We start from the raw sequence: 57,671 nt of genomic DNA, 5'->3' as shown, positions 1-57,671 counted from the left end.
CAACAGTGCAAGTGCCTGCTTCTGGGCTCAACAGGGGGCCAGGCGCCTGAATCTTGCCCGTGAACTCGGCCTTGAGGAAATCAAAGCGATTCGTGCCGAAACCGAGGCAGAACTGGAAGTCTTTGTCCATGGTGCGCTCTGCATCTCGTACTCGGGTCGTTGCATGCTCAGCAACTACTTTACCGGCCGCAACGCCAACCAGGGAGACTGCGCCCACCCCTGCAGGTACTCCTACGCTGTGGTCGAAGAAAAACGACCGGGAGAATATTTTCCTGTGGAAGAAGACGAACGCGGGACTTACATTTTCAATGCAAAGGATCTCTGTCTGCTCACCAAGCTCCCGTTGCTGGTTGATGCCGGAGTGAGCGCACTGAAAATTGAAGGCCGTATGAAATCTGTGGGCTACGTGGGAGCTGTTGTTCGGCTCTACCGGCAGGCTCTTGACTGGATCGGCGAGCAGATTTTTTTAGGCGAACCTGCAGTTAGCTTACAGCTACCAGAAATTTTTCATAACGAATTAAGTAAGATCGGTACCCGTGGACAGACAGAAAACTTTTTCAGCACAAGGCCTTCATCCGATGACATGCTTTATGATAGAATGAGGATCGAGCAGAGCTGGGTACCGGTTGGTATTGTCCGTAATGAGGATCCATTGTTGATTGAAACCCGGCAAGTGCTGCACTGTGGTGACCAGGTTGAATATCTTGGCCACTCCATCGAACCAGATAAGGTGACGGTGACTGCCATGAGGCTTGAAAATGGCTCCTCAATAGAGCGGGCCAACCCGGGGAATCGGGTCGAGCTGGTGACTGACCCCTCACTCAACGGAATTGAAAGACACGCCTTGCTGCGCAAACGTACCTAATTATCATGAATCCTTTTCTCAATGTCCCTTTTCTCCCCGAGGAGAGGTATGTCGATTATCTCTGCCAGTGTGCACCTGACCTGGAAAGCGTCCACTTCAGCCTGCTCCACAGCCGTTCTCTGGACAGCCGGATACAGCTTGAACCGCTTCCCGCCCAGGAATCCATTGTTACCGGGTTAAACCGTCTGGAGGGGGTAAAAAAATACGCCCTCTTGAACAGCCGCTTTTATACACCGGACCTGCTCACTGACCATAAAAACCTGAAACCGGTATTGAACACTCTGGAGTATTTCCTGGAGCAGAGGGCGATTCAAGGCATCGTCTATTGCGATCACTATCTGCTGCAGGTACTGGCCGACGAGGCGCCAGTCATTGCAGCTCAGCTTGAAGCAGTTCCCAGCGTCAACACCATGCTGGATTCCTACCATAAGATTGAAGCACAGCTGGCCTACATTCGCGAAACCGGTTTTAAAATGCCGGGAAAAATCATTCTTGATCGTTCGCTCAACCGTGATCTTGACCTGTTAGCCAAGATTTCTCTGACCCTGCACCGCCAATTCCCCAGTATGCGCCTTGAGGTGCTGGCCAACGAAGGCTGTCTGCCGTTCTGTCCCTTTAAGCTGTCCCATGACTCGTATATTGCGCTGGCCAACATCGATGGCAAAAGTCAGACCCACGTGATCAACTGCGATATAGGCTGTATGCGCCTGCTTGACGAGCAGCCTCACCGACTGCTGCAGTCGCCCTTCATTCGCCCGGAAGATGTTGATCTTTACCTCTATCATGTCGATACAATCAAACTCTGTGGCCGTACTCTTGGCTCTTCCTTTCTCATCAATGCGATCAAGGCCTACCGTGCCCGTCGCTACGATGGCAACCTGCTGGACCTGATGGATGCCATGTCCTGGCTCGCTGACCGACTCTATGTCGATAACCGCATGCTCTCCTTTGATTTTGCCAACATGCTCTCCCAATGCGATAACCACTGCGACAGTTGCGGCTTCTGCCGGGAGTTGTTCGAATCCATTGCCCACCCCAAACCCATGGTGATTAAAGACCAGCGACCGGCTGGCGATTGACACCGGCTGTAGACAAGGGTAAGTTTGCGCAGATCGGTAGCCGGTTATCTCCTGAATCCGGTTGAAAAAACGCAGATATCCAGATGATACATTAACCTTGGTGGTGGAAAGAATGGAATCTTTTGAAGAGTTGCTGGCGGAGTCAACCCGCATTCATGGGCATATCTGTGCAGGACAGGTGATTGGCGTACGTATGTCCATAGCTGCGCTTGAGCGTATCGGCATCAGTGATCCCAAGGGAAAGGACCGCAAAAAACTCTACGTCCTGGTGGAGATCGACCGCTGCGCCACCGATGCGATTCAATCGGTCACCGGCTGCAGCCTGGGAAAACGCTCCCTGCGGTGGGTTGATTTTGGCATCATGGCAGCAACCTTTGTCAACCTGGAGACAGATCAGGCCGTTCGTGTCACAGCCCGTGAGGACGCCCGAGAACTCTCGGACAACTATTGCCCTGAGATCGAAGATAAGTACCAGCGCCAACTCGCCGCCTACAAGGTCATGCCTCTGGATGAACTTTTCCTGTTTCAGGATGTTCAAGTGGAGCTCAAAGACTGTGATATGCCCGGACGTCCCATACGCCGGGTCCAGTGCTGTGTCTGCGGTGATTATGTACAGGATTGCCGGGAGTTAGTGCATCATGGACAGATTCTTTGCCGTGCCTGTGCCGGTGAACGCTATTACAAGGTTCTCCCCAACAAGTAATCCGCCCCACTTCTCACTGCCCGCACCCACGTGTCGTCCACTCTCCAGGTTCCCTCAGGGGCCTCTCCCCGCATCCAGAGTTTCAGCCAGTATTGTCGCCAGCGCTATGGCCATCCCCTGGGGAAAATCCCCCTGGACACTGGCCTGCCCTGTCCCAATCGGGCTCAGGGGGGCTGTATCTTCTGCCGTCCCGCCAGCTTCACCCCCACAAGCCTGCGGCCTTCCGATTCCCTCACCACACAGCTCCTGCGGGGAAAACGGCTTCTGATCAAAGGGCGCTTTCATGACTATCTGGGCTACTTCCAGCAAGAGAGTTGTACAGCCTTGCCGACTGACCAGCTCCTCCCTCTTTTGGAACAGGTGCTGTCGCAGCCCGACTGCCGTGGATTGATTCTTTCCACCCGTCCAGACTGCATCGCGCCTGATCTCCCGGCAGAGCTCTCCAGGTTGATCGACAAAAGCGGCAAAGACTGCCTCATAGAGCTTGGTCTGCAGTCAGCCCATGAACGCAGTCTGCACTTCCTGAATCGAAACCATAGCTTTGCTGATTTTACCCTGGCGGTGGAACGCATTGCCGCCCAGCCTCAAGTACAGATTGGGGTTCATCTCATTTTGGGGCTTCCCGGCGAAAACCGGGCAGATATGCTCCAGACCCTGCAGACGGTCTGCGCACTTCCTATCCATGCCCTCAAGTTGCACCATTTGCAGGTTATACGCGGCACACATCTGCATACGCTCTACAAACGGAGTGAAGTACCTGTTTTCTCTCTCGAGGCCTATATGGAGCTGCTGACAGCCCTCCTGCCGCATATTCCAGAGTCGATCACTCTCCACCGGATCTGGTCCAGTGCTCACCCCGACCTGCTTATAGCTCCCAAATGGAATGTGCTTGCAGCCGAACTCAGCAAGACCCTGCACGCCACCATGCAGTACAGAAATATCTTCCAGGGGCAGGCTCTCACCGGCAATCAGGCATGAGCGAACAAGGTCGAGAGAATGGGAATGCGGTTAGTTCGACGCAATCGTTTGAAGAATAGGGGGTAATCGATGCCATAGGCCTGTTGAAGGCCGGTGCTCTGTTTACGTGCTCTTTTTATAGCTTTGTGAGGGATCTGCCCGGGAAAGGCCAGCACTATGGCGTTGCTGCGCTTTTTGACCTGCATGGAGAGCATCTGGCCGTCACTGGCCTCATGGATGGCTTCCAGGGCCTGCTGAAAGAGCCGGCGATTCCCGCTCCAGAGGTTGATGGCAAGCGTGCCCTGGCCCTCCAGCTGTTCAAGCAGCAGTCTGTAGAACAGAGGATCAAACAGAGCCGGTGCCATGGCGCCCGCCCCGTAAATATCGAGAAAGGCCGTATGGTAGTCGCCAGGGGGCTCGTTGCGGCCAAAATGAAGTGCATCCTGGTGACAAAGACGAATCTGCTCTGGCTTCAATGGCAGACGGAAATAGCCATGCGCCAGATCGATAACCAGCCGCTGTTTCTCGACAATGGTCAGTTCGCAGGCGGGAAAATGGTGCAGCAGAAAATGGGGTAAGGCAGCGCCCCCCAAGCCAACGACAAGAAAACGCGACGGCTGCGGGTGGAGAAAAAGCGCGGTGGTCATCCACTGGGTATAGGCCAACTGCAAAATATGCGGTGCATCCAGATCAAGGCAGCTCTGCCGCTCCTCCGTACCAAAACGCAGACTGCGCAGGCTGTCCTCATCGGTGATCAGCACCGGGTGCTCGGCTGTTTTACCGTTAAATATGACCTGTTCCATGCTTGTTTACTCCACGCCTGAGATCAGTAGCCTTACAAAATTAAAAAGGCCGCACCTCCGTATACGCGGCGGTGCGGCCAAAAAATTCTGATAAGCTCAAGAGCTGTAATCAGATTCGGGCAAGCTCAGGTTCGAATATTTTCATACACGATGAAAATCAGTTACACCCACCAAGCCCTCAGCCTTTTTTCGCGGGAGCCTTCTCCGCCTCGGAGGCAGAACCGGCAATGGAACCACGGCTGATCTTGATACGTACGTTATCCGCAATCTCCAGGGTGACCACATTCTCTGCGATATTGGCGATCTGGCCGAAGATGCCGCCGTTGGTGACAACCTTGTCGCCTTTTTTCAGATTGGCCAGATAGCTCTGATGCTCTTTGGCTTTTTTCTGCTGCGGCCGAATAAGCAGGAAGTAAAAAACGATAAAAATAAGGATGAGCGGGACAAACTGGCTCAAGGCAGCCATCCCTCCGGGTGCCGCTGCGTCTGCGGCCCATGCTACTCCGGTCATGAACGATTCCTCCAGGTATTCTGTTTACGTTTGAACGTTTATGTACGTTGTTGATAAAAATAACGGCGAAACTCAAGGAAGCGATCTGCCTCAATTGCTTCACGCATCTCTGCCATCAGGGTACAGTAGTATTGCAGGTTATGAATGCTGTTAAGCTGGTAGGCCAGAATTTCGCGATTCTGAAACAGATGCCGCAGATAGGCTCGAGAATAATGACGGCAGGTATAACAGCTGCAGTTTTCATCCAAGGGACGCGGGTCCTGTTGAAAACAGGCGTTTTTTATAACAACTCTGCCCTGTGAAGTAAAGAGCATTCCATTGCGGGCGTTGCGCGTGGGCATGACGCAGTCAAACATGTCAATTCCGTGATAAACGCCTTCCACCAGATCCTCCGGTGTGCCTACGCCCATGAGATAGCGGGCATGATCGGCAGGCAGATAATCCGCGGTGGCCTCAAGCATCTCGTGCATCAACTCCTTGGGTTCTCCCACAGAGAGTCCCCCCAAAGCATAGCCGTCAAATCCGATCTCCACCAGCTGTTCAATGGCCTCACGGCGCAGATCGGCAAACATCCCGCCCTGAACGATGCCAAAAAGGTGCTGCCCGGTATCGCTTTGCGCCTCACGGCAGCGTTTGGCCCAACGCCGTGTCAGGGCTGTAGCCCGAGCAGCCTCTTCACGATCCGCCGGATAGGGAATACAGGTATCAAGCGCCATCATGATATCAGAGCCCAAAGCTTCCTGGACATGCACCGCATCTTCGGGGCTGAGAAAGAGTTTGGCCCCGTCAAGATGGGAGCGAAAGGCCGCGCCCTCCTCGGTGATTTTGGCCAGCTCTTTGAGGCTGAAGATCTGAAACCCGCCGGAATCGGTAAGAATAGGGCCATCCCAGTGCATGAACCCATGGAGTCCACCAAAGCTGCGGATCAGTTCGTGACCGGGCCGAATGTAGAGATGATAGGTGTTGCCAAGAATAATTTGAGCCCCGATTTCCTTGAGGTTTTCTGGGGTCATCGCCTTAACCGTGCCCAGCGTGCCCACCGGCATGAACACCGGAGTCTGAATGGTCCCGTGCAGGGTTTTCAGTTCGCCGCGACGCGCCTTGCACTCGCTGGATCGATGGAGCAGGGTGTAGGGTGAAACAGTACGCATGCAGAACTCAATCCTCAGGCAACGCTAACGATGGTGACATCAAAATGGAGCACCTCACCAGCCAGCGGATGGTTAAAATCAACAGTGGCTGTGGTCTCGTTGAGGGCCTTGACCACGCCCTGAATCTCCTGTCCCTGGGGGCCGACAGCGGTGAGCATGGCACCGGGCTGTCGGCCTTCTTCGGGCAGCTGGTCCACGGGAACTTCGATGAGTGCCTCTTCGTTCACGGTGCCATAGCCTTCTTCAGGCTGAATGGAAACTTTCATTGAATCCCCGGCCTGCTTGCCTTCCAGGGCTTGCTCCAGCCCAAAAATAAGCTGCTCTTCCCCCTGCACATAGCTCAAGGGTTCGTCTTCGACATTGGAATCAACCACCTGCCCATCATCCAGGGTCAGGGTATAGGTAATGGCCACGGTTTTGCCTTGGCATATTGTCATCATTTTTCCTCGTTTGAGAGTGCTTGAGTGTTTCTTCCGCCCTAAATGGCAACAAAAACGTTTAGCTGCCCTATAAACCGCCCGGAGCACAATTGCAAGCCCACCGCTTTGGAAGGACCAGTCAGGTAAATGAGCGCAGCAGAGAGGCCAATTGCTGCTCAAGGTCCTCCTGCTGTTCAAGAATCGATACGCTGAGCTGCAGTTGAATACGGGCTCGATGCAGGTTCTGCCCGGAATGTTGCACTTTAAAATAGTGGTCATTTTCAAGGTGATCGATAAAAAACCGCAGTCCAAGCTCAAAGCTGATCACCGCTGCCGATTGCACCAGCAATGCCTGGTCAGTGGCATTGAGAAGATCCACGGCCTGCTGGAGATACCCTTCCATCAGAGCTGCAAAAAGCACCGAATCAAAGGTGGTTGTCTCCGGCCGTGGGTGGGCCTCTCCCTGCTGATTGCAGCAGGAGCGAAGGCAATCCCCCAGATCATGCAACAAAAGGCCGGGTTTGACCGTATCCAGATCAATGAGGCTTACGGCCTGTTCCGTCTCACGGGCAAAGAGAAAATTGCCCACCTTGGGATCCCCATGAATAACCCGATGAGTCAGCGCCTCCCTGTGCTCCTCCAACACTGTTGCCAGTGGACGTAACCGCTCTATCTGCAGGCTGCACTGGCTTTCTGCTGCATTTTCAAAGCGTTGCTTGACTTCCAGCCCGTCATAATGGTGCAGATACTGTGGTGTCTGATGAAAGCCTGGTAAGGGATCACAGAGTTGCTCGGGGCTAAGCCCTGAACTCAGTTGATGAAAATGCCCTAAGAGTTGACCGATTGCTCTGGCCTGGCCTGGGGAGTGAACCTGGGAAAGCGTACGGCAATCTTTGATATAGCTCAGTATTCGCCAACTGCATCCGGCAGCATCTGTATACTGATCCAGCCCGTTTGGATTGGCTCCCAGTCGAAAAAATTCGAGAGAGGTTGTCTCCTGTTGATTGAGCTGCTCGGTGACCAGACGCATGTTGGTCATAACCGCATCAACATCTTTGAAAACCCCTGGGTGCAAACGCTGCAATACCCAGGATTGCCCGGTATTCAGTGTAACCCGCAGGGTCTCATTGATATTGCCTTCTCCCAAAGGAGAGATGGACACAATGGGCGCATGGGGAAAAAAAAATTCCAGGGCGGCATCAAGATGGAGCAACAACCTGTGGCCCTCAGGTATGAGTTTTTGGTGGATATTTAATCGCATTGAGCCCCATCTTCTCCGAGGCCGCGGCCATCAGATCGATATCGAGGCGATCGGCAAGCCGGGTGAGATAAATAAACACATCGGCGATTTCATGGGCCACCTCTTTCTTTTTCTCAGGCGCGAGATCTTGACTCTCCTCCTGGCTCAACCATTGAAAATGCTCCAGCAGTTCTGCGGCTTCGACAATCAGCGCAGAGGCCAGGTTTTTAGGAGTATGATGCCTGTCCCAATCCCGCTCTCCGGCAAAATGGCGCAATTCCCTGGTCAGCTCTTCAACGGTACGACAATGATATGATTTTGATGTTTGGTTCATGGACAACCTGGGTGGTAGTTTTCTGAATAACAACTTATGGGAAATCCGGGCTGGAGTTGACTTCACCGCCCAAAAACCGGACAATATCTGCATCTCTCTTAGCCCTCCCCCATCAACTTAGCAAGGAGTATGGTCGATGTTAAAAAAATTCACCCTCATCCTCTTCATTCTGGGCCTAAGTGCCACATTTGCCTCAGCCTACTGCAGTAAGGAAGAAACCCTGAAACTCATCGACGCAGGCTATTCTAAACACGAGATCGATCGCATTTGTCATCAGCGGGAACAGGCTTCCTCTAAGCAGTACCGGGGACACGATCTGCGGGGGTCATGGCGCGGATTCTACAGCTATGAGCGGCACAGCCGACGTCCGGATGTTCCGTTTCACCTCGTGATCACGCACCAGAAACGAAAGTCCTTTTCCGGTTTTATCAAAGAACCGCAGACCTTTGGTAAAAGGCACTCCAGGTTTCTCACCGCAGATGTGAAAGGGCGTATTGACCGTGAGAACAAAATTGAATTTGTCAAACACTACACTGGTAAAGGCGGGGTCACCCACAAAGTCATCTATAAGGGAGTCATTCGGCGCGGCTCGATCAAAGGCCGCTGGTTCATCCCCCAAAGAGAAAGAGGTTCAGGAACCTTCCGCATACAGCGGGAACGATGAGAACGTGGCTGGTCAGTGCGTTTGTGGCTTACCTCAGCCTGGCAGGAGGGGGAATGAGTGGGGCAACAGATCAAAGGCATGCCATTGCCCTGCTTGCTGAACCGGTGCAGACTTGTGTCGAACGCCGGGACACAGATCATCCACTCTTTCACGGTTGCATTGACTGGCACTCAGCGGTCCATGCACACTGGGCGCTCTGCTACAGTGCAAAAAAACTGGCCCAGCCGCCGCAGAGCCTCAAACGTTTATCTGCTCTGGGAATTGAGCGAGAACTCTCCATGCTGCAACAAAGCGACGCCCGAGGAGAGTTCTTTGAACGCCCCTACGGCAGGGCCTGGTTTCTCCAGCTTGCCCGGGATGCCGAGCAACTCTGGAATAACGCCAGCCTGCACCGGACTGGCGACTTTATCTACCTCTCTCTCTTGGACTATGCCAGAACCGGAGGGGGTGATCTCCGCTCCTCGGAATACGACAACGGCTCCTGGTATCTCTATCAGCTCGCCAAATGGGCGAAATTTACCGGACGCGAGGACAACTGGCTGGAAATTCGAAACCTCGCACTCTCTCGCATCAGGGCTGTCCCGCATTGGCCCGATTTCCACCGTGTCCGCGGTTTTTTTGCACCCAAGGCTCTAGCCCTACTTTTGGCTCAAGAATTAAAAGGAGACGAAGAAATAGCGCTTTTAGAAGGGATTATCCAGGAGGAAAGCCTTTCCCCTATCCATTTCCCTGTACAGACAGCGCATCAAGGAGGGCTCAACTACTCCCGTGCCTGGGGATTATGGGCACTCTACCAGGCGACAGGCAAACCAATCTACCGGCGGGCCTACCATGCTCACCTCGACACTATGCTGCAGGAGCGCAGCCACTGGATTGAAGACTACCAGCGCTATGGTCACTGGGTGGCGCAATTCGGACTCTTTGCCCATAGTCTTGCCGATGCCCTCAATCCGTGACGGCGGGTACGCACGGATTCAGGTTTTATCCTGGATCCGTGAGCATTCATTGGTGTGTCAGCTTCGCTGTTTGTGACATGTCGATTAAAGTAAACTTTATCGGCTTGTTACGAACAGTGAAGGTGGCGTACTAATGGATGCCCCAAAGGGCGGCGGGTGAAACTGAATATGTTATTCAGAAACCATTCGCCGTCACGGATTCAGGTTTTATCCCTGCGAATCTGCATGCGCCCTGGCTGCATCTGCAAGAATCTGCCAGGAGGCTGCGCTCGACTCCCGAATATCCGGGACAATCACCAGGTTCTGCTTGAAACCGTAATCTGTCAGAGCCTTACGGCACTCCAACAGGGTATCCTGGACAATCTCCTTGGGATGCTCTCCATACAGGTTATAGACCAAACCAAGGAGCGAAATATCGCGTGCCTTAATCGCCTCCAGGCTGAGACGAATATGGTTGATCGAACCAAGCCGGGGGGAGCCCACCAAAACCATGGGCATTTTGCGGGCAGCATAAAAATCAAGCAGCACAAGATCGGTGGTCAGTGGGACCATGAGGCCACCGGCGCCTTCAACCAGCACCCACTGATACCGTTTTTGCAAGGTCGCCACCGACTGATCAAGGACGGATTCCTCTATGGTTTTCCCAACCATGCGCGCTGATAAGAGCGGAGAAGCGGGAAAAGGAAACAGGTAGGGGCAGGTTGTGGAATCGCGATCAAAGTCCGTGAGCGGCTGCCCCATGAGCTTTCGATGCAACTCAATATCGTCAGAGATGCCGGTACACCCGGTCTGGACCAGCTTTAAGGTAGTCACAGAGTGGCCAAGGTCCAAAAGGTAACGGGCAAAAAGACCGGTAATGTAGGATTTGCCGATATCGGTGTCAATGCCGCCGATGGCAATGGTGTACTGTTGTTGGGTCATGGACTGCCCCCTGTTAGTGATAAATCGGCCCGCGGATCGAAATTCTACGGTTTCGGACGGGCAATGACAAAAAGCGGATGGTAGCTGAGGCGAACGCCCTGCTCGCCACCAAATTGATGCTGATATCTGTGGATAAAATCCGTCACCTGACGCCTGGTCCAGGCTTTCTGGCCGATAGAGTTCACTCCGGTGGCCCGCAGGTGTTTGAGTACAGTAAGGGGATCGGCATACCACAGCACTTCCAGGGCCTCTTCTGCCGCTAGAATCTCAAAACGCTCGGACATAACCGTCAAGACCTGATCCAACGTTCGGTAGACTAGACCAACTCCGGCTACTTCTCTAATTTCCCGCAGGTTTTCCTTACCGTAGAGAGAAAGGGCAAATATTCCGTTCGCATTGAGGTGCCGGTGCAGTTTATCGCAGACCGCGGGAAAATCATGGACCCAGTGCAGTGTGGAGGAAGAAATGATCAGGTCGTAGTCCCCAGGCAGGCGGACCGATTCGATGTCCCCTGCAACAAAGGTCATGTCCTCTGCCTTGGGTCCGATTTTTCGGCAGATACATTCCTCAAAGGCAGCGACCAAATCACTGATGGTCAGGTGGGTGAGCCCGGGAAATCGCTCAAAAATTCGTTGGGTCAACAAGCCGGTACAGCAGCCGATCTCAAGGGCCTGCTGCGGACTTAAATCGGGGGCGGCCTTGGCCAACATGGTCAACAAATGCTCGGCCACCCGGTGCTGGACCGTGGCGTGCTGTTCGTACGTATCTGCCGCCTGTTCAAAGCGCAGACGTATCAGCTTTTTATCGGGAATCATCGGTATCGATCGGGTTACGTCGTACATATTTTCAAAAACCTCGCAACCCAACGACAAACGTGGTGCAGATGGGGTGAAAATAAAACGATGAACTTCTTTAGCTCTCTCCAGCCCGGCTCAAGGTCTGACTGAATTATGACTGCTTTACGATCTTTCCTACTTCGCCTACCTCTTAAACTTCTGGGTACTTCCCCAGAGTAACTCCTTAAAGACCCAACCGGTTACGCCCTGATCGTGGCGGACATGAACCCAGCTTCCCTGGGTACCCAGCACATCAAACACTGTGCCATAGGTGGCCGTGGCCACTATCTCGGCTTGCAAGTCAGGCGCCTCGCGGACATTGATCATCTGATCAAGCCCCTCGTTGACCTTTACAATCACCGTGGGGGCCTGCTGGGTTGTCGCTCGATGCACCCAACCGGTGGACTGTTCGAAATCACGAACCTTGAGCCAACTGCCACGCGTGCTGATCACCTGGAGGGGAAACCCTTTGTCAAGTTTCCACAGAATAGGCTGATCTGTTCCCGGCGCAACCCGCATGTTAACGCCTTCTCCGGCAATGCTCACGAGTTGAGCGGCTTCGCTCTGCACCTGCTGCAGCAACAAGGCACAGACGACAAGCAGATATCGCATCATGGATCGGTTCCGTGGTTGTGCAATTCCTCAGCGGAAAACGTTGGTGCTCCTACATGGACGGGATATCCTGCGATATCAAGCCCCAGCGCCCCATACCGACATTCGTGCAGGCAGCGAAGGCAACGTATACAGGCATGTGAGTTGGGTGCCTCATCAACTCGAATCTCAACAGGACAAACCCGATGACACGCACCGCACTTTGTACATTTATCCGCAGCAAATTTCAACCTAATCAGGCTGATCCTGTTAAAGAGGCCGTAAAAAGCCCCCAGCGGACAGAGAACTCGACAAAACGGACGGGAGATGAGCACACTGGCAATCAGGGTGAGAGTCAGCAGAATGAGCTTATTGACAAAGAGCCAGCCAATACTGGACCTCAGGCTCGAGTCAAGCACAAGCATGGAGATACCGGCTTCCAGGGTTCCGGCAGGGCAAAGGAACTTACAGAACCAGGGCAAGCCCATATCAAAATCATTGAGCAGAAGCAGGGGCAGGAGCACAACAGTTACTACCAGGACGAAATAACGGCACCAGCCAAGCCAGGAAGGCAGGGAAACTGTGGGCGAGGGGATACGGTGCAACCACTCCTGAAGCCAGCCAAAGGGGCAGGCCCAACCACAGATAAAACGCCCGAATGAAGCCGCCAAGAGGCCGACGGCTCCCACGACATAGGTCCCGATAAAAAGCTGGCCAGCAGCAAAGGACATACGCACGCCAAGAAGTAACTGCTGCAGGCTGCCAATGGGACAAAAGGTGGTAGAGGCTGGACAGGAGTAGCAGTTCAGTCCTGGAGAGCAGAGGACCTTTAACGGCCCCTGGTAAAGGCTGCCGCTTCCGAGAAATCCCCAGTACCCATTGGTAAGCAGGGTAAAGATGAACTGTATCCACTGCCGCAAGCGTTGCATTTATCCGATCCCTATACAGGCAAGACAAATCGAGCGAGCCTGCTGCAGCACCCGCTCAGGCTCTCCCAAGCTAATCCCCAAAAGCACAAGCCCGAGAAAGATGGCCATCGTCACCAGAGGCAGTGTGCGCAATGCAGGTTTGCTGTTTTTGGGTGCAGGTGAAACCATAGCGCCAGAGCCGTTACTGAGAGAGCAGGCCAACCAAACGATCCAGATCATCGCTTGAATAGTATTCGATCTCAAGCTTACCGCGAGGTCCCTGCTGAACGATACGCACCTTGGTATTCAGCTGGTTGGTCAGCTGGTTGGTCAAAGTATTACAGTACGTTGCCGGCAGTTCTTCTTTGACCACGGTTTGGGGTCGGGCTTCACTTGCCTTGGCTGGCATCTTTTGTTTTTTCCCATTGCAGAGACGCTCCGCAGCCCGCACCGAAAGCCCCTCTGCAACAATGCGATCTCGAATCAGTTGCATCTGCTCCGGATCTTCTTTGACCCGCAGTAACACTCGGGCGTGCCCCTCGCTAATATTTCCAAGCACCACATCCTCCTGCAGTGGGGCAGGGAGGTGCAGCAGCCGCAACACATTGGTCACGGTAGAGCGTTTGCGCCCGACCTTTTGGGCCACTTCTTCCTGGGTGAGCGAGAACTCCTCCATGAGGCGACTGTACGCCTGCGCCTCTTCAATGGCGTTGAGATCATGGCGCTGAATGTTTTCAATCAGGGCCAGTTCGAGATGTTCCCGGTCTCCGGCCTCATCCATCACCACCACCGGGACCTCGTCCAGGCTGGCCAACTTGGCGGCTCGCAACCTCCGCTCTCCGGCGATGAGAGTATAGCGGCTGCCTTTGTCCTTAATAACGAGCAGCGGCTGAATAATCCCTTTTTCTGCTATAGAATCAGCAAGTTCTTGCAGCTTTTCTGGATCAAAATGACTGCGCGGCTGATGGGGATTTGGGACTATCTTGTCGATATCGCAAAGAAAATACTTATCTTCCTCATCAAAAGTCTCCTCCGACAACAAGGCACCGACACCGCGACCCAAGACACTTTTTCCCATTATGCTCTCCCTTTGGCTCGTTTGAGAAATTCGGCCCCCAGCTTTTTATAGGCCTTGGCCCCCGGACAACTGGCATCGTACTCAATAATGGTCTGCCCATGGCTGGGACTTTCACTCAACCGGACATTGCGTGGAATAACCGTCGCGTAGACCTGCTCACCAAAATGACGCTGGATTTCGCTGGCAACGGAATGGGTTAGCCGATTGCGCTTATCATACATGGTCAGCAAGAGCCCTTCTATGTAGAGATCCCGGTTCAGTGTTTTTTTCACTTTACGGATGGTGGAGATCAGTTGCGCCAAACCTTCCATGGCAAAATATTCACACTGCAGGGGAATCAGAACCGAGTCTGCGGCAGTGAGGCTGTTGAGTGTCAACATCCCCAGTGAAGGCGGACAATCAATGAAAATATAGTGAAACGAGTCACGGACAGAACGCAGGACACCCTTGAGTCGTTTCTCTCTGTTGGCCTGGCTGATCAACTCAACCTCAACCCCGACCAGGTCCATGGAGGCCGGTAAAACCGATAGGTTTTTAACATTGGTGGGCTGAATGCACTCCGCCGCTTCTTGGGTGCCGGTGTAGCAATTATAGATATTTTTTTCGTTACTGGATTTAAAGACGCCCACACCGCTGGAAGCATTCCCTTGGGGATCAGAATCGACCAACAGCACCTTTTTCCCTTTGCTCGCCAGAACGGCAGCGAGGTTCAACGCGGTTGTGGTTTTCCCGACGCCACCTTTTTGGTTGGCTAAAGCGATAATGTGTGATTCCACGGTAAATCTTCTCCTGACGGCTCTTTGTTAATGAAACATTCAATCAGTATACTATACTCTCGCTTCCCAGAGAATAGTTCTCTTGCCACCAAATTCACTTTGGCTATTGTTTGCCATTCGTATTAACGTGTGCGAATGGCTGTTCGGGCCTGCAAATCAACCATTTTGCGGTGTCCGGTACGAATGTGACTTTTTTCAAAGCCAATATGTTTCACGTGAAACATTGTCGGCGCGGGACCCTAGTATGACGGAATATAGCGATGTACTCATTATTGGTAGTGGTGTGTCGGGGCTGTCGTTTGCTCTGAAGGTTGCGCAGTTTTCCAAGGTGACCTTGATCACAAAAAAGAAAAAAGCCGACACGGCCACCAACCTGGCCCAGGGCGGTGTAGCTGCGGTACTCTCCGTAGAGGACTCGGTGGAGGCGCATATCGCCGACACCCTGTGCTCTGGGGATGGAATTTGCGATAAGAATATTGTTCGTATTGTAACCACCGAAGGACCCGATCGGGTCCGCGAGTTGATGGATTTAGGTGTTCGTTTCCAGCTGGGTGAGAACGGTGAAGATTTCGATCTGGGGATGGAAGGCGGCCACTCGGCCCGGAGGGTTGCCCATGCAACCGACATTACCGGCAAGGAAATCGAGCGGGCGCTGATTAAGCAGATAGAGGCCAATCCCAACGTCACTGTGCTCGAAGACCACCTGGCCATTGACCTGTTGATCGAGTCAAAAGCGCGAGGCCAGGAACGCAAGAATGGAGATCGCTGCCTGGGGGCCTATGTACTCAACCGGATCACCGGCGAGGTCGAAACCCATTATGCTGGTGTCACCGTACTCTGTACCGGCGGATGCGGCAAGGTCTATCTCTATACAACCAACCCGGATATCGCCACCGGCGATGGTGTTGCCATGGCCTACCGTGCTGGAGCCCAGGTGGCCAATCTGGAATTCATTCAATTTCACCCCACCTGTTTCTTTAACCGCGAGGCTAAAAACTTTCTTATTTCCGAGGCGGTTCGAGGCGAAGGCGCGATTCTCATCAATCAAGAGGGCGAAGCCTTCATGAAGAAATACGACCCTCGGGGCGACCTGGCCACACGCGATGCTGTCGCCAGAGGTATTGACGCGGAGATGAAACGGACCGGCACCGACTGTGTCTATCTGGACATCACCCATAAACCGGCTGAATTTCTTCGCGAGCGATTCCCCAACATCTACGGTACCTGCAAAAAATACGGGGTAGACCTGACCCAGCAACCGATTCCAGTTGTGCCCGCGGCCCATTACATGTGTGGAGGGGTCGTGGTGGATGAAAACGGGAACAGCTCCATCAACAACCTCATGGTCCTGGGGGAAACCGCCTGCACCGGACTTCATGGAGCCAACCGGCTTGCCTCAAATTCACTGCTTGAAGCGGTGGTCTTTGCCCATAGAGCCGCTAAGCAGATCAAAGAACGCATTGAAGAAATCCGTGGACTAGAGCGCATAGAGATAGCCCCATGGCGAACCGGGGGAGCGGAAATTCTTGATGAATCCATCCTGATTAAACACAACTGGGATCAGCTTCGACAACTGATGTGGGACTACGTCGGCATTGTTCGCCGCCAAAAACGTCTCGATCTGATCCAGACACGACTGAGCTGGATGGTGAAAGAGATCAAAGAACATTTCTACGACTATTTGCTCACACCAGATCTGGTCGAGCTACGTAATCTGGCGGTTGTCGCTGATTTGATCGTTCAGAGCGCCAGCCTGCGTAAAGAGTCTCGAGGACTGCATTATATTGAGGACTATCCTCAGAAAGATGATCAGAGCTGGCTCAAGGATACGGTGCTGCAAAAACCGTAATCCCTTTTAAAAGCATTCATTCCCCACTAAAAAAGCCCTCGAAGCGCTATGCTTCAAGGGCTTTTTTAATGGACCTACAGACCGTGAAAGTTGCAGGAGGGAATAGGTTACTGCTGCATATTCTTCATAGCCTCCTGCATACGACGCATCATTTCAGCCTGTTCATCTGCGCTCACCCCATCTGCCTGCATAGCATCCATCCGAGGGGTCGTCATTGCCCCCATACCGGATTGCTGCTGCATCGTCGCGCCTCCGTCTGGCTCCTTAAAGCTATTGACCATCTGCTGAACCGTGCCCTCCAACGCGGCCTCGGCCTGGGGATCATACTCGGCGGTCAGACCAACCGGCGGCTCAAAGACACTGTCCGGAACAGGCGAGGAGGTGTCAACAGTGGTGGCCTCGACCGTACTTTTCATCCCCATCATGGAGACCACGGTCTTCAGAGGAATATCCGTCCCCTCAAGAACATAGCTGGTAGACATCCCCTTGACGGTGACAACGTCGCAGTCATAGCCTAAAAAACTTCCCTTTGTCTGGGTGACATCGCCTCCCATCTGGGCCGACATACCGGCCCCTAACGATGTCGCGTTTTTCTTGAAATTCTTCTTCTCGCTACGGCTCAGCTTGTTATATTCTCTTTGATACAGTTTGTTGGGATTGGTGGTTTTGGAAGCAGTCTGCTCGACCAGATCATAGGTTGAGACCCAATCGGGAGTGGTGATCTCCACGGTTTCGCTTTTGGTGGTCATCCCCATCATGGAGGTTGAGGCGGTGTGATAACTAGCCAGCATGCGGCCGTAGTCTTTAATGTAAAGCACCTCTTCACCTTGCTCCATTCCACTGAGCTGATAATGGATCGTCGCCTCCTTGAAGGGCAATTTCACCTCCCAAGGAAACTCCGCTCCCCAGGCTAGGGTTCCGGTCATGAGTACCCCGAGGGAGACAACCAACAAACGTCGCATGTTCATACACCACTCCTATTTTTTGTAGTATTGTGCAAGGGTATACCTTTTGTGGGATGTAACCTATTGTAACGAGTCCAAGCCACAACTCAAGGGAAACAGTCTATGCTCTCCTTTATCCAACAAATTGCCGAGCGCAAAATAAAACAGGCCATGGAAGAGGACACGCTCCCCGATCTCAGTCACTGGAAAAACAAGCCACTGCCCAAAGAAGATCTGAGCAATGTTCCGCCTGACCTGCGCATGGCGTACCGTCTGCTCAAGAACAGTGGATTTGTCCCGGAGGAGGTTGTCCTCCAAAAAGAGATCATTCGCACAGAGCAATTGCTGGCAAACTGTACCGATGAAAAAGAAAAGGTGCGGCAATTACGAAAAATAAGTTGCCTGCGAACCAAGCTCGAAGGCCGCATGGGACGCAGCCTTGAGCTTGGCGAAGAAGGGCTGTACTATGAGAAAGTGGTGGACCGACTGGCCACCCCAAAGAAAGATAAATGACTTGAGGAGATACCTGAATCCGTGAGCACTTGCCTCCAACCGCTGTCACGGATTCAAAAAAAGAAAGCTCTGCTTACAAATTTATGACTTCATCAAAGAGCGCTTTGTCCTGCTGAATTTTATCGCTGTTGCCCACGGTGACACGGTTGCGTTCTTCCTGCAGCCGTGCAAAATGCGGAGCAAAGCCTCGCAGATCATCCACCCCCGCTCGAACAATTTCCTCAACCCGCTGCTGGCGAAAGGCTCGGGTTACCCCGGCCAGATAGTTGTTTCGCGCTGTGGCCCCCTTGGCCGCTGGTCCCTGATGTGGGTTAGCGGTTCCATACGCTCCGACTACTAACTGCTGCATAGACTCCTGTGACAGGTTCAGCTCACCAATCACCTTGGGGAGTGCCTCATAGGCATCATAGGTTTTCTTCACCTGGGGATCACGATAGCTGATCATTCCAAAGTTACCGGTCAGGTGATTGAACTGAATAAAGCAACCATAAGCTCCCCCCATCTGCCGTACCGTGTTCCAGAGGTAGTCGCGGGACATCCAGGTGCGCAGGACCTCAAAGCTGCCGTTGTACGTGGAGACATCGGGGAAGAGGGTACATGTCTGGATGTTATAGACAACCTCGGCTGAAGTGGCCAGGGCCTGACACTTGGAAACCTGTGGAAAATCGAGGACTGCTGCAGGCGTTCCCCCCTGTGGCAGGGCCTTGACCAGGCCAAGTCCTGCACTTTGAAAACGGACAATGTCCTTATCATCGGCGGTCACAGAAATCACCATGCCCTGCCGCACAAAGAGCTGTTCGCGCATCTGACGCAGGGCTGCGTGCAGTGTTGCCTCACCATTCAGGTAGTCTGCCGCTAACGCTTTGAGCTGCAGGTACGCGGTGACACCATGGACCTGCTCATTGTAACGTCCAGCCTGACTGAGGTGCGAAAAGGCCCGAGTGGCAGCCAGTGAATAACCTTCACTCTGTACCGAATGTTCAGCCCAAGCAAACTCGCGTTGGAGAATTTCTTCAATGTGATGTTCATCCGAAAAATCCACCGAGGTCAGGACCTCGCTCACCAATTCTATAGCCTGATTCAGGTAGGAAGACAGTGCCTTGACATGGAACCAGAGAATCGGCCGGACAGTGTCTCGATTTCCTGCTTTGGAGTAGGCCTGAAAGGAGTGTGAGAAGTCCCCGGCGCAGATATTGATTGCCTTGGCAAACTGCATGTAGTCCTTGCTGGCCGTTCCAATCTCAGTGACAATGGTGGCAAAGAGATCCAGATAAGGAAGCACCTCAAGGGGGAGCGAAGAACAATCAAAACCAATGTCCAGATAACAGATCCCATTGGTTTCAAGATCATTAACCAGAAATTCAACCTCACCAAGCTGCGTTGGCTTGACCTCATGAAAAGGCGGATGTTTGTCCAGGTCGTCCAGGCCAAGGCGCGGTAATTTGCGCAGGTCATCTACGGTGTTTGCCTCTGCCTGCAGCGCCATCAGCTCTTGGGTACGGTTGACCAGTTGCTTGCGCCCCTCATCATCGAGAGAGGCATTAAATGCTGCCAGCCGCTGCTGCTCCTCAAGAACATTTTGCGCCATCTTTTCTGGATCCGGTGCCAAGGTCACGGTGACGGTCGCGGGGTTATCCAAAAGGTAGGTGCGAATCAGCTGTTCAAAGTAGCCCTTTTCAAGTGCCTCTTTCCGAATCTCAGCCAGCAGGGCATCGATCTCCAAGACATCAAAAGGGCTCTGTCCCCCCTTCATCGCTGGCAACGCCTTGCCGATCAGATCCAGACCACGCTGGGCCTTATTCATCTCTTCCCTGACCGAAAATTCATATTTGTTCAATTCAGAGAGCATCAACTCCTGGTCCAGGCCTTGATCAACCATGCGGGTTAGAGTGGCCTTGTACATGGCCAGGAAGTGGTCACGTTTCTCAGCATCTGTCCCCACGAGGTAGGTAATAATCAGACTTTTAATGCTGGAGTTGGCCAGAAAAAGACCACCAAAGTCCTTACAGACACCCGAGTTGAAAACCGCCTTTTTTAAAGGCGAGCCATCTGAGTTAAACAGAATATTTGCAATGATCTGGAAGGCGGTATTGAGTTTGCGATCCGCAATGGTCGCGATGGAGGAGCTGATGGCAAGAAAGGTGCGCTGCTCGGTAGGGCTGCCCGGCTGGACGGGATAGGTGTCCTCAAGAGACACAGGTGCAGACACGTCCCTGCCAGGCTTGATCTGTGCCTTGTCCACCGGACCATCAAACTGACTGAGGAACCGATCCTGAACAAAGGCAAGCTCCTTCTCCAAATCCGCATCACCATAAAAAAACAGGGTGGCATTTGAGGGGTGATAGTGGGAGCGATGGAACTCGACAAACTGCTCATAACTCAGATCCGGAATACGCCTGGGATCACCACCGGACTCATGGGCATAGGTCGACTCCGGCATCAGCCCCTGATAGATATGATGAAACAGCGAACGGATCGGATCAGAGAAAGCACCTTTCATCTCATTAAAGACCACACCCATGTACTGGAGCTTGTCTTCCCCGTTTTCCAGGTGATAGTGCCAACCTTCCTGCTCAAAGGTTGTTTGCAACAGTAACGGATTAAAAACCACATCACAGTAGACATCCATGATGTTGAAGTACTCTTTTTCATTTCTGGTGGCAAAAGGGTACCAGGTCGTATCGGAGCCTGTCATGGCGTTGAGGAAGGTCATGAGACCGCCCTTGTTAATCTCGCCAAAGACATCTTTCACCGGGTACTTCTGCGAGCCCATCAACACCGAGTGTTCCAGAATGTGGGCCACACCAGTGGAATCCTCTGGGACGGTGCGAAACGAAGCACAGAAGGTCTTGTTTGCGTCCTGATTCTTTATGGCCACGGCCTGGCAGCCAAGCACCGCATGGGTGAAGAGATAGACGGTTGAGTTGATCTCCTCAACAAAAGAAACACGATCCAGGGTAAAACCATGATACGTCGAGCCAAGGGCAAATGTAGTCATAGTACTCCGTTGTCAGAATTTTTTATGGGAATCTAAAAGGATGGTGACCGGGCCATCGTTTGTCAAGGAGACGTCCATCATGGCCTGAAATACACCGGCCTCGGTGGGGATCTTCCGTTGACGGCACAGTTCGATGAACCGGTCGTACAAATCTTTGGCTCTATCAGGGGAGGCTGCATCGTTCCATGAAGGGCGACGCCCTTTACGGCAATCGCCGCAGAGAGTGAACTGACTCACCACCAGGAGCTCTCCTCCAATATCATCCAAGGAGAGATTCATCCGCTCCTGATCATCTTCAAAAATACGCAGGTGTTGGATTTTGTCAGCCATCCACACCATATCTTTTTCCGTATCATTACGATGAACACCCAAGAGGACAAGCAGACCCTGGTGAATAGCACCGGTGACGACACCGTCTACCTCAACCTTGGCCGCTGAGACTCGTTGTACAACAGCTCGCATATATTCAGCTTACAAAAAAGGTTAATGTTGACCTGCATCCATGAATACCATCGCGTTCTGTCTGAAGCAGGAGGGTTATCTGAGTCTATGATGGTGGGGGAAGCTGGACAGCAAAAGAGTTTTCACCAAACACTTGGTCGTATAAAAACGGTACGGTATTCAGTGCCCACCCGTCGTCACGAATTCAGGTTTGAGGCCACCACTGAGGTACTGGACAATGGAGACGGAAGCCAGGGCGGCGGTCTCACCACGCAGAATACGCGGCCCTAAAGAAAACGATGAAAAGTGCTGTTCTCGCAGATGGGCGATTTCCTCTTTGTGAATGCCTCCCTCAGGTCCAAGCAGAAGACAAATTGGCCCCGGTTGTTTGACAAACTCGTTCGGAAGGGGAAGACATTGCTCTGCCTCCCAGGCGACAAAGCGATGGGTATAGGGGACAAAGTCAGCACCAACAAGAGGCGTCACCGGAAGAATTTGCATAGGGGTGACCCGGTGCGATTGTTTGCAGGCTTCGATCATGATCCGCTGCCAGCGCTCAACCGGGTTTCGCTCGCCCCTATTTTCACAGTAACGGGAGACCAGGGGGAGGAAAGTCTGCACACCAAGCTCAGTGGCCTTTTGCACAACCAGATCCATTTTTTTACCTTTAAGAAGACATTGGGCCAAAGTCAGAGGCAAGGGTGACAGGTCACGTTCTTCCCGTGTGGCTTTAATTTCGGCCACCACTCGTTGCTTCTCCACATGTGCCAGTACCGCAGTATGAATAGTTCCTTGGCCGTCAAAGAACTCAACACGTTGTCCGGATTTGAGCCTGAGGACCATGGCTATGTGCCTGGCCTCCTGCCCGGTAATAGTGATCAGGGTTCCCGCTCTTTTCTGGGGTTCAATATAAAATCGTCGCATAGAATGTGTTGTAAACGATCAGGGAAATATCCCTGAATCCGTGAGCATTCATCGGGGTATCTTTGAAAATACGCCTTATTTTCTATAACTGTAAGCGATTGCGGTCTGCCGGAGCATCGGCCTGTGCAGATTTGGCACCTCGCAGTCCGAGAACGCCGCAGATTCGGTGTTCCGTGATGGGTTACCAATTTTTTTAGCACAAAATGCGCATGGGCGCATGCATTGAGGACAAGGAAAGGGAATGCAAGCTTGTCTCTGCAGAGATCACTTGCTCGCACAAACTTCCCAGGTCACAGCCGCCAACATCCGTGAGAAAAATTAACAAAAAAATTATAAAATGATAAATTTCGCTATATCAGCATGATATAACACACGTTTTACAAATAAAATCATCTGAATTATCCACAGACCGGGTTGACAGCAATCTAACTTCATGTTTTTATAGTTAGATTGAGATATTTTATCGATGATCTATATCGAGATATAAATCGTCGATATTTTATTCAAAAGATCAATTTTCCCTCCAAAAAACATTGGACTTTACAGAAAAAATACAAATTATAATCTGCATACAGTTCAATACATCCTATTAAATATTCATAAAATTAAAATGAGTAGAATATAATCATTTCCATTTTATTTTTCATCTACAATAAGAAGTTTCACTAATACTGCCTAATATCTTCTCTCTTTTTACATCTACATCATCCAAATTTTCAAAGAATTAATCATAGAAATCATGCGATCAGTCATGTATGAATCTAGGGCATCTTGAATAATTGCTTTTTCTGCCAATCTCGGCGTCACGCGAAAAATTTTATCCTCGGAATATCTTGTATATGCCTGCGGTAAAATTGTTCGCAATCCTTGGTCTTGATTGAAAAATCTAATTATTCAAGACACCCTCTATACTCTCAAAAGTAATAAATGAGGTTACTCTTTTATGTGTGGTATTTGCGGCGAAATCCAATTTTCCGACGCTCCGCCTTCTCTTGCTCCTTTAGAACTGATGATGAACCGTATGGTTCCCAGAGGGCCGGATGCCTCTGGAGCGTATCGACATGGTCAAGTGGCCCTTGGACATCGACGCCTGAAAATTATTGATCTCAGCGAAAAAGCACGCCAGCCCATGAATGATCCCGAGCTTGGCCTGGCAATCGTTTTTAATGGCTGTATATACAACTACCCTGCGCTCCGTCAGGAGCTGCAGGGACTCGGTTACCGCTTTTTTTCAACCGGTGACACCGAAGTCATCCTCAAGGCCTGGCATGCCTGGGGGCCAGCGTGTGTAGAGCGGTTTAACGGCATGTTCGCCTTTGCCATTCACGAACGCGAAAGTAACCGGATGATCATTGCTCGCGACCGCTTGGGCATCAAACCATTCTATTATGCGGAACTGGGAAACAACGGCCTTCGTTTTGCCTCCAGCCTGCCGGCACTGCTGGCTGCAGGTGATGTGGACACCCGCATTGATCCCGTTGCGCTCCACCATTACCTTCACTGGCATGCGGTCGTTCCTCCACCGCATACAATGCTGCGCGGGGTACGCAAACTGCCTCCGGCAACGCTTCGCGTCTATGAGCCCGATGGCCAATTTCGCGATCACTGTTACTGGCAGATGCGAGTCGAACAAACAGAGCAGGACCTGGCCCTGTCTGTCGAAGACTGGAAAAAAGGGCTGCTTGAGCATCTGCGTGCAGCTGTGCGCCGTAGAATGATTGCCGACGTTCCTGTGGGTGTGCTGCTTTCCGGCGGCGTTGACTCAAGCCTTCTCGTCGGCTTGTTGGCCGAAGAAGGACAACGGGGCATCAATACCTTCTCCGTTGGCTTTGAAGAAGCCGGTGGGGAAAAAGGGGATGAATTTCAATATTCCGACATCATTGCCCAACGCTTTGCCACTAATCATCACCGTATCTTCGTCCCTTCAGATCGACTGCTGGAAACACTGCCCCAAACCTTTGCAGCCATGTCCGAACCCATGGTCAGCTACGACAATGTCGGCTTTTTCCTCCTTTCCCAAGAGGTGGCCAAGCATGTCAAGGTCGTCCAGTCCGGGCAGGGAGCAGATGAGGTTTTTGGTGGCTACCACTGGTATCCACCACTGGTTGACAGCAAAGATCCGGTTGCTGATTACTGCCGTGTCTTTTTTGATCGCAACCAGGATGAATACGCCCAAACCGTACATCCGGATTTTCTTGCTTCCGATTTCAGTCGTGATTTCGTTCGCCAGGCCTTTGCCCAGCCCGGCGCATCCCAGACGGTGGACAAGGCCTTTCGTTTAGACACCACCATCATGCTGGCCGACGATCCGGTCAAGCGGGTCGACAATATGACCATGGCCTGGAGCCTGGAAGCCAGGGTTCCTTTTCTGGATCACGAGCTGGTTGATTTCGCGGGCCACATCCCGGCCGCCCTCAAACTCAAGGACGGCGGCAAATGGATCTTAAAAGAGGCCGCGCGCACGGTCATCCCCAGCGCTGTTATCGACCGCCCCAAGGGGTATTTTCCGGTTCCGGCACTTAAATACATTCAAGGACCGTATCTGGAATTTGTTCGTGACTATCTCACCAATGAACGCGCCCGGCAGCGCAGGCTTTTTCGACCGGAGTATGTCGACATGCTCCTGCAAGAACCTGATCAGCACATTACTCCGCTGCGTGGCTCCAAACTCTGGCAGATCGCTTTGCTGGAGATGTGGCTGCAAACCCACGAAATTTAGCCATGAATCAGTGATGGAGAGTGATCAGCGCACAACCTGTTTTCCATAATCATTCCAGATATTTTATTTTGTTCAGTTTCACCCGCTGTCACGAAGTCAGAACCAACACAATCACAGGTGAAACACTTGCACGGCTGTTCTCTCAGCCTCGTTTTGAGAACAACACTTTTACAGTACAGGAATTATGAATATGAGTACGGAAGACTGTAACAACCCCATGGATCCCTCATGCATGGCTTCGCTTAAACATTGGGGCAAGCCCATTCGTAAAAAGCGGCTCTCCACCATGGACCGGGAAGTCAGCGTCGACTGCGGCTGGGGTCGACTCATCTTCGGCCAGACTTTCAAAGATCCCAAACGGCTGGCCGAGGCCATCCGTAAAGAGAAATGGGGCCGACGGGATATTGCCATGTATATGCGCGATCCCCATGTGGTGATCTCCTATGCCCCCCAGGAGCTCTTTATTGACCCCTCGCTGACCTATCGGCTGGATTTTAAAAACTACCGCGTCCCCCAGCAGGAAGCTACCGGTGTTCTGGTGCGCCCCATTCGCGCAAGTGACGACGAGCAAGAACTGAACCGTATCTATCGTTCCTGGGGCATGCTACCAAGCTACGAGGGATTTTACAGCACAGCCGTAAAGAACGAGGCGCTCTGTATTCTCGTTGCAATCGCACCGGACACGGGGGCCATCATCGGCGCTATCACGGGGGTGGACCATCGCAAAGCCATGCATGACCCGGACAATGGCACCAGCCTCTGGGCACTTGCCGTGGATCAGCACTGTGGTTTTGCCCGGGTGGGCGAGACCCTGGTGCGAGAACTGATCATGTCGTTCATGGAACGGGAACGCAGCTTCATTGACCTCTCAGTGATGCACACCAACAGTGAAGCGATAGCCCTCTATGACAAGCTCGGTTTTGAGCAGGTACCGGTCTATGTAATCAAAAAGAAAAACCCCATTAACGAGCCCCTCTTTCTCGGACCAGATCCGGAGGATAAACTCAATATTTATGCCCGCATCATCACCGACGAGGCCCGCAGGCGTGGCATTGGCGTTAATGTGCTTGACTGCGAAAACGGATTTTTTGAGCTCGGCCTGGGAGGACGACGCATAGTCTGCCGAGAATCTCTGAGCGAACTCACCTCGGCCATCGCCATGAGTCGCTGTGATGATAAGGCGGTGACCCGGCGACTGCTGAAAAAAACAGGTATTCGCGTCCCCGCTCAAAAAGTCATTACATCAAGTGAGGAGGCAGTCGAATTTCTTCGTCGCCATAGAAAGGTGGTGGTGAAACCGGCGCGGGGCGAGCAGGGCGCAGGGGTTTTTGTCGATCTGGACAGTGAAAACGAAGTGCTCGAAGCCTTTACCAAGGCCGGAAAAATCTGTGACAAGGTCATAATGGAACGGTATGTCTCCGGTGAGGATCTACGCCTGATTGTCATCGATTACAAACATGTGGCCTCAGCGGTGCGCAGACCGGCCTCCATTCGCGGCAATGATCTCTTATCCGTGCGTGATCTGATTGCAAAACAGAGCCGTCGTCGGGCAGCGGCAACCGATGGCGAAAGCACCATCCCCCTGGACGAGGAAACCTGCCGGACGATAAAACGACAGGGCTACTGTCTGGATGATATCCTCCCGGAAGGAGAAACCCTGGTCGTTCGAAAAACAGCCAATCTGCATACCGGCGGGACCATTCACGATGTCACCAACCAGATCCACCCTTCCCTGATTCAGGCAGCAGAAACAGCTGCCAGAGCCTTACAGATTCCGGTGGTGGGATTTGATTTTCTGGTCCCGGATCTCGATGGCCCTGATTATGTTTTCATCGAAGCCAACGAACGTCCCGGCCTGGCCAACCACGAGCCACAGCCCACAGCAGAACGTTTTATTGATCTGCTTTTCCCCCAAACCAGATCCTTTGCGGAGACCAAGGCATGAGGATTCCCATAGACCGTCAATACATTCTCCAGCTCCTGGAGAGCTTTCTTGCTATTCCCAGCCCCTCGGGCATGACCGATGAAATGGTCCGCGCTGTCTGTGGCGAGCTGGACAACCTGGGCATTCCCTATGAGTTGACTCGCCGAGGGGCCATTCGCGCTCATCTTGCCGGAGAACAGGGTGATCCCAGGCGGGCAATCGTCACCCATCTCGATACGTTAGGCGCTATGGTCAATGGGCTGAAAAAAAATGGCCGCTTAAGCGTCGTGCCCATCGGCACCTGGTCTGCCCGTTTTGCAGAGGGTGCACGGGTCCTGATCCACAGTGATAATGGTCAGGTCACGCGGGGAACGATTCTACCACTGAAGGCCTCAGGGCATCGCTATAATGAAGAGATTGATGAGCAACCCTCGGCCTGGTCCAATCTTGAGATCCGTATCGATGAGAATCTCCCTTCACTGGATTCGCTCTGGGAATATGGACTGCGGGTGGGGGACTTTGTCTCCATCGATTCCAACTTTGAGGCCTCCCCAAACGGATTCATCAATGCCCGCCACCTGGATGACAAGGCGGGAGTAGCGGCGGTGCTGGCGGCTGCAAAATCGCTCAAGGAGCACAGCCTCCCCATTCCCCTGAGCACCTATCTGCTTTTTACCATCTCAGAGGAAGTCGGGGTGGGGGCCTCGCATATACTCCACGGCGATGTCGCCGAAATGATCTCCATTGATAACGGTACGCTGGCCCCTGACCAGAATACCAGCGAGATGGGAGTAACCCTGGCCATGAAGGATTCCAGCGGTCCCTTTGATATTCACCTCACCAGGCACCTGATCAACCTCAGCATGCAGCAGGAGATCGAGTTCAGCCGCGATATTTTCCTCCACTACCGCAGCGACGCAGCCGCGGCTCTGGAGGCGGGCAATGATATTCGCACAGCGCTGATCTGCTTTGGTCTGGATGCCTCCCACGGTTACGAACGTGCCCATCTCAACTCACTGAGTGCAGTGGCGACCCTTGTTGCAGCCTACCTCAGTTCACAGCCACTCTTTGCCGAGGATGTTAACGTCATCGGACCAGAAACCGAGTACCCGATGATTGCATCGTCCAGCGAAAGTAAACCCAAAGCATATTAAGGCAATACGCCCCTTTGTCTTTTTTGTGCATAGGTAACGATGGTGATAGGGACAGATGCTGAAAGTGTTCGCCTGCTCTGCTCGACAAAGAGGTACTGGCTGAAATCAGGGAAAAAAGCATCCCCTTCATACTCTTTTCCAATCCAGCTGATGATCAGCGTATCGGCCAGGGGAAGTGCAGCCTCATAAAGCCGAGCCCCACCAATGATAAAAACACGCTCCTCTCGGGTACAGAGCGCAAGGGCCTCTTGCAGTGTGGCCACCTTGGTGCAGTCCGGATGGGGGGTAAAATCAGGGGTCCTGCTGAGCACAATACACCTGCGCCCTGGTAATGGGCCACCAATGGAGGCATAAGTCAACCGGCCCATAATCAGCGTATGCCCCTTCGTAGTCATTTTAAAATGTTCCATCTCTTCCGGTATTTGCCAAGGGATGGTATTATGTCGGCCGATGACCTGATTTTGGGCAACTGCGGCAATGATGATCAGTTCCACACCGGTCCTCCAGGAGTAGAGCAGTATTAAGATCCATTTTGATGACTGCGAAGGTACAATATTGGGCCAACTGCGGCGAACAAAAGTACCCATCGCAGGGGGAATTACATGCGAGTATTAGTCTATGGGGCGGGTGCCCTTGGTCAGGCCATTGGTTGTATGTTAGCTGCAGATGGACACCAGGTAACCCTTGTCTTACGCCCCCGTTTTATCGATGTCTTACAGGCTGAAGGACTTACCGTAACCGGTATTTTCGGCACCTACCAGATTAGCGGCAAAGAGCTTGAGCTGATTACAGAATTACAACAAATCAACGGCAGCGATATTGACCTGATCCTGCTCACCACCAAAACGTACGGGACAGATGCAGCCATAGACGAGATTGTCGCCCTGTCCCAGTGCACCTGTCCGGTTGTGTCGCTGCAAAATGGCTGTGGCAATCTGGAAAAACTCACGGCTCGCCTGGGAAAAGATCGGAGTCTTGCCGCTCGGGTGATCACCGGTTTTGAAATCGAACAACCCGGCCAGGTAAAAATTACGGTCAGTGCTGATGCGGTTCACATCGGTGGTTCTGTCCGCGGAAATATCCCCCCAGCTGCCCAGCAATTGGCCGAGGCACTTGATCATGCCGGCCTCCCCGCTATCGCGGTAAACGATATCTATCAGTCGCTCTATGCCAAACTTCTCTACAACTGCGCCCTCAATCCCCTTGGAGCCATTCTCGGCGTTCACTACGGTGCATTGGGAGAAAGCAAAGATATCAAACAAATCATGAATAAGGTCATTGACGAGACTTTTTCAGTCATTCATGCACTGGGTGGCACCACCCCCTGGCCAGATGCGGAGACCTACCGCACCCTGTTTTATGACAACCTGGTTCCTGCCACCTACCACCATCGGGCGTCCATGCTCCAGGACTTGGAAAACAACAAACCAACAGAAGTGGAGGCAATGGTTGGCTACGTGTCCACTCAGGGGCGTCTGCACGGAGTTGAAACGCCTGCCTGCGAACTGCTGGCCGATTTGCTTCGCTTTAAGGAACAACAACAGCAACGCGCGGCCAGATAAAGAGCGGAGCCGGGAATACAGCGTATCTCCATAAATACGCTTGGGAAATGTTGGCTGGTTGCATCTCACATAAGTAGGCGTTTGCCCCTGTTGTGGCAACTCAAAAATTACCTGATGTGTGAAGCTTGACTTTGTTGATTCCACTGTTATGCTGAGTGATATCTTCCAATATTTTCAAGCAATTTTAGGGTGTCTTGAATAATTAGATTTTTCAATCAAGATCAAGGCATGCGAAAAATTTTACCGCAGGCATATACATGATATCGGAGTCTTCGCTTACCTCCGAGGATAAAATTTTTCGCATAACGCCGAGATTGGCAGAAAAAGCAATTATTCAAGATTCCCTTTAGTCTTTCCCATCAGGTTGCTTTGCCACGGAGGTGCACTTGCTCCGCCATCTGCTGTCCTCATATTTTCCAAGATCACTCATATCTCTGGCCATAACTTGTTTTGTCTTTATCCTGGGCACCCTCTTTAGCTGGCAGGTTGCGCTGTTGGATATGGAGCAGCAACTGCTTAAGCAAAAATCCCAGGCTGTTGACGAACTCGCGCCCATGCGAGCCAGACTGGAAGGGGCAGTGCTCAATCTGGTCAATGCAAGCACCGGTATCAGTGGGGTCATTGCCCATGAAGGTGCAATCAATCAGGATCTTTTTCAGGCCTTAAGTCAACAGGCTATTGACAACAACCCCTCCATGCACAACATCGGCATCGCGCCTGACGATGTTATCACACAAATCTATCCCCTTAAGGAAAATCACCGGGCTATAGGTTTGGAATACGCCAAGAATCCAAAGCAGTATATGGATGTTCGCCTGGCTCGAATCACCAAAAAGCCTATATTTTCAGGCCCCCATCAACTGGTCCAGGGAGGACGAGGACTCATCGTTCGAGTCCCTGTTTTCAGGAAGATGGACGATGCTGTACACTCTACAAAGTATTGGGGAGTGGTATCCATTGTCACCGATGTGGAACAACTGCTTGCGAAGGCCCATGTGGCCAACACAGAAACCTTGACCATTGGTCTGAAAAAAAATACGGAAGCAACAAACGAAGAAGGCACTGTTATCCTCCTGGGGAACACAGAGCTTTTTGCTCAAGCGAATCCAGTCTGCATGCCAGTTGAGGTCCCGGGCACTCAATGGCAGCTCTGTGCTGCCCCTCATCAGGGGTGGCCGGTTCTTGATCCTTCCCAGTCCATACGCCTCTACCTTGGCAGCAGTCTGAGTTTGGTGCTGGCCCTCGCGATCGGCTGGCTGGCTGAGCGTCCACGACGAATACAACGCCATAACCTGGCCTTGAAAAAGGAAATCAGAGAACGGGCAATCACCGAGGAGAACCTCCGTTTTTCAGAACAAAAATACGCATCCATCTTTCAACTCATTCCGGATATGGCTGGCATAACCCAGCTTGAAGATGGTTGTTTTCTTGAAATCAACGCAGGATTTACCGCCGTCTCCGGATGGACCGCCCAGGAAGTCATTGGCCACAGCTCCATTGACCTTGGCCTCTGGACGATTGAGGAACGTCAGGCTGCCATCGCTATTTTACGCAAAAAAGGGGTTCTGGAAAATTTTCCCTTTATGCTGCGCCTGAAATCCGGGGTGTTGCATTATGCCCTGATGTATTTAATTCCCATTGAGGTGAGCAAAGAAGAGTGCCTCTATTTTATGGCCCAGGATGTCCATGTCCATAAATGTACGCAAATCGCCCTGGAGCAGGAGCGCTCGAACCTGCGCAACCTTTTGCAGACCGTCCCCGCGCTCATCTGGCTGAAAAATGCAGAGGGGAAATACATAAGTTGCAATAGCCGCTTTGAACGCTTTGTCGGCCAGAAAGAGGGCAACATTATCGGGCAGGACGACTACCAGCTCTTCTCCCAAGAGGTGGCTTTGGCGTTTCGCACGTTTGATCAACAAGCCGTTGAAAATAATGCCCCCAGCATCAATGAAGAGTGGGTCACCTACGCCGATGATGGCCATCAGGAGTTGCTGGAGACCATCAAAACCCCGGTGCGCGATGACAGCGGCAACTTGATTGGGGTATTGGGTATCGCCTGGGATATCACCGAAAAAAAACGAACTGAGAAAGAGTTACTCAAAGAGCGAACGCGCTTCATAAACCTGGTCGACTCGGTAGATGGCATCGTCTGGGAAACAGATGCAGACAGCTTGCGCTTTACCTACGTCAGTCGTGAGGCACAGAGACTCTTGGGCTATCCTATGCATCAATGGTCAGAGGATAATTTCTGGCGCCACCATCTGCATCCAGAGGATAGAGAATGGGCCTATGAGGCCACCCGTAAAGCCACCGCTCATGGAGAAGACCATGAATTGACCTATCGTTTTCAGGCTGCAGATGGCCGTACGGTCTGGATTCAGGACCGAATCACCGTGGCAATGGAAAACGGGACCCCACGTTGGCGCCGTGGCATCATGGTGGATAGCACCCAGGAAAAAGAGTCCGAGCAGCAACGTCTCGCCCTGGAAAACCAGCTGCGCCAGGCCCAGAAGATTGAGGCTATTGGTCGTCTGGCCGGCGGAGTCGCCCACGATTTCAACAACCAGCTCTCCGTTATTCTCGGGTATGCCGACCTGATGAATCAAAGCCATGTTGCCGAGGAAAAAAGGCACGCCTATGTCAACCAGATCATCCGTGCTGCCAACCACTCCCGGGATATCACTCGGCAACTGTTGGCCTTTTCCCGCCAAGAAGAAATCTCTCCCCAGGTTCTTGATCTCAATCTCTTGGTTAAGGGGATTAAAAAGTGGCTGGGGCGGCTCATCCGCGAAGATATCAACGTAGAGGTACAAACCTCCCCTGACCTCTGGCCGGTGTATATGGATTCGACCCAGGTTGATCAAATCCTGATGAACCTGATTGTCAACGCCCGGGATGCCATTGAGGGGCATGGTCAGATTACGGTGACCACAGAGAATGTCACCCTGGAAGCGAGTTACACCAGTCGCTACCCCGATTTCAATCCAGGGGATTATGTCCAAATACGTATCCGCGACACTGGAATGGGGATGCAGCCCGACACCCTGCTCCATATCTTCGAGCCATTTTACACAACCAAGGAGAGCGGCAAAGGGACCGGCCTGGGCCTGGCGACTGTGTATGGAATCGTGAACCAGAACAGAGGACAGGTCGTGGTGGAAAGTGAGCTTGGAGTCGGCACAACCTTTCAGGTTTTTCTTCCGCGCACCCTGGCTCCCATAACCGAGGCTTGCGAACGGCCAACCGAGACGATTCTTCCCCAGTACACAGGCACTATTTTGCTGGTTGAAGATGAGGAGACCGTTCGCCAGATGACACAGGATATGCTGGCGGCCAGTGGCTATACCGTTCTGGTGGCCTCGACCCCCAGTGAAGCACTTACCATCTGCAGCCAGCCTGAAACCAAAATCGACCTTCTCTTAAGTGACATGATCATGCCCGAGATGAACGGGCAAGAGCTCTGCGGTAAAATTCGTGCCCTTCGGCCAAATCTCAAAACTGTTTTCATGTCAGGTTATGCAGGGGATGTCCTTAAGGAAGATAATGACTGCCAGATACCACTCATCAAAAAGCCTTTCACCATCCACTCACTGCTGAAAACCATTACGGAGCAACTGCTCGGGTAACATGACAAAGCAATTCCCGGTAGTTTCCCTGGGCACCTCAAAAAAACAGCCGGTTCGAAAGGTTTCGAACCGGCTGTTTCAATGCTTCACCTGAATACCTGAGCATTCAGGGGTTATTCGCTTTGCAACACTACGTACTGGCTGTGTTTTCCGGAGCGCACACGCAGCAGGACCTGGCGCTTATTGCGACTCTCTTTGATCGCCTTGCGCAGGTCGTCAAGTGTATGAACGCGTACCCGGTTAACCTCTTCGACCAGCATACCGGATCGCAGTCCAAGCTCAGAGGCCGGGCTGTTGTCTTCAACATCAACAATTAATACGCCCTGATCCTTCTTGTAGCCAAACTGTTCAGCCAGCTCTTCAGTAAGGTTCTGCAGGCTCAAACCAAAGCTGCCCATCTGGCCATCCTTGCCACCTTCCTGAGAGAAAGACGACATATCACCGGGCTGCTCTCCGATAGTCACATGCAGCTCTTTTGATTTCCCATTGCGTAGAACCTTGAGAGTCAGAGTGGTATTGGGGGGAGTCATGGCGATTTTGTTGCGCAGATCACCGACGTCTGACACTTTCTCTCCGTTGATGCCAGTGATGATATCGCCGTTTTTCAGGCCGCCTTTCTTGGCCGGGGAGTCATCGCTCACCTCGGAAATCAACGCACCACCGACCTCGCCTCCAAAAGAATTGGCCAGATCCTCATTCACATCCTGAATCATTACCCCTAACCAGCCACGGGCAACCTTTCCGTTTTTACGCAACTGCTGCTCGATGTTCTTGGCCATATTGATCGGAATAGCAAAGCCAATTCCCATATAGCCACCGCTTCGGGAGAAAATGGCGGTGTTCATGCCGATGACTTCGCCGTGGATATTTAAAAGCGGACCACCCGAGTTACCGGGGTTAATGGCCGCATCGGTCTGAATGAAATTTTCATAATCCGTGATCCCCATGCGGTTACGGCCTTTGGCACTGACCACCCCAACGGTCACAGTCTGGTTGAGTTCAAAGGGGTTACCAATGGCAATAACCCATTCGCCAACTTCCAGTGCATCTGAATTTCCCAAAGGAATAACCGGTAAATCCTTGGCTTTAATCTTAATCAAGGCCACATCGGACTGGGGATCGGTCCCGATCACAGTTGCTTTAAACTCCCGTTTATCAGCCAGACGAACCGTGATCGCATCGGCATCGGCAACCACATGATTGTTTGTCAGGATGTAACCATCACTGCCAATAATAAATCCGGAGCCTGCTGCCTTTTGTTTGTAGCTCCGCTTTTTTTGCTGGGGATTTTTGCGGTGTTGGCGAAACTGAGGGCCAAAAAAGCGCTCAAAAAAAGGATCGTTGAATAATTCAAACGGATCCTGAGAACGCCTGTTGGTGGCTTTTTCTTTTTCCACCGCTACATGCACTACTGCTGGCCCGGCTTTTTTAACCACCGAGGCAAAGGCTTTAGCTGATCGATCGAGAACCGCAATATCGCTTTCGCTTTGTGCATGCACCGGCACATACGTTCCTGCTAGCAATGTCAGACACAGCAGGCAGGAAGCCATAAGTTTGAATTTGTTTACTTTAGCAATTTTGTTCATAGTCTGTGCTCCACAGATTCATGGAAGGGGTTGTCATTGATATGACGTCTGATTTCGAACACAACAGGCGATTTTGGCAGATCGACAAGTGCTCTCCACAGGACTGTATCCCCGGGACACCACTCCCGGATACGGCCCTGATATTGGCAAAGAAAGCACTCTGCAACCTACCTAAAGGGTCTTTCTGATACCTGCATCCGTGACGGCAGGTAATTGCTGAACAACAGAGAACGCTCACGGACTCAGAAGATAATTATACCGCTCGGGTACTTCGTCAAGAGGTCAGTATTCTGAGATTTCAGCCTAAACATTATTAAGTTAAGCTTTTTTAAAATTTTCTCTCTCTTTTTTTTGTTATTTTTTCACCCCGCATAAATATATCTTTAAACAATATTTTCAGCAAGTTATTCAAAATAATGATAGTGAAAATCATCATTACCCCCTATTTTCCCCCCATTGTGGTCGTGGTTTTATTGCTTACTGTTGCAAATAAGAACGAATGACAGAAAAAAAACATCCATAGGAGGATGATATGAGCGGATATGCATCACTGGCCTGAATCAGTGACAAAAATGGTAAAGTATATGTCTGCCCAATTCGTGCACTGAAAAAAAAACAGTGCATGGACGTAAACCAGCTCATCGGAACTGAGCGCTGGTAAATACTTCACTCGACCCGAGTGTTAAAACTCTCTCTATTAAGGAGAAATATAATGGAATTTAGCGAAAGAGATAGACAACTTGGCAATATCGGTTACGAGTCAATGGTATGGGTTCGCGATGATAAAGGTCGTGAGTTCAGCTGTAATCTCGATGATGGACGCAGTGGGGTAAAGAGGTTCAGCGACCTCACTGACCATGAGAAAGCCAGCTGCTCCAATGTCAATGAGCTCATCGGCACTGAGCGCTGGTAAAGTTTAACGCCTCCCCCTGATGGCAACCCCATCAGGGGGAGGCTCACCCTAATTTCTCAGTCCTTCCACAATACATAGGGGTGTCTTGAATAATTAGATTTTTCAATCAAGGCCAAGGATTGTGCAAAATTTTACAGCAGGCATATACACGATATTCCGAGGATAAAATTTTAAACATGACGCCGGGATTGGCAGAAAAAGCAATTATTCGAGATTCCCATAATTTTCCTTTCTTTCCTTCCCTCAAGCCTTGCATACATGGGACAGCGTATAGATCAACGACGCATTCGCCACTACAATGGCGAGAGCAGACCGCAGGGGCCAGTTCTCTACTGGGTCCATCGTGAATTTCGATTCCGCGATAACTGGGCGCTTATTCATGCCCAAGCTGAGGCACTGCGTCGCCAGGTACCGCTGGCCGTTGTCTTTTGCCTGGTTCCGGAATTTCTTGGGGCGACGTTGCGTCAGTTTGATTTTCTGCTCAAAGGATTGGAAGCGAGTGCACCTAGGCTGCAGCAGGCGAACATCCCTCTCATTTTGCGCAGTGGTGATCCGGCCACGGAGATGAATCGTCTCTGCACGCAACTGAGCCCCTCGCTGGTTGTTACCGATTTTGATCCCCTGCGTATCAAGCGGCAATGGTTACAATCTCTTTTAAAGGGGCAAACAGCACCCGTTCAGGAAGTCGATTCACGCAACATAGTACCGGTATGGATAGCTTCTCCCAAACGGGAGTACATGGCTCGGACCATTCGGCCCAAAATTCATAGGCTGCTCCCCGAGTTCCTCACCCCCTTTCCGGAATATTCAGCCCACCCTCACGTCTGGGACAGACAACCTGCAAGCCTCTCCTTTGCCGAGCTGCATCAGGCCCTCAAGGTCGATACAACGGTAGCGCCGGTTGATTGGCTCCAAGCGGGAGAGGAGGGCGCCCTACAGACACTGACCACCTTTTTGTCCACACGTTTGGACAACTACGACCAGCGAAATGATCCTAATAGGGAGGTCTGTTCGAACCTCTCCCCCTACCTTCATTTCGGCATGACCTCAGCCCAACGCATTCTTCTGGAAATTGATAAACGTGGCTTGAGCGGAGAAAACACTGAAAGCTTTATCGAGGAATTAGTCGTTCGCAGAGAACTCTCTGATAACTTCTGTTTCTACAGCGCAGACTACGATCAGGTATCCGCCTTTCCTGAGTGGGCCCAACGCACCCTCGAGGAACACAGCGCAGACCCGCGGCCATACCTTTACTCGCTGGAGGAATTCGACCAGGCGGCAACCCACCAGCCGCTGTGGAATGCAGCCCAAAGGCAACTTGTCCAGACCGGGACCATGCATGGATACATGCGCATGTACTGGGCCAAAAAAATTCTCGAATGGACACCCAACCCAACCGAGGCCATGCGTATTGCCATTTATTTGAATGACCGTTATGCCCTGGATGGCCGAGAAAGCAACGGGTATACGGGTATAGCCTGGTCCATGGGGGGAGTGCACGATCGAGGTTGGGCGAAACGACCTGTTTTTGGTTCTATTCGCTATATGAATGCAAATGGGGCTCGGCGAAAATTTGATGTGCCACGCTATATTCGCACCTGGGCCTCAAAGCAGCAAGCTTCGTTCTTTGCATAACCTTCTGCAAGGAGACACACCATGCATACGATTAATGCATACAGTCGCGTTACCGCAGAATTCACTCTGAGCTGGAAATCAAGGGAGGCCACTCATCGAGAAAAACTCTGGGCACATCCGGTGAGTTTCTGGCGCGATGTCCTGAGCCCATCCCTTGTGAGCGCACTCAGAGGAAAGTCTCTCGGAGATGAGGCAGAAATTACCCTGTCAGCAGATCAGTTTCCCACTCCCTACCAAAAGAATCGGCGCATCCTGGTACGCCCACATCAGTTCCGCGGCACCAATGCGTCTGGCGAGCCAATAACGCCCATCCCCGGGCGATACTACCCTCAGGGCATGCTCCACGGCGTAGGGGGGATCTACCAGGCAACTCTAACTCCTTGTCGTTTTCTGGGTTATGAAGGAGAAAAATGGGTATTTGACCTCAACCATCCTCTGGCAGGGTACGATCTCAAGCTGACAATGAAAATTCTTGATGTCCAGGAGCAGCAGAAAGAACGGGGCGGCCGCTGTGAGGATTGGTTGGAACGTATCACCAGCGATGGGCCAGGGATGCAGGCCCGGTTTCAGGGGGACGCTTCTGGCTATTTTACATCGGAAAATTTTGAGCGCAGCGATGAACGACCAGATGACCTATTTTACCAGGAACCGCGTTTGGTCCAGCATTTAGACAGTAACGCGCGGGCAACTATCAGTAAGAAGTACGCCAGGTTGATCCCCCCGGGAAGCAAGGTACTTGACTGTATGGGGAGCTGGGATTCTCACCTCCCGGAGTCTCTTGAACTTGCAGACCTCACCGTCTTAGGGATGAACAAGAAGGAGCTGGCGCAAAATGCCCGGGCAACTCAAAGACTGGTGCAGGATCTCAATACCACCCCCCAGCTTAACCTGGATGATGCAAGCTTTGATGCCATCATCTGTACCGCATCCATAGAGTATCTGACGAATCCACTGAAGACATTATCTGAACTCAAACGTGTGCTCCGCCCCGGTGGCGTCATCGCATTGGCCTTTTCCAACCGTTGGTTTCCCCCAAGGCAATTCAAGCCTGGACGCAGATGCACGAGTTTGAGCGTCTTGGTTGGGTCTCTGAGTTACTGCACACCACCGGTGGTTTTACCAACCTGCACACGCTCTCCCAACGCGGCTGGCCCAGGCCAGCAGACGATCCGCACCAGGAGCTCTGGTTCAGTGATCCTGTATACATGGTCTGGGCGTATAAGGCCTGAAAGTGGAAAGGAAAAACAGTCATGTATATCCTAGAGAGACAACAAAAGGTCAGCGGCAGTATGGAACAGGCCTGGGCTTTTTTACAAAATCCCGTCAACCTGGACAGCATTACCCCGCCTGATCTGCAATTTAAAATTGTGACCGATGTCCCGGAGATCATGTTCAACGGGTTGATCATTGAATATCGCATTACCATCCCCCTGATTGGAACGCATTCCTGGGTCACGGAGATCAAGCACATCAACGAGGGGGGCAGCTTTGTGGATGAACAGCGCTTAGGTCCCTACCGGTTCTGGTACCACTACCATGAAATCAGGCAGGAGGAGGATGGTGTTCTTTTGGTCGATAGGGTGCACTACCAACCACCGGCAGGTTTTTTGGGGAGAATAGTGCACCGACTCTACATCCGGCGCACCTTGGAGAGAATTTTTGATTATCGTCAGAAGCGCCTGGATGAATTTCTTGCAGCTGCAGACTGAACGCACAGAACCATCGACATAACAATGGATTCACACTTGAATCCGTGAGCATCTGCCGTCACGGATTCAGGTCACAGTCTAGTTCAATTTCCGCTTCCTTGCGGCCAGTCGTGAGCGTACAAACCAGCCAAGTCCTACCACAGCCAGCACCACGATAACGATATCCACCTGATGAGAATACTTCTGGACAACTGTCCAATGCTCACGAAGACGCATCCCAAGCAGCAGAAGAAAACTGTTCCACAGGGTCGCACCAACCAGACTTACCCCAATAAAAGGGAGAAGCCGCATCTTGCCCATGCCGGCAGGGATTGAGATAAAATGTCGAATAACCGGAATAAAACGGGCAATAAAGACAGTCAACACTCCTTGACGCTGACTAAAATACCGTTCGGTTAATTCCAGATCATGCCGGTTGAGCAGTAAATATTTTCCCACCTTCAGGACCAACGGTTTCCCGCCATAATAGCCCATCCAGTAAGACAGCAGAGACCCGGTTAAGGAACCAAGACTGGTGGACAAGATAGCCAGCCATAGGTTCCATTTGCCATCTGTCACCAGAAAACCGACAAAGGGCATAACCGCCTCACTGGGCACAGGGGCAATCATAGATTCCAGGGCCATTAAAAAAAAGGCGCCTGCATAGGCTGTGGTATCAAGTATATGGACAGCAGTCTGGCTGATCAATTCAGTGAGCATTGTTGTCTCTTAAGGGAGAAAGTAAAACAGGGCGATTGCCCCAAAGATAACCCGGTACCAGGCGAAAATACGAAAATCATGGTGGGCCACATAACGAATCAGCCCCTTGATAGCCAGCAAGGCACTGAAAAATGCGGTGACAAAACCAACCGCAAAAAATCCCAGGTCCACATTGGCAAGAGACTCCCAGGATTTGAAAACATCGTAACCGGTGGCCAGAAACATGGTGGGAATGGCGAGAAAAAATGAAAACTCCGTGGCGCTCTGCCGTGAGAGGCCAAAAAGCATACCGCCAATAATGGTAGCACCAGAGCGCGAGGTTCCGGGAATCAATGAAAAAACCTGGGCAAACCCAACTTTTAGCGCATCGAGCCAGCTCATCTGATCGACATCAACAACCCGCGGCTCAGAAGGGCGACGCTCAACCACAAAGATAATCAGGCCACCAACAATAAGGGCCACCGCCACCACTAGGGGATTAAAGAGGTATTTTTTGATGAGTCCGTGCAGGGCCAGACCAAAAATGGCTGATGGAACCACCCCGATGACCAGGTTCATAACAAAATGCCAGGCCGCAGAGTCGCTCTGGAGGCCACGAATAACGCGCATTAACCGTTCTCGGTAGTGATAGCAGACAGCTAAAATCGCACCGAGTTGGATCACGATCTCAAAGGTCTTGGCCTGCTCACCGGTATAATTCAGCAGATCGCCGCTGATGATGAGATGGCCCGTGGAAGAGATGGGGAGAAACTCGGTCAGCCCCTCAACAATACCTAAAACAACACTTTGAAGAAACGATATGAGATCCATAAACAGTGCGCTTTGACAGCATAAAGGGAAGTCGCTCCTTCCCCAGCGGAAAGAACGTGCAAAGACTACAGCCTCTAGCCTGTAACGTGAAAAGATGTTCTATGTCAAGTAGATACCGGCGAGAAAGGAGCTGAATTATTCAAGAGGGTTCTCGTCATCGTGCAAGACCGATCGACAGTCGAGATGTTCAAAGTAGGGCTGATACTCATTAAAATACATATCAGCCAGGGTCAGAAAAGCGGTTAAGGCCAGAGGGCCATAAATGATCCCCATCAGTCCGCACATACTCAGCCCCCCAATAATCGACAATAGAACCAGCAGAGGGGGTAAATGCGCCTGGATACCGACAAATTTTGGTTTAAACAGGTAATCAATGGAAAAGGAGAGCAAGCTATAAAAAAGCAGAGCAAACACTGCTTGCCCTAAATATCCTTTGACATAGAGTATAATTGCAGTGGGCACAAAAATAAGTCCAACACCAACAATGGGCATAAAGGCCATAACCGCCATAACCGCCCCCCAGAGGACCGGGGATATGTAACCCATCAAAGCAAAATAGACGCCTCCAAGAACGCCCTGAATAAGCCCGCTAAGGGTATTCCCCACAAGGATAGCCCCTGAAATAGAGGAAAATCGCTCGATCAGGTACCTGTTTTGTTGTTCCGGTAGAGGAGAGAGGCGCAAAAGAAAATCGGTGAGCCGCTCAAACTCAATCAGCAGAAAAAAAACTCCAGTAATGACAATGCAGAACTGGAAAACAAAACTGATAATATCCGCAGCCAGGCTGGAAACTTTGTTATAGAGAAACAGCCCCACAGTTGTAGAAAATTTAGTGATCATATCCGGAAGTTTATCAATATCAAAATGGATACCAAAACCTGCCAGAAAATCGGTCACATGATGCACCTGGGGATTTTTTTCCAGAGTCTGTTGCAACAAAACTAGGAGGTCATTTTTCTTCGCCAGTTGAATGACTCCTGGAATCTCTGCAGAAAGCGACCCCAGACTGAAAAGAAGCGGTAGGAAGACGCAGAGTGTAATGAGCAGGCAGGTGAGGCTGGCTGCCATCCAGGGGCGTATTTTTGCCGTCATTTTTAGATGAGCGGGATAAAAAACCGTGGCCAGAAGAAAGGCGAGAAAGAGTTGTGTCCAGAACGGCCAGAGCACCACGCCCAGCATCAGAGCGGAAAAGGAAAAGATCAGTAAAAAGGTGACACGTTGGGTCGTTGGCGGTGCGGGGGCCATGAAAACTCCTGAAACAGCTGGTCGAAAAGAACCGGCTCAGATCCGGTCCAACATTGCATCTGCTGGTATTGTAAAACCGAAGCAGAGAGAACGCCAGTCTATTGTCCCGCTCATAGGTTGATAGCCTGCTAATGGCACCATAACTAAGCGGAGTAAAAGCAAGGGAACTTATCAACTCCCCGTATGCTGCAATTTTACCTCACCTCAAACCGGAAAAACCTTGCAAGGGACTAGTGAATGGTGTAATAAGTTTTTCTTTTTCACCCTACCAACACGCCTATGAGTCGGGGCGTAGCGCAGCCTGGTTAGCGCGCCTGCCTTGGGAGCAGGAGGTCGGGCGTTCGAATCGCCCCGCCCCGACCAGTTAGAATAGATAGATAATCAAGGGTTTATCGGTTTCCGATAAACCTTTTTTTATTGCCTGCATCTTCACGGGGTACAAAATGGGGTACAAATCCACTTCCGCTTGGAAAAAAATTATCAAGGCCTCCCTGGTACTCACCTCAGTTTCTTTTTCCATTTTCGGCACCCAGCGCAATCGAAGCGAAACTTAGCTCAATAAACTTTTCTTTTATATTTTCATAGCGAAGGGCAACATATAATGTAAAAACAAGGCGTTGAGATAGAACCATTTTTTTGCGCGCAACTTTCCAGGCGCTTTGTCAATAAAAAAAGTTGAACATATAAGCGAAATTGCGTACTATTCATAAAATAAAATCATTGTTGACAAATTTAAAGGAATAGAGTAGGGGCAACAACCTTTTTTCAAAGAGCTGAACACCAGGAAAAATATATTCTCGGCGAGCAATCTAATTGCTCTCTCTTTGATGTTGCATGAAAAAAATTTCATGCAAATTTTCTTTTTAATTCTTTTTAACAATGCTAGTACCTGGCCTTTTGCCGGGATAATCGCAATTACCAGCAAGCTATAGAACCTTTAGAGGGAAAAATGGACTGGGAGATTATTTCCAAACTAGTTGTTCTTTATGTTGGCGGCTTTTTTACCATCATGTTTGGCGCGATTGGTTTAAAGTTTCTTTTTACAACATCTCATAACTACAGACAAATCCACGAAATCAGCGGATCTTTTTCCTCTGCTTTAAAAGGAACCAACTCTGCATTTAACAATGGCAGCCGTGATAATCGAAAAAAAGCTGGTCTTGCTATTGACCTAAGAACGAATACATGGATAGAGCAGGGAACGCTTTCAGACGATTCACTGGATAGCATTTTCCGATCTTAACCTTCTTTATCCAGCTTCACCGAAAGTCTTCAAATAATGGAGTATAAGGGGTGGGTTCCAACGGTTACAGGCCGATTGTCTTTTGAATTTTTCGGTGATAGCGACTGCCCCACGGAAGCCATCTCTCAGAATGTTTCAGACTCTTCAAACCGATACACAATTATCTTTCAAAAAAGATATTTGTCCGATGCCGTCCTCCCTGTAAAGCACCACACTGCTCGCTGTATTTTTCGGCAAGCAAGTATATTCTGGTACGCCTGCTTAGGCTCTTGCTCTGAAGCGAATGCCTGTCTCCCCCCCCAACCAGATACATCAACTTTTTCCGAGCCAAATTTCAATGGTAAACTATATATTTTCCATGATGATCAGGTTTGGCAGGATAAAATTTACAAAGAAATTGTTTCGTCTCAGAATTTATTAAAGAGATTTTCATTAAAACCTTATGAAGAAAGGAATCATCTCAAAGAAAAATTCGAGGAAAACTATCTCAATCTAGAAAAACATCTACTTGATTATTCATTATTTATTGCAAGTTTCGAACTATCCCGACATGGAATTTTGACAATTAAGGTAGATGAGTCCCAAATTAAATATAATTTTGCTCCAAAATTTCCAGACTCCCCTTTATTAAAGCAGCATGTACAACATCTTGTCTGCTCCCAATTATTCTTTTTCCTTAGAGATATTGGGCACAGGCATCAGCATCATCCTTCATCTACCGACACAATTATCGATTTATACCAAGCGCTAGGTGACGATTTAACATGGAGGAGAGAAACACTAAGATCATTATGCAGAAAAGCGGTGGAATTTAAAAGGAGTAAGAGATACGAGTTATACAGTTCCGCACTTGGAGTCCTTGCTTACATAAAATCTTTTCAGAAAATTAATAGCTACGAAGATAATAGCCAAACAATATTACCTGGATTCAATGTAATTGCTCTCGAGAAAGGAATAAATGCATCTATACATGAATACAACTACCGTTCACAAACAACAAAATCAAAATGTGATGTATTAAGAAATATTTTAATTGGTTTTTTCGGATTAACAATCTCTTTCTTAGGATTATACAAATTAACAAATATACCGACAATAAATGTCTCAACGAACACACAGTATTTAATATACAGGTGCATAAAAACACCACTTGACAAACCTTTATTCACATTTTTTACAGTAATTGCTGTATTTATTTTCTTGTTATTTCAGACAAAAATAATAAATATTTTTAATTTTCCAGTCACACGCGGATTCGGTCGACTCCTCCTTACTTTTAACAAATCTTTTGCCACCTTCTTATGTTTTATTTTATCTGCAATTTTTGGAAGTTTTACAATTTGGTATGTATTTTATTAACCGACCTCTTAATTAGTGAAGGTCTCTCTTCGAAGGACACCATATCTAAAACAATTTATTTTTGATATTGATATTCCTTGGGCTCGGATGCGCTCATTATTTTTATCGTTACAATAAAAAAGCACTCCCGTTTCTGAGAAGTCATTCTTAGTTGCCAGGTAAACGACCGATACTCCCACTTTCTATTCGTCTTTACCGACGGGTCACGTCAAATAACAGATAGGTAAATCTACCTACAAATAATATCATTTCAAAAGGTTGCGCAGGAACAGGCTGGGTGCTAAACATGGAAGGACAGTTTTTAATAATCTGCCCACCATCACCAACAACCGGTTCCAATAATGAGCAAATCCCCTCTACGCCCGATCATCCTCTCTATCGCCCCCGATCCATTACCCCCATACCCACCCGAAAAAATAATATCATGCAAAATGGTGTACAGCTCATCGCGGACACCTAGATGACCTAATTGGGCTGATCAGTTGCGTTAGTATCAGGAATGAGCGGTACGGATAGATTTACACTCAAGTTTCTGAGTTACGTAACGGGTTGATGTATCGATAAAATTAGCCAAAGGTGCCCTTTGGGCGGGATAATTCCTCCACGAAATCATTACATTTTATCGTCAAATTTTTGCAATTTTTGTCGGTGCAATCAACAAATGGCAGCCTCTCAACTGCCCGTTATCGACGTAAATTCATACAGATAAATCAACTCAGAAACTTGAGTTTATAGATAAACTATCATTAGGGATTTAAATGAAATTGGACTACGAGTCACTTTCATTAATTAAAAAGGCGCACCCTGCTTGGCGACTACTTGTAGCCGATCATGCACCTTTGATTCTAAGTTTTCTGCACCGTGTTTTCATAAACAAAAATGTGCGCGATATCTCCCAAGTTGAGCTTATCTCAAAACTTGAGGATGAACTCTTCTACCTAAGAGAAATTGAGGGGGAAGAAAAATTTCCCCGTTCGGCGGCGGACTACATAGAGGAATGGGCCCAGGATGACAAGGGATGGTTGAGGAAATTCTACCCCACAGGCGCAGATGAGCCAGCTTACGATATCACCTCGGCCACAGAGAAAGCCATCAGCTGGCTGGAGGGGCTAACAACCCGGAAGTTTGTCGGCACCGAGTCAAGGCTCATGATGGTGTTTGAGCTGTTGCAACAGATGATAGATGGCACCGAGATTGACCCGGATAAACGAATCATCGAACTGCAGAGGAAAAAGCGTGAGATCGATCAGGAAATTGAGGCCATCCGGCACGGGCATATCAACCGGTTAAGTGATACTGCCTTACGAGACCGAGCCCAGCAGGTGGAAAGTACAGCGATGGATCTGCTCCGCGATTTCCGCGAGGTTGAGAATAATTTCAGGCAGCTGGATAAAGAGGTTCGTGAGAAAATAGCTACCTGGGACGGTCGAAAAGGGGAATTGCTAGAGGAAATTCTTCAGGAGCGAGATGCTATTGCTGATTCGGACCAGGGCCGGAGTTTCCAGGCGTTCTGGAATTTTCTCATGTCTATTGACAGGCAGGCAAAGCTGACAGAGATGCTTGCTAAGGTAACAGGCTTTGACGCGGTTCGGGAGCTTCAACTTGATCCGCGCCTGAAACGCATTCACTATGACTGGCTTGAAGCCGCAAGTCATACCCAGCGAACAGTTGCGAAACTCTCCCACCAGCTGCGTCGATTCCTCGATGATAAAACCTATCTTGAAAATAAGCGTATTATCAACATCCTTCAGGATATCCAAACGGCTGCAATAGACGTTCGGAGCAATGTGCCCGAAGGGATGTTCATGGAGGTTGATGAATCCAATGCCACCATTGCCCTGCCTTTTGAGAGACCCCTTTTTTCTCCGCCGGTCAAGCCAGTAATAGAGTTGGATGTCGTAGAAGCGGATGGAGCTAATATCAATGCCGATATTCTCTTTGAGCAGTTTATGGTGGACAGGACTAAACTGGAAAGTCAGATCAATAAGATGCTGCAGACCAGTGAACAGATTTCCCTTAGTGAACTTACAAGAAAATATCCTGTAAAAAAAGGGGTCGCTGAGCTTGTCTGCTACTTTGTAATTGCTGCGGAGAAAAGAGCAGTGTTTGATGAAGACCAGCATGAGAAAATTATCCTGCTGGATGAGACTGCAAATGAAAAACATGTCCAGGTGCCAAGAGTGATTTTTACCAGGTGATTGATACCGCTATGGATAAAGGAATTTCAAAAATTGTGATCTCCTTGATGAAAGGGGTTCTATACAAGGAGCCAGATTCGGCTATCTGGCAGCAGTTGATCAGGGAGCAAGGTGTTATCTCTGAATATGTTTCGGTTATGGGCTTGAGTCTTCTTGTGGATGAATCGGAGGGGTACGCTTTTTTGAAATACAGGGAACAGGAGGGCGAGGAGGAAGTACTGCCAAGGCTGATAGGACGCAGGCAGCTATCCTATCCTGTCAGTCTGCTGCTGGCGCTGCTGCGACACAGGCTGGCGGAGTTTGATGCCTCTGGCGAGGATACACGCCTTATTATGAGCCGGGATGAAATTGTTGAAATGGTATCTACCTTTCTGCCCTCCGGAGTCAACGAGGCGAGGCTAGTCGATAAGATCGATTCCCATATTTCCAAGGTGGTGGAGTTGGGATTTGTCCGCAGAATGCCCGGAAAAGAAAATTCCATTGAGGTAAAGCGCATTTTAAAAGCGTACATCAACGCCCACTGGCTGAGTGAAATGGACCAGCGATTGAAAGAATATCAGACATTTCTGCAAGCTGAAAAGAAGAATGAGGGGGGAGCGGGGAGCTATGCAGGAACCATTGTTTGATTTTGCCAGTAGTGATGAAGACGCCGGCTTTCGCCTGGAGCGGCTGGAGGTGTACAACTGGGGAACTTTTGATAGTAAGGTCTGGGCCCTGCAGCCGAATGGGAAAAATTGCCTCCTGACCGGTGATATCGGCTCCGGGAAATCGACCCTTGTGGACGCTGTAACCACCCTGTTTGTACCGGCCCACAGGGCGGCCTTCAATAAGGCTGCCGGCGCGGATAAAAGGGAGCGTTCCCTGCGCTCCTATGTTCTTGGCCACTACAAGACTGAAAGAAGTGAGTTCGGTCCGACCTCCACTCCTGTGGCCCTACGGGATCACAACTCCTACTCCGTCATCCTCGGTGTGTTTTTCAATGAGGGTTACAATCAGAAAATTACCCTGGCGCAAGTCTTCTGGTGCAGGGATAAGCAGGGGCAGCCGGAGAGATACTATTTAGTTGCCAAAAAGCCGTTGTCTATCTCCGAGAATTTTTCGGGTTTTGGCTCAGATCTTGGTGATTTGAAAAAACTGCTTCGAGGGGAAAGTGGCGTTGAGATTTTTGACAATTTTTCTCTTTACAGCGCCGAGTTCATGAGGCGGTTCGGAATCAAGCATAAGCAAGCTTTAGAGCTTTTTCACCAGACTGTTTCGATGAAATCTGTAGGAAATCTCACCGACTTTGTACGCCAGCATATGCTTGAAGCTTTTGACCTGGAGCCCGAGATAGCCGCGCTGACAGGACATTATGACGATCTGCAAAGAGCCTATGATGCGGTGCTCAAGGCAAAGAAGCAGATAGAGCAGCTTTCTCCATTGGTCGCAAGCTACCACCAATACAGCTCCCTTGCTGAAGATAATGAGGATTTGCATCTCTTCAGGGGGGCCCTTCCCGGCTACTTTTCCTCACTGAAAGCCGAACTGCTGGAGATGCGATTGCAGGAGTTGGAAGAGAAGCTGGAAAAACTCGAAATTGAACTCGGGGATAAAGAGCGAAAGAAGCACGGATTGAGAACAAGCAGGGACGAGTTGACAAAAGCGATCGCTGAAAATGGCGGAGATCGTATTGAGCAGCTAAAAAAAGAAAGAGAACAGCTGTTTGAGAGAAAAAAATCCAGGCAGAAGAGAGCAGACCGCTATAGGGACTTGGCGGGGCTCGTTGGCTTGTCTCAGACGGAGAGCAGAGAGGCCTTTCTCGATAATCGCAGGCGGCTTGAAGGGATAACCCGGGAGACTGAAGACGCCGCCAATACCCTGCAGGAGGCTGCAACTAAAGAGGCGTTCTTATTTGCACAGAAGCGGCAGGAATATCGAGAACTCCATGATGAGCTAGACTCGCTGCGAGAAAGGCAGAGTAATATCGACTCTAAACTCATTCGTATCAGGGAGCAGATGTGCAACAACCTGCAGCTGGACGTTGACGACATCCCCTTTGTCGGGGAATTGTTGCAGGTTCGGGAGGCGGAATCACGCTGGGAGGGGGCTACCGAGAGGGTTCTTCATAATTTTGGATTGTCCCTGCTGGTACCGGATGTGCACTATGCAAACGTCGCAGAATATGTGGACAATACCCACCTGAAAGGACGGCTTGTCTATTATAAAGTCAACCTTGATGCACTTCCTGCTCCTACCACCTGTGCCCCGCACTCTTTATTCAAAAAGCTCGAGATTAAGCCGGATTCAGCCTATTACTCCTGGCTTGAACACGAGCTGGCGCATCGGTTTAACTATATCTGTTGCACGGAAACTGATCAATTTCGTAGGGAAAAACAGGCAATAACCCTGGCAGGACAGATAAAAACCGGCGGGCGTCGTCATGAAAAAGATGACCGGCACTATCTTGGAGACCGTAGAAGATATATTCTCGGCTGGAGTAACAGGCAGAAAATTGAAGCTATTACCTCGGATGTGGAAGTTTTAGAAAAAACGATCCAGGACTTGGGGATTAAAATTGCTGAATACGACGAAAAGAAAGCTGAATATGCTGAAATCATAAAAGCGCTCGGGCTTTTGCAGGAATTTTCGGAATATAATGAGCAGGACTGGCGGGGTGACGTAAAAAGAGCAGATGACTTGCAAAGGGAGATGGAAGCACTGGAGTCGGCATCTGATATTTTGGCAACTCTTATATCACAGCTTGAAGAGGTGGAGTCTGAACTGAAGATCACCGAGCAAGATGAAAAGGATATGATTGTGGAGCAGGGACGCCTGGAAGAACGATCCCAGCAGAGCGAAAATGAATTAAAGCGCTGCAGGAAAAATATCGAAACTGTTGAAGAGTCCCAGCGCGATGAGCTTTTTGATTATCTTGAGTCGATGAAAGTGGAGATTCTGGGGGAGCAGCAGCTCACCGTGGAATCGTGCCATAGTGGTGAACTGGAGATGGGTAGTCGGTTCAAGAAGGACATTGACGACATTGAGGTACGGCTCAAAAAACTGGAAGGAAAGATAACTGCGGCTATGCACAGTTACAGCAACAATTTTGCAGCGGAAACCCAGGAGGTTGACAAAACCCTGGGGGCTGGACCCGAGTATGCGAAAATGTTGGAAGTGCTGGAGGGGGATGATCTCCCAAAGTATGAACAAAATTTCAAGGAATCGCTCAACCAGAATACAATCCGTGAAGTAGTGCAGTTCCAAGCGAATCTTGAGAAGCAGAACCGGTTGATCAGGGAGAGAATCGAGCAGATTAATAACTCCCTTGCGGGTATTGAGTTCAACCCCGGCAGATATGTAGAGTTAGAGACAGCCAGAAACAGCGACCCTGAGATCCGAGACTTTCAGCAGCAGCTTCGTATCTGCGGGACGGGTACTATAGGGGAAACGGAAGAAGAGCAGTATGCCGAGAAAAAATTTTACGAGGTGAAAAAACTCATTGATCGCTTCAGGGGCAGGCCGGAGGCAGTGGATATAGATAGGAGATGGGTAAAAAAGGTCACCGATGTTCGTAACTGGTTCATGTTTGCAGCTTCTGAGCGGTATCAGGAGGACGGCAGTGAATATGAACACTACACCGATACTGGAGGCAAATCGGGGGGACAAAAAGAAAAACTTGCTTATACCGTTCTTGCAGCAAGCCTTGTCTATCAGTTTGGTTTGGAAAAAGGGGCCATTAAGTCCAGGAGCTTTCGTTTTGTTGTGATCGACGAGGCGTTTGGCCGCGGCTCGGATGAATCAACCAGATATGCCCTGAGACTGTTCAAAGAACTTAATTTACAACTCCTCATCGTCACCCCCTTGCAGAAAATCCACACCATCGAGCCCTTTGTTTCGGCGGTTGGTTTTGTCCATAACGAGGGCGGGCTGGAGTCCCAGTTGCGAAGTCTTACCATAAAGGAATTCCGGGAAGAGAAGGTAAAAAGGGAGGCAGGTGAGATTTGAGTGACTGGACAAATGTTATCGATATACGTAAGAAACTGGAGCGAAGATGGGAGAAGGGAGAGTTCCTTTTTGCCCGTTTAAAAAATGAAACCTTGGTACGGCGGATTCCCCTGAAAAAACCAGGCTCAAATGATTGGGTGGAAAGGTATGATACCACCAAAACATGGATAGATGGGCTTGTTGCAGGCGGGAAAAAGCATTCTTTCGAGATAGAGTTTCGGGAAATAGATCACCGCCAGCGGGGGCTAAACAGGTTCCCACAAGCAGTGGTATTTGACTCGGATGAGTCTCTTTTCAAGTTTATTGGAAAACTGGGCAGCGTCCACCGTTTTGACGTCTTGAGTGAGCTGATTCTTGGTGTTTTTCCTGAACTAAGACCCTGGATGGAAAAAAGGTCCTTGGTAGCCCTAAAAAACGATAAAAATTGGCCAAGATTGTTAGCAGTGTTATCATTTCTAAAACAAAATCTCCGGCCGGGGATTTATGTACGTCAGCTGGAAATTGCAGGAGTTGATACAAAATTTATCGAAAAGCATAAAAAGCTGCTCAGTGAACTGCTTGATATAGTTTTGCCGGAAGATGCAATTAGCTGGGAAGCAACAGGCGTAAAAAAGTTTGAGCAGCGCTACGGTTTTACTTCTAAACCTCTTCAGGTCCGTTTTCGGGTTCTGGATGAGGATCATTATATTTCAGGGCTTTCAGATCTGCAGCTTCCTGCTGACGAGTTCAACAAACTTCACCTCGATATCGATACAGTTTTCATCACCGAAAATGAAATCAACGGACTAGCCTTTCCTCCAGCAAAAAGGGCGATCATCATCTTCGGTCTGGGTTTTGGTCTTGATCGGCTGGCGGAGATTAACTGGCTGAAATCCAGAGATATTCACTACTGGGGAGATATCGACACACACGGTTTTGTCATGCTCGATCAACTACGCAGCTACTTCCCAAAAGCCAGCTCATTTCTAATGGATAGGCAAACCCTTCTCGAACATCGTCCCCAATGGGGAGTTGAAGAGCGGCCTACAAATCGTTCTTTACACCGTCTTCTGCCTGAGGAGCAGGAAGTGTATCATCTTCTTGTTCGTGATGAGTTTACTGCGAGGCTCAGGCTTGAGCAGGAAAAAATCTCCTACCGCTATGTGAAAAGGCAGCTATTTGGTTAGGTGTCAGCTGCAGGCGTTACTCCCTAGATTCTCTGTGGAGGGGGAGCAAGGTGGATTGGCCTATTATTCCGCCGAGCGGCTTGATGGGCATAATGGCCTTCTTCTTGCGCCTCATGTCGACCATCTTTTTGACAAGGGGTACATCAGCTTTCTTGATAACGGAGATCTAATTTTTTCACCTTTTGCTGATTTACAGGCCTTCGCGCAAATGGGGTTACAGGTTGAACAAGTAATGAATGTTGGTGACTTTACAGCGAGGCAGAAATTCTATTTGGATTATCACCGAAATAACGTACTGAAAAAATAGAAAATAACCTTTCTAACAATTACCAAAAGGGCTTCAATGTTTGGCGAAATACTTAGAAGTGCGAGGAAAAAGGCGGGTTTTAAATCTATGGAGTTATTTACCGAAGAGGTAAATAAACATCTTCAAGAAAGTATAACCTGGCAGGCTGTGCAAAAATGGGAGACAAACATAAATCGTCCGGAAAGCGACAAGTGGGGAGCACTTGACTCAGCTCTTGGGGCTGAAAGCGGCTGGACAATGCGACTTGTCCTCAAGCAGAAGGCCATTGACCGCGCAAACGAGACTACAGGGATAGAGATAGCCAATTGCTTTAACGCTAATCTGGAACTTTTACCGAAAAAGAAACTAGAGAGTCCAAGCAACGGGCGTTCCCGGTCTATCCAAATGGACAAATCTCACGCTGAAATCGTTGAGTGCATGCTTGACCTGTTTTCGTTCGGTGATTGGGCAGATCTAGCATCTAGACTGGATCAAATGGAAGAAAGAGATGGGTAACTCTGTCTAACTATATTGACTTTTTCCCTGTGACAAGAAACATTGATGTGGTCAAATAAAAGTAGACAGTTTATTAAGCTGCATCTTTCCAAAGCTTCTGTTTTTCAAATTCCATGGGGGGCATATACCCCAGAGAGGAATGACGACGTCTGCTGTTGTAGAACATCTCAATGTAATCAACGATATCCCGCTTGGCATCTGCTCGGCTGAAATATGTCGTTCCGAAAACCAACTCTATTTTGAGAGTGCCGAAAAAACTCTCAGCCACTGCATTATCCCAACAATCGCCTTTCCTACTCATGCTGGGCAGGGCTCCGTGGGTTTTAAGTAACTTCTGGAAATCATGGCTGCAATACTGAGAGCCTCGGTCTGAGTGAAAGATGAGTAAGCGCTTATCAGACCCCACTCACCGCGTCACCCAGTGCTAAATCTTTCGGTTTTAACCTCATCGGCAGCAAAGCCTCATATTCCTCCTGGCTTTCAGTAAAGGGGAGTTTTTCAAACAGATAGCGCAGGTAATGGTACGGCTCCAACCTGTTGGCCTTGGCCGATTCGATCAGGCTGTAAATATCGGCGCTGGCTTTTGCTCCTTTGGGGGTTCCGGAAAACAACCAATTCTTTCTTCCAACCACAAATGGCCTGATAGCATTCTCAGCGCTATTATTGTCGGGAGTCATTTCTGGATGATCAAGATACACCAGAAGTCGTTTCCATTGTTTGAGGGTGTAGTGTACAGCTCTTCCCATCAGACTTTTGGGTGTCACTCGCAATACTTTTTTCTTGAGAAAGTCGTGCAACTCGTCAAAAATTGGTCTTCCCTGCTCGTTGCGCAGGGTAACCAAATCTTCAGGACTCAGTTGGTTGCGCTTTGCCTCAGACTCAAGCCTGTATATCTGGCGAATTAAGTTCAGGGCCACATGAGCACTGCCGCTTTTCCCTTTGCCCAGCCCCTTGGCAGCTTCGTCGAATTTACGGCGAGCATGCGCCAGGCATGCCGCATGTTTAACTCCTGTCGTATCATCAAGAAAATCATAACCGACATAGCCATCTGTCTGTACTACGCCTGCATAGCCCTGACTCAATTCTTTGGCTACATCTGCCGAACGGGTTGGTGAATAACGATACAATACCCCCTCTTTACCGGGCAGGCCACCGCGGCAAACCCACATATAGGATTTTGTTGTTGGAGCACGGCCAGGTTCCTTGAGAACTTGTACTGTTGTTTCATCCATACAGAGCAACGGGCCAGATCGAATTTCCCTATGAAGCAACTCCAGTACAGGTTGGCAGGCCTCAGAGGCATGCATGGCCCAGTTGCACATGGTTGCTCGGTTTACCTCAGCTCCTAGGCGAGTAAACTGCTTCTCCTGGCGATAAAAGGGGAGTGCATCACAAAACTTGGCGGTCAAAATGGCGCCAGAAGCCCTGCGGTAGCGATACCCTTGGGAATGATCTGCTTGGGTGGTGGTGCGATCTTCACTGTTGCGCCTTGTGTTTCTAGGCCTTCACAGTGGCGGCAGGCATATTTAGGGCGGATATGGCAAATAACTCGAATAACTGCAGGGATGATGTCGAGTTTCTCACTGACTTCCTCGCCGATCCTGCTTAAGTGCGTGCCACAACCACAGATCTTCTCACTCTCATCAATATCATGGATAACTTCAACCCGTGGTAAATCTTCGGGCAGAGCCTTTCTTCCACGTTTCTGCCGTTGATGCGCTTCTATCGCAACTGTTTCCTTTTCCGGTTCTATATCTTCCGGTTCAGGCATGTCAAACAGCGGCAACTGCGGATTCTGCCCGTTGGCAACATACTTTTCGCTCTTTTTGCCGAAGAGCTTGGCGTAGAGCAAGCGCACCCGCTCACGTAACAGCTTGTTTTCACTGAGATAATAATTCTGTTCAATCGCCATATCGGCTATGATTTTTTTAAGCTGCTCCAGATTATCGGGCAATGAGGTCATATCCACTTTCATGACCGTATATTACCATGAACCATCTAAAATTACATCCGTAAAATCAATGAGATAAATATTTTCATCAAGAAACCGTGTCAAAGATCAAGGGGCTATGCGCCTGCTGTAAATCCAATCCATGCAGAAGCCAGCTCAAAGCAGAACTGCTGATTTCCATAACTTCCTGTTCGTTGTCGGGCCAGCGGAAATAATCCGCCTCCAGGCGCTTCATCCATACACAGAAACCGTTAATGTCCCAGTAGAGAATTTTCACCAGATCACGTCGCCGGTTGCAAAAGGCAAAGAGGTTGCCCGTGAAGAGATCGAGTTCAAATTGTTCTTCAACAAGCAACGACAGGCCGTTGATCGATTTGCGCATGTCGGTTGCGCCAACAGCCAGATACACATTGACGTTCTCCAGGTTGCCCCGGATCATATTTGCTCCAGGGCACGAACAATATGCTGCAGCGTTGATGAAGAAAACTCATTGTCTATTTCAATAACGAACCGATGGCCGCCAAGCAGGAGGCGAAAGGGCTTCCCATCCTTGTGAGGGGGGATTGTTTGCTGCGAAGGTGCAACTGCCAGAGGGTAAAAGCGAGGCTTGTCTACTTCTCCACTCTGCAGCTTAAGCTTGCGTCGCCAATAACCGAAGGTGGCCACTGCTAGATTATTGTTCCTGCAATATACCAACTGGCTGAGTCCAGATGCTTTCCACCCGGCAATATGCTCTTGCCAGAAATTTAGCTTTGAGTCTCTACCCCTCGCGTTGCTCCTGTCCATGATCGCCTCCACTGAAAGTTTTGGCAAACATGACCATGTTTTCAGGTGGCTGAAAAGAAGGGGGTCATTTGGCGCTTACACATTGGCAACACATTCGGACATCCAATCCGATTGAATCAACCTTTGCCACTGTACGGCTAAGAACGGATAAGACCCGGGGCTGTGTTGCCCGCCGAACAATCTTGGCCATGGTCTATAAACTGGGAATGAGTGCAGAAAAAAAGTGGCAAAGGCTACGAGGATTCAAGCTCCTTGCCGATATTATCCGGGGCGTCAAGTTCAAGGATGGGGAGCCTGTCACCCCTTTAACTGCGTATTCCAGGGAATCCGGCCAGTCATTCCATTCGAAGCCGGTCACTGAATCCATTTGATCCCGGCCACCTGTTCCAGTGATCTCGGTCGGGTGATCGGAGCGAAGCGACGCGGTTATTAATCCATTACCTTGTTGTCGCCATTCAGGTCAAGTTTGCCTTCTTTTTTCTCATTGATTCTCCTTTTAGTTGTATTTTGTGAGCAGTGTGGACCAACCGGTCCAGGATGGCGTCTGCCACGGTCGGATCGCCGATCTGTTCGTGCCAGTGGTCCACAGGGAGCTGGCTGGTGACAAGGGTTGATTTCAAGCCATGACGATCTTCCAGTATCTCCAATAAGTCATGTCGCTGTTCCCGGCCTAGTTGTGTTAAGCCATAGTCGTCAAGTACCAGCAGATCGGCTTTGGCAAAGGCTTTCAGAAGCTTCAGATATCGGCCATCACCTTTGGCAAGGGCGAGGTCCTCGAAGAATTTTGTCGTTCTCAGATACAGCGTGTTCAACCCTTCTCTGCAGGCCTTCTGAGCAAAGGCGCAGGCAAGGTAGGTTTTGCCAACGCCGGTAGGGCCGGTAATTATCAGGTTGTTGCGCTCTCTGATCCAGTCACAACCGGCCAGCCTGAGTACCAGTGACTTGTCCAACCCGCGTGGATGGCGGAAGTCGATATCCTCGATACAGCCATCTTGGCGTAGTTTAGCCGCTCTGAGTCGGGTTTGCAGTCTCCGCGTTTCTCTGGCTGTTATTTCCCGGTCAAGCAGCAGGCCAAGTCGCTCTTCAAAGCTCATGTCGGCAAGGGAGTTCATCTGCATTTGCTCGTCAAGAGCCGCAGCCATGCCGGTGAAGCGTAAGGTATTGAGTTTTTCGAGTGTTGGATGCAGCAGCATGTGGTTCTCCTTTAATGGACTGTTGAGTTGTAGTAATCGGCGCCACGGATGTTGCGATGTTCTACCGGTTTATTGTTCTTCTCGTTATTGAGTAACGTTTTCTGATCCAGGCCGTTTTTAAGAATAGACTCAATAGAGCGGTAGGAGAGCGCGTTGATCTTGAGTGCTCGTGTACATGCCGCTTCCAGCCGTTCATCGCCATAGGCTTTACCAAGCCTGAGAATGCCCAGCAGGCTTCGGTAGGCCTGCTGGGGATGTTGGCGCTGAACCAACAATGTTTCAGTGAGCAGGAGCGCCTGCGGCCCGATCTTGGCTGCCCAGCGCTTGAACCGTTCAGGATTCCACTCCGAGTATTTTTGGTGATTGAGAGGCATGTGTGTCTTGACGGTGGTATGGCGACCGCGAATGGTGCTGCGGAGATGGCTGGCTATGCGTCGATTCCGGTAAAAACATTCGACCGTGCGTGCGGTATAGCGAATATCCAGTTTCTTCTTCACCAGGGTGTAGGGGACGGAGTAATAGTGGCCATCCACTTCCACATGATAATCAAGATGGACGGTCGCCTTTTTCCAATAGGCCAACTCGTAAGGAGCAAAGGGAAGTGGCTTGAGGGTGGGCTGGTCAATTTCACAAAAACGGCTATAGCGCGTGCCGGGGAGCCTTTTAAACGGTTTGGCGTTCAGAGCTGCCAACAGCCGTTGTATTTCCTGATTTAAATCCGCAAGATTGAAGAAGGTGTGTTTGCGCAACCTGGCCAAGATCCACCGCTCAACCAGGAGCACACCGGCTTCCGCTTTAGCTTTGTCACGCGGTTTTCTGGGGCGGGCAGGCAGGACCACCGTTTGGTAATGTCGTGCCAGATCGTGATAGGTTGGGTTGATGTCGGGCTCATACCGGCAGGATTTACTGACACCGCTTTTGAGATTATCGGGAACAACAGCCTCCG

The 57,671-nt window shown here is 50.3% G+C and carries 51 protein-coding genes, 1 tRNA gene and 3 pseudogenes (1 of these 55 running past the window's edge); 27 read left to right on the top strand and 28 right to left on the bottom strand.

The window, feature by feature from the left end:
• The 4 genes from JWJ90_RS12290 to mnmL all read left to right on the top strand — a co-directional run.
• Positions 1-865 carry the 3' portion of a peptidase U32 family protein gene (locus tag JWJ90_RS12290; protein WP_205227522.1) on the top strand. The gene continues 389 nt to the left of window position 1, outside the view, so 865 of the gene's 1,254 nt are visible here — the last part of the coding sequence; the start codon falls outside the window, past its left edge; the stop codon is at positions 863-865.
• Positions 866-870: 5 nt separating this feature from the next.
• Positions 871-1,944 carry a hypothetical protein gene (locus JWJ90_RS12285; RefSeq protein WP_205227521.1) on the top strand — a complete coding sequence of 358 codons (1,074 nt, stop codon included), beginning with the start codon at positions 871-873 and terminating at the stop codon, positions 1,942-1,944.
• A 112-nt stretch (positions 1,945-2,056) separates the two neighbouring features.
• Entirely contained in the window at positions 2,057-2,647 is a 591-nt protein-coding gene (locus JWJ90_RS12280; protein WP_205227520.1) for an FmdE family protein, read from the top strand.
• A gap of 30 nt (positions 2,648-2,677) precedes the next feature.
• Positions 2,678-3,625, top strand: a complete 948-nt coding sequence (mnmL, locus tag JWJ90_RS12275; RefSeq protein WP_205227519.1) for a tRNA modification radical SAM protein MnmL/YtqA — start codon at positions 2,678-2,680, stop codon at positions 3,623-3,625.
• On the opposite strand, the gene JWJ90_RS12270 is transcribed toward mnmL, so the two are convergent.
• The 6 genes from JWJ90_RS12270 to JWJ90_RS12245 form a co-directional block, all read right to left on the bottom strand.
• Positions 3,616-4,407, bottom strand: coding sequence for a class I SAM-dependent methyltransferase (locus JWJ90_RS12270; RefSeq protein WP_205227518.1), 792 nt, complete (start codon positions 4,405-4,407; stop codon positions 3,616-3,618). The genes mnmL and JWJ90_RS12270 overlap by 10 nt on opposite strands.
• Positions 4,408-4,585: 178 nt before the next feature.
• Positions 4,586-4,918 carry a preprotein translocase subunit YajC gene (gene yajC / locus JWJ90_RS12265; RefSeq protein ID WP_205227517.1) on the bottom strand — a complete coding sequence of 111 codons (333 nt, stop codon included), beginning with the start codon at positions 4,916-4,918 and terminating at the stop codon, positions 4,586-4,588.
• Positions 4,919-4,956: 38 nt separating this feature from the next.
• Positions 4,957-6,069, bottom strand: coding sequence for a tRNA guanosine(34) transglycosylase Tgt (tgt, locus tag JWJ90_RS12260; protein ID WP_205227516.1), 1,113 nt, complete (start codon positions 6,067-6,069; stop codon positions 4,957-4,959).
• 14 nt (positions 6,070-6,083) lie between these two features.
• Positions 6,084-6,509, bottom strand: a complete 426-nt coding sequence (locus JWJ90_RS12255; RefSeq protein WP_205227515.1) for an FKBP-type peptidyl-prolyl cis-trans isomerase — start codon at positions 6,507-6,509, stop codon at positions 6,084-6,086.
• A 118-nt stretch (positions 6,510-6,627) separates the two neighbouring features.
• On the bottom strand, positions 6,628-7,749 hold the full coding sequence (locus JWJ90_RS12250; protein WP_205227514.1) for a phosphotransferase enzyme family protein: 1,122 nt from the start codon (positions 7,747-7,749) through the stop codon (positions 6,628-6,630).
• Positions 7,715-8,062, bottom strand: coding sequence for a nucleotide pyrophosphohydrolase (locus JWJ90_RS12245; RefSeq protein WP_205227513.1), 348 nt, complete (start codon positions 8,060-8,062; stop codon positions 7,715-7,717). Before JWJ90_RS12245 ends, JWJ90_RS12250 begins: the two co-directional genes overlap by 35 nt.
• A gap of 136 nt (positions 8,063-8,198) precedes the next feature.
• Here JWJ90_RS12245 and JWJ90_RS12240 point away from each other — a divergent pair, with 136 nt between their 5' ends.
• Together JWJ90_RS12240 and JWJ90_RS12235 are read left to right on the top strand one after the other, a co-directional pair.
• Positions 8,199-8,726, top strand: a complete 528-nt coding sequence (locus tag JWJ90_RS12240) for a hypothetical protein (RefSeq protein ID WP_205227512.1) — start codon at positions 8,199-8,201, stop codon at positions 8,724-8,726.
• A gap of 53 nt (positions 8,727-8,779) precedes the next feature.
• The gene (locus JWJ90_RS12235) at positions 8,780-9,682 is read left to right on the top strand and encodes a DUF2891 family protein (RefSeq protein ID WP_205227511.1); all 903 of its coding nucleotides are present in this window, start codon (positions 8,780-8,782) and stop codon (positions 9,680-9,682) included.
• A gap of 207 nt (positions 9,683-9,889) precedes the next feature.
• Here JWJ90_RS12235 and bioD read toward each other — a convergent pair whose 3' ends face one another.
• The 7 genes from bioD to JWJ90_RS12205 all read right to left on the bottom strand — a co-directional run bounded on the left by bioD (position 9,890) and on the right by JWJ90_RS12205 (position 14,792).
• Positions 9,890-10,603 (bottom strand): dethiobiotin synthase, encoded by a 714-nt coding sequence (bioD, locus tag JWJ90_RS12230; protein WP_205227510.1) that lies wholly within the window; start codon positions 10,601-10,603, stop codon positions 9,890-9,892.
• 44 nt (positions 10,604-10,647) lie between these two features.
• A complete protein-coding gene (bioC, locus tag JWJ90_RS12225) occupies positions 10,648-11,445 on the bottom strand; it encodes a malonyl-ACP O-methyltransferase BioC (protein WP_205227509.1) in 798 nt (265 codons plus the stop codon).
• A gap of 138 nt (positions 11,446-11,583) precedes the next feature.
• Entirely contained in the window at positions 11,584-12,054 is a 471-nt protein-coding gene (locus tag JWJ90_RS12220; protein ID WP_205227508.1) for an SH3 domain-containing protein, read from the bottom strand.
• On the bottom strand, positions 12,051-12,959 hold the full coding sequence (locus JWJ90_RS12215; RefSeq protein ID WP_205227507.1) for a 4Fe-4S binding protein: 909 nt from the start codon (positions 12,957-12,959) through the stop codon (positions 12,051-12,053). Before JWJ90_RS12215 ends, JWJ90_RS12220 begins: the two co-directional genes overlap by 4 nt.
• Positions 12,960-13,091 carry a CD1871A family CXXC motif-containing protein gene (locus tag JWJ90_RS23595; RefSeq protein ID WP_275889107.1) on the bottom strand — a complete coding sequence of 44 codons (132 nt, stop codon included), beginning with the start codon at positions 13,089-13,091 and terminating at the stop codon, positions 12,960-12,962. It abuts the gene before it with no gap.
• Positions 13,092-13,140: 49 nt separating this feature from the next.
• Positions 13,141-14,016 (bottom strand): ParB/RepB/Spo0J family partition protein, encoded by an 876-nt coding sequence (locus JWJ90_RS12210; RefSeq protein WP_205227506.1) that lies wholly within the window; start codon positions 14,014-14,016, stop codon positions 13,141-13,143.
• Positions 14,016-14,792, bottom strand: coding sequence for an AAA family ATPase (locus JWJ90_RS12205; protein WP_205227505.1), 777 nt, complete (start codon positions 14,790-14,792; stop codon positions 14,016-14,018). Before JWJ90_RS12205 ends, JWJ90_RS12210 begins: the two co-directional genes overlap by 1 nt.
• A gap of 244 nt (positions 14,793-15,036) precedes the next feature.
• Here JWJ90_RS12205 and nadB point away from each other — a divergent pair, with 244 nt between their 5' ends.
• Positions 15,037-16,641 (top strand): L-aspartate oxidase, encoded by a 1,605-nt coding sequence (nadB, locus tag JWJ90_RS12200; RefSeq protein ID WP_205227504.1) that lies wholly within the window; start codon positions 15,037-15,039, stop codon positions 16,639-16,641.
• 107 nt (positions 16,642-16,748) lie between these two features.
• On the opposite strand, the gene JWJ90_RS12195 is transcribed toward nadB, so the two are convergent.
• Positions 16,749-17,609, bottom strand: coding sequence for a hypothetical protein (locus JWJ90_RS12195; RefSeq protein ID WP_205227503.1), 861 nt, complete (start codon positions 17,607-17,609; stop codon positions 16,749-16,751).
• 99 nt (positions 17,610-17,708) lie between these two features.
• Here JWJ90_RS12195 and JWJ90_RS12190 point away from each other — a divergent pair, with 99 nt between their 5' ends.
• The gene (locus JWJ90_RS12190; protein WP_205227502.1) at positions 17,709-18,098 is read left to right on the top strand and encodes a DnaJ family domain-containing protein; all 390 of its coding nucleotides are present in this window, start codon (positions 17,709-17,711) and stop codon (positions 18,096-18,098) included.
• Positions 18,099-18,171: 73 nt separating this feature from the next.
• On the opposite strand, the gene JWJ90_RS12185 is transcribed toward JWJ90_RS12190, so the two are convergent.
• The 3 genes from JWJ90_RS12185 to JWJ90_RS12175 all read right to left on the bottom strand — a co-directional run bounded on the left by JWJ90_RS12185 (position 18,172) and on the right by JWJ90_RS12175 (position 22,461).
• Positions 18,172-21,096, bottom strand: coding sequence for an insulinase family protein (locus JWJ90_RS12185; protein WP_205227501.1), 2,925 nt, complete (start codon positions 21,094-21,096; stop codon positions 18,172-18,174).
• A gap of 12 nt (positions 21,097-21,108) precedes the next feature.
• The gene (gene dtd / locus JWJ90_RS12180) at positions 21,109-21,558 is read right to left on the bottom strand and encodes a D-aminoacyl-tRNA deacylase (RefSeq protein ID WP_205227500.1); all 450 of its coding nucleotides are present in this window, start codon (positions 21,556-21,558) and stop codon (positions 21,109-21,111) included.
• Between the two features lie 159 nt (positions 21,559-21,717).
• Positions 21,718-22,461: an RsmE family RNA methyltransferase gene (locus JWJ90_RS12175; protein ID WP_205227499.1), complete on the bottom strand. Its 744-nt coding sequence runs from the start codon at positions 22,459-22,461 to the stop codon at positions 21,718-21,720.
• A gap of 943 nt (positions 22,462-23,404) precedes the next feature.
• Between JWJ90_RS12175 and JWJ90_RS12170 the strand changes: the two genes are divergently transcribed.
• From JWJ90_RS12170 to JWJ90_RS12160, 3 genes are all read left to right on the top strand, one after another.
• Complete coding sequence (locus JWJ90_RS12170) at positions 23,405-25,180, top strand: N-acetylglutaminylglutamine amidotransferase (protein WP_205227498.1); 1,776 nt, start codon at positions 23,405-23,407, stop codon at positions 25,178-25,180.
• 190 nt (positions 25,181-25,370) lie between these two features.
• On the top strand, positions 25,371-27,125 hold the full coding sequence (gene ngg, locus JWJ90_RS12165; protein ID WP_205227497.1) for an N-acetylglutaminylglutamine synthetase: 1,755 nt from the start codon (positions 25,371-25,373) through the stop codon (positions 27,123-27,125).
• Positions 27,122-28,258: an osmoprotectant NAGGN system M42 family peptidase gene (locus JWJ90_RS12160; protein WP_205227496.1), complete on the top strand. Its 1,137-nt coding sequence runs from the start codon at positions 27,122-27,124 to the stop codon at positions 28,256-28,258. Before ngg ends, JWJ90_RS12160 begins: the two co-directional genes overlap by 4 nt.
• On the opposite strand, the gene JWJ90_RS12155 is transcribed toward JWJ90_RS12160, so the two are convergent.
• Complete coding sequence (locus tag JWJ90_RS12155) at positions 28,255-28,752, bottom strand: dihydrofolate reductase (RefSeq protein WP_205227495.1); 498 nt, start codon at positions 28,750-28,752, stop codon at positions 28,255-28,257. The genes JWJ90_RS12160 and JWJ90_RS12155 overlap by 4 nt on opposite strands.
• 108 nt (positions 28,753-28,860) lie before the next feature.
• Between JWJ90_RS12155 and JWJ90_RS12150 the strand changes: the two genes are divergently transcribed.
• Together JWJ90_RS12150 and JWJ90_RS12145 are read left to right on the top strand one after the other, a co-directional pair.
• Positions 28,861-29,820, top strand: a complete 960-nt coding sequence (locus JWJ90_RS12150) for a ketopantoate reductase family protein (protein WP_205227494.1) — start codon at positions 28,861-28,863, stop codon at positions 29,818-29,820.
• 386 nt (positions 29,821-30,206) lie between these two features.
• Positions 30,207-33,446: a PAS domain S-box protein gene (locus tag JWJ90_RS12145; protein ID WP_205227493.1), complete on the top strand. Its 3,240-nt coding sequence runs from the start codon at positions 30,207-30,209 to the stop codon at positions 33,444-33,446.
• A gap of 113 nt (positions 33,447-33,559) precedes the next feature.
• On the opposite strand, the gene JWJ90_RS12140 is transcribed toward JWJ90_RS12145, so the two are convergent.
• Positions 33,560-35,032 (bottom strand): DegQ family serine endoprotease, encoded by a 1,473-nt coding sequence (locus JWJ90_RS12140; protein WP_205227492.1) that lies wholly within the window; start codon positions 35,030-35,032, stop codon positions 33,560-33,562.
• A 712-nt stretch (positions 35,033-35,744) separates the two neighbouring features.
• Between JWJ90_RS12140 and JWJ90_RS12135 the strand changes: the two genes are divergently transcribed.
• From JWJ90_RS12135 to JWJ90_RS12120, 4 genes are all read left to right on the top strand, one after another.
• Positions 35,745-35,945 (top strand): hypothetical protein, encoded by a 201-nt coding sequence (locus tag JWJ90_RS12135; protein WP_205227491.1) that lies wholly within the window; start codon positions 35,745-35,747, stop codon positions 35,943-35,945.
• Positions 35,946-36,203: 258 nt separating this feature from the next.
• Positions 36,204-37,580, top strand: a complete 1,377-nt coding sequence (locus tag JWJ90_RS12130) for a deoxyribodipyrimidine photo-lyase (protein WP_205227490.1) — start codon at positions 36,204-36,206, stop codon at positions 37,578-37,580.
• Between the two features lie 21 nt (positions 37,581-37,601).
• A complete protein-coding gene (locus JWJ90_RS12125; protein ID WP_240194907.1) occupies positions 37,602-38,843 on the top strand; it encodes a methyltransferase domain-containing protein in 1,242 nt (413 codons plus the stop codon).
• Positions 38,831-39,289 (top strand): SRPBCC family protein, encoded by a 459-nt coding sequence (locus JWJ90_RS12120; protein ID WP_205227489.1) that lies wholly within the window; start codon positions 38,831-38,833, stop codon positions 39,287-39,289. The genes JWJ90_RS12125 and JWJ90_RS12120 overlap by 13 nt, the downstream gene beginning before the upstream one ends.
• 78 nt (positions 39,290-39,367) lie before the next feature.
• On the opposite strand, the gene JWJ90_RS12115 is transcribed toward JWJ90_RS12120, so the two are convergent.
• The 3 genes from JWJ90_RS12115 to JWJ90_RS12105 form a co-directional block, all read right to left on the bottom strand.
• The gene (locus JWJ90_RS12115) at positions 39,368-39,988 is read right to left on the bottom strand and encodes a DedA family protein (protein WP_205227488.1); all 621 of its coding nucleotides are present in this window, start codon (positions 39,986-39,988) and stop codon (positions 39,368-39,370) included.
• Between the two features lie 9 nt (positions 39,989-39,997).
• On the bottom strand, positions 39,998-40,798 hold the full coding sequence (locus JWJ90_RS12110) for an undecaprenyl-diphosphate phosphatase (protein ID WP_205227487.1): 801 nt from the start codon (positions 40,796-40,798) through the stop codon (positions 39,998-40,000).
• Between the two features lie 135 nt (positions 40,799-40,933).
• A complete protein-coding gene (locus tag JWJ90_RS12105) occupies positions 40,934-42,043 on the bottom strand; it encodes an AI-2E family transporter (RefSeq protein WP_205227486.1) in 1,110 nt (369 codons plus the stop codon).
• Between the two features lie 285 nt (positions 42,044-42,328).
• On the opposite strand from JWJ90_RS12105, the gene JWJ90_RS12100 reads away from it, so the two are divergent.
• The 9 genes from JWJ90_RS12100 (at position 42,329) to JWJ90_RS12060 (ending at position 52,795) form a co-directional block, all read left to right on the top strand.
• A tRNA-Pro gene (locus tag JWJ90_RS12100) sits at positions 42,329-42,406 on the top strand.
• Positions 42,407-42,992: 586 nt separating this feature from the next.
• Entirely contained in the window at positions 42,993-43,286 is a 294-nt protein-coding gene (locus JWJ90_RS12095; protein ID WP_205227485.1) for a hypothetical protein, read from the top strand.
• 36 nt (positions 43,287-43,322) lie between these two features.
• Positions 43,323-44,645, top strand: a complete 1,323-nt coding sequence (locus tag JWJ90_RS12090) for a hypothetical protein (RefSeq protein WP_205227484.1) — start codon at positions 43,323-43,325, stop codon at positions 44,643-44,645.
• 758 nt (positions 44,646-45,403) lie between these two features.
• A complete protein-coding gene (locus JWJ90_RS12085) occupies positions 45,404-46,843 on the top strand; it encodes a DUF3375 domain-containing protein (protein WP_205227483.1) in 1,440 nt (479 codons plus the stop codon).
• 11 nt (positions 46,844-46,854) lie between these two features.
• The gene (locus JWJ90_RS12080; RefSeq protein ID WP_205227482.1) at positions 46,855-47,469 is read left to right on the top strand and encodes a DUF4194 domain-containing protein; all 615 of its coding nucleotides are present in this window, start codon (positions 46,855-46,857) and stop codon (positions 47,467-47,469) included.
• Positions 47,450-50,827, top strand: coding sequence for an ATP-binding protein (locus tag JWJ90_RS12075; RefSeq protein WP_205227481.1), 3,378 nt, complete (start codon positions 47,450-47,452; stop codon positions 50,825-50,827). The genes JWJ90_RS12080 and JWJ90_RS12075 overlap by 20 nt, the downstream gene beginning before the upstream one ends.
• Positions 50,824-51,993, top strand: coding sequence for a Wadjet anti-phage system protein JetD domain-containing protein (locus JWJ90_RS12070; RefSeq protein ID WP_205227480.1), 1,170 nt, complete (start codon positions 50,824-50,826; stop codon positions 51,991-51,993). The genes JWJ90_RS12075 and JWJ90_RS12070 overlap by 4 nt, the downstream gene beginning before the upstream one ends.
• A 55-nt stretch (positions 51,994-52,048) precedes the next feature.
• Positions 52,049-52,300 carry an HNH endonuclease signature motif containing protein gene (locus JWJ90_RS12065; protein WP_240194906.1) on the top strand — a complete coding sequence of 84 codons (252 nt, stop codon included), beginning with the start codon at positions 52,049-52,051 and terminating at the stop codon, positions 52,298-52,300.
• Positions 52,301-52,336: 36 nt separating this feature from the next.
• Complete coding sequence (locus JWJ90_RS12060; protein WP_205227478.1) at positions 52,337-52,795, top strand: hypothetical protein; 459 nt, start codon at positions 52,337-52,339, stop codon at positions 52,793-52,795.
• 73 nt (positions 52,796-52,868) lie between these two features.
• On the opposite strand, the pseudogene JWJ90_RS12055 reads toward JWJ90_RS12060, so the two are convergent.
• From JWJ90_RS12055 to tnpA, 4 genes and pseudogenes are all read right to left on the bottom strand, one after another.
• Positions 52,869-53,186: pseudogene (locus JWJ90_RS12055) on the bottom strand (integrase core domain-containing protein); the annotation flags it as partial.
• Positions 53,187-53,190: 4 nt separating this feature from the next.
• A pseudogene (gene tnpC / locus JWJ90_RS12050) lies at positions 53,191-54,770 on the bottom strand (IS66 family transposase).
• A 64-nt stretch (positions 54,771-54,834) separates the two neighbouring features.
• On the bottom strand, positions 54,835-55,185 hold the full coding sequence (gene tnpB, locus JWJ90_RS12045; protein WP_205227476.1) for an IS66 family insertion sequence element accessory protein TnpB: 351 nt from the start codon (positions 55,183-55,185) through the stop codon (positions 54,835-54,837).
• On the bottom strand, positions 55,182-55,532 hold the full coding sequence (tnpA, locus tag JWJ90_RS12040) for an IS66 family insertion sequence element accessory protein TnpA (protein WP_420828911.1): 351 nt from the start codon (positions 55,530-55,532) through the stop codon (positions 55,182-55,184). The genes tnpB and tnpA overlap by 4 nt, the downstream gene beginning before the upstream one ends.
• 80 nt (positions 55,533-55,612) lie before the next feature.
• On the opposite strand from tnpA, the pseudogene JWJ90_RS12035 reads away from it, so the two are divergent.
• Positions 55,613-55,903 (top strand): annotated as a pseudogene (locus JWJ90_RS12035) (hypothetical protein); the annotation flags it as partial.
• Between the two features lie 84 nt (positions 55,904-55,987).
• Here the strand turns inward: JWJ90_RS12035 and istB are convergent.
• Together istB and JWJ90_RS12025 are read right to left on the bottom strand one after the other, a co-directional pair.
• Positions 55,988-56,725: an IS21-like element helper ATPase IstB gene (istB, locus tag JWJ90_RS12030; RefSeq protein WP_205227474.1), complete on the bottom strand. Its 738-nt coding sequence runs from the start codon at positions 56,723-56,725 to the stop codon at positions 55,988-55,990.
• Between the two features lie 11 nt (positions 56,726-56,736).
• On the bottom strand, positions 56,737-57,671 hold a 935-nt coding region (locus JWJ90_RS12025), incomplete at its 5' end, for a transposase (protein ID WP_205227473.1).

It is taken from the genome of Desulfobulbus rhabdoformis (assembly GCF_016919065.1).
GTDB lineage: Bacteria > Desulfobacterota > Desulfobulbia > Desulfobulbales > Desulfobulbaceae > Desulfobulbus > Desulfobulbus rhabdoformis.
The sequence above is the reverse complement of the archived record's forward strand: the minus strand, read 5'-3'. Positions and strand labels throughout refer to the sequence as shown.

Excerpts from the sequence above, each read along its gene's own strand:
- JWJ90_RS12285 (WP_205227521.1), top strand. The coding sequence starts at position 871 with ATGAATCCTTTTCTCAATGTCCCTTTTCTCCCCGAGGAGAGGTATGTC.
- JWJ90_RS12280 (WP_205227520.1), top strand. The coding sequence starts at position 2,057 with ATGGAATCTTTTGAAGAGTTGCTGGCGGAGTCAACCCGCATTCATGGG.
- JWJ90_RS12270 (WP_205227518.1), bottom strand. The coding sequence starts at position 4,407 with ATGGAACAGGTCATATTTAACGGTAAAACAGCCGAGCACCCGGTGCTG.
- yajC (WP_205227517.1), bottom strand. The coding sequence starts at position 4,918 with ATGACCGGAGTAGCATGGGCCGCAGACGCAGCGGCACCCGGAGGGATG.
- tgt (WP_205227516.1), bottom strand. The coding sequence starts at position 6,069 with ATGCGTACTGTTTCACCCTACACCCTGCTCCATCGATCCAGCGAGTGC.
- JWJ90_RS12255 (WP_205227515.1), bottom strand. The coding sequence starts at position 6,509 with ATGATGACAATATGCCAAGGCAAAACCGTGGCCATTACCTATACCCTG.
- JWJ90_RS12250 (WP_205227514.1), bottom strand. The coding sequence starts at position 7,749 with ATGCGATTAAATATCCACCAAAAACTCATACCTGAGGGCCACAGGTTG.
- JWJ90_RS12245 (WP_205227513.1), bottom strand. The coding sequence starts at position 8,062 with ATGAACCAAACATCAAAATCATATCATTGTCGTACCGTTGAAGAGCTG.
- JWJ90_RS12240 (WP_205227512.1), top strand. The coding sequence starts at position 8,199 with ATGTTAAAAAAATTCACCCTCATCCTCTTCATTCTGGGCCTAAGTGCC.
- JWJ90_RS12235 (WP_205227511.1), top strand. The coding sequence starts at position 8,780 with ATGAGTGGGGCAACAGATCAAAGGCATGCCATTGCCCTGCTTGCTGAA.
- bioD (WP_205227510.1), bottom strand. The coding sequence starts at position 10,603 with ATGACCCAACAACAGTACACCATTGCCATCGGCGGCATTGACACCGAT.
- bioC (WP_205227509.1), bottom strand. The coding sequence starts at position 11,445 with ATGTACGACGTAACCCGATCGATACCGATGATTCCCGATAAAAAGCTG.
- JWJ90_RS12220 (WP_205227508.1), bottom strand. The coding sequence starts at position 12,054 with ATGATGCGATATCTGCTTGTCGTCTGTGCCTTGTTGCTGCAGCAGGTG.
- JWJ90_RS12215 (WP_205227507.1), bottom strand. The coding sequence starts at position 12,959 with ATGCAACGCTTGCGGCAGTGGATACAGTTCATCTTTACCCTGCTTACC.
- JWJ90_RS12210 (WP_205227506.1), bottom strand. The coding sequence starts at position 14,016 with ATGGGAAAAAGTGTCTTGGGTCGCGGTGTCGGTGCCTTGTTGTCGGAG.
- nadB (WP_205227504.1), top strand. The coding sequence starts at position 15,037 with ATGACGGAATATAGCGATGTACTCATTATTGGTAGTGGTGTGTCGGGG.
- JWJ90_RS12195 (WP_205227503.1), bottom strand. The coding sequence starts at position 17,609 with ATGAACATGCGACGTTTGTTGGTTGTCTCCCTCGGGGTACTCATGACC.
- JWJ90_RS12190 (WP_205227502.1), top strand. The coding sequence starts at position 17,709 with ATGCTCTCCTTTATCCAACAAATTGCCGAGCGCAAAATAAAACAGGCC.
- JWJ90_RS12185 (WP_205227501.1), bottom strand. The coding sequence starts at position 21,096 with ATGACTACATTTGCCCTTGGCTCGACGTATCATGGTTTTACCCTGGAT.
- dtd (WP_205227500.1), bottom strand. The coding sequence starts at position 21,558 with ATGCGAGCTGTTGTACAACGAGTCTCAGCGGCCAAGGTTGAGGTAGAC.
- JWJ90_RS12175 (WP_205227499.1), bottom strand. The coding sequence starts at position 22,461 with ATGCGACGATTTTATATTGAACCCCAGAAAAGAGCGGGAACCCTGATC.
- JWJ90_RS12170 (WP_205227498.1), top strand. The coding sequence starts at position 23,405 with ATGTGTGGTATTTGCGGCGAAATCCAATTTTCCGACGCTCCGCCTTCT.
- ngg (WP_205227497.1), top strand. The coding sequence starts at position 25,371 with ATGAGTACGGAAGACTGTAACAACCCCATGGATCCCTCATGCATGGCT.
- JWJ90_RS12160 (WP_205227496.1), top strand. The coding sequence starts at position 27,122 with ATGAGGATTCCCATAGACCGTCAATACATTCTCCAGCTCCTGGAGAGC.
- JWJ90_RS12150 (WP_205227494.1), top strand. The coding sequence starts at position 28,861 with ATGCGAGTATTAGTCTATGGGGCGGGTGCCCTTGGTCAGGCCATTGGT.
- JWJ90_RS12140 (WP_205227492.1), bottom strand. The coding sequence starts at position 35,032 with ATGAACAAAATTGCTAAAGTAAACAAATTCAAACTTATGGCTTCCTGC.
- JWJ90_RS12135 (WP_205227491.1), top strand. The coding sequence starts at position 35,745 with ATGGAATTTAGCGAAAGAGATAGACAACTTGGCAATATCGGTTACGAG.
- JWJ90_RS12130 (WP_205227490.1), top strand. The coding sequence starts at position 36,204 with ATGGGACAGCGTATAGATCAACGACGCATTCGCCACTACAATGGCGAG.
- JWJ90_RS12125 (WP_240194907.1), top strand. The coding sequence starts at position 37,602 with ATGCATACGATTAATGCATACAGTCGCGTTACCGCAGAATTCACTCTG.
- JWJ90_RS12120 (WP_205227489.1), top strand. The coding sequence starts at position 38,831 with ATGTATATCCTAGAGAGACAACAAAAGGTCAGCGGCAGTATGGAACAG.
- JWJ90_RS12115 (WP_205227488.1), bottom strand. The coding sequence starts at position 39,988 with ATGCTCACTGAATTGATCAGCCAGACTGCTGTCCATATACTTGATACC.
- JWJ90_RS12110 (WP_205227487.1), bottom strand. The coding sequence starts at position 40,798 with ATGGATCTCATATCGTTTCTTCAAAGTGTTGTTTTAGGTATTGTTGAG.
- JWJ90_RS12105 (WP_205227486.1), bottom strand. The coding sequence starts at position 42,043 with ATGGCCCCCGCACCGCCAACGACCCAACGTGTCACCTTTTTACTGATC.
- JWJ90_RS12095 (WP_205227485.1), top strand. The coding sequence starts at position 42,993 with ATGGACTGGGAGATTATTTCCAAACTAGTTGTTCTTTATGTTGGCGGC.
- JWJ90_RS12090 (WP_205227484.1), top strand. The coding sequence starts at position 43,323 with ATGGAGTATAAGGGGTGGGTTCCAACGGTTACAGGCCGATTGTCTTTT.
- JWJ90_RS12085 (WP_205227483.1), top strand. The coding sequence starts at position 45,404 with ATGAAATTGGACTACGAGTCACTTTCATTAATTAAAAAGGCGCACCCT.
- JWJ90_RS12080 (WP_205227482.1), top strand. The coding sequence starts at position 46,855 with ATGGATAAAGGAATTTCAAAAATTGTGATCTCCTTGATGAAAGGGGTT.
- JWJ90_RS12075 (WP_205227481.1), top strand. The coding sequence starts at position 47,450 with ATGCAGGAACCATTGTTTGATTTTGCCAGTAGTGATGAAGACGCCGGC.
- JWJ90_RS12060 (WP_205227478.1), top strand. The coding sequence starts at position 52,337 with ATGTTTGGCGAAATACTTAGAAGTGCGAGGAAAAAGGCGGGTTTTAAA.
- tnpB (WP_205227476.1), bottom strand. The coding sequence starts at position 55,185 with ATGATCCGGGGCAACCTGGAGAACGTCAATGTGTATCTGGCTGTTGGC.
- tnpA (WP_420828911.1), bottom strand. The coding sequence starts at position 55,532 with ATGGACAGGAGCAACGCGAGGGGTAGAGACTCAAAGCTAAATTTCTGG.
- istB (WP_205227474.1), bottom strand. The coding sequence starts at position 56,725 with ATGCTGCTGCATCCAACACTCGAAAAACTCAATACCTTACGCTTCACC.